The organism is Amycolatopsis sp. NPDC051128 (assembly GCF_040682715.1).
In the GTDB taxonomy this organism is placed as follows: Bacteria; Actinomycetota; Actinomycetes; order Mycobacteriales; family Pseudonocardiaceae; genus Amycolatopsis.
The window spans coordinates 221,111-278,191 of sequence record NZ_JBFBBN010000004.1 but is presented as its reverse complement, the minus strand read 5'-3'; the positions used below and the strand labels follow the sequence as shown (position 1 = coordinate 278,191).

52 protein-coding genes, 1 tRNA gene and 1 pseudogene (1 of these 54 running past the window's edge) are annotated in these 57,081 nt (G+C 70.2%); 28 read left to right on the top strand and 26 right to left on the bottom strand.

Annotation, left to right across the window (positions count from 1 at the left end; translation table 11 throughout):
- Positions 1–108: 108 nt before the first annotated feature.
- From AB0M82_RS07170 to lon, 4 genes are all read left to right on the top strand, one after another.
- Complete coding sequence (locus tag AB0M82_RS07170; RefSeq protein WP_364718399.1) at positions 109–1,047, top strand: GNAT family N-acetyltransferase; 939 nt, start codon at positions 109–111, stop codon at positions 1,045–1,047.
- A gap of 71 nt (positions 1,048–1,118) precedes the next feature.
- Entirely contained in the window at positions 1,119–1,973 is an 855-nt protein-coding gene (locus tag AB0M82_RS07165) for an SAM-dependent methyltransferase (protein WP_364718397.1), read from the top strand.
- A complete protein-coding gene (locus AB0M82_RS07160) occupies positions 1,970–2,818 on the top strand; it encodes an SAM-dependent methyltransferase (RefSeq protein WP_364718396.1) in 849 nt (282 codons plus the stop codon). The genes AB0M82_RS07165 and AB0M82_RS07160 overlap by 4 nt, the downstream gene beginning before the upstream one ends.
- Positions 2,819–2,918: 100 nt before the next feature.
- Positions 2,919–5,321: an endopeptidase La gene (lon, locus tag AB0M82_RS07155; protein ID WP_364718394.1), complete on the top strand. Its 2,403-nt coding sequence runs from the start codon at positions 2,919–2,921 to the stop codon at positions 5,319–5,321.
- 67 nt (positions 5,322–5,388) lie between these two features.
- Here the strand turns inward: lon and AB0M82_RS07150 are convergent, their stop codons facing one another.
- Together AB0M82_RS07150 and AB0M82_RS07145 are read right to left on the bottom strand one after the other, a co-directional pair.
- The gene (locus AB0M82_RS07150; protein ID WP_364718392.1) at positions 5,389–6,096 is read right to left on the bottom strand and encodes a class I SAM-dependent methyltransferase; all 708 of its coding nucleotides are present in this window, start codon (positions 6,094–6,096) and stop codon (positions 5,389–5,391) included.
- A gap of 337 nt (positions 6,097–6,433) precedes the next feature.
- Positions 6,434–6,516: transfer RNA gene (locus AB0M82_RS07145), tRNA-Tyr, on the bottom strand.
- Positions 6,517–6,645: 129 nt separating this feature from the next.
- Here AB0M82_RS07145 and AB0M82_RS07140 point away from each other — a divergent pair.
- Entirely contained in the window at positions 6,646–7,137 is a 492-nt protein-coding gene (locus tag AB0M82_RS07140) for a YajQ family cyclic di-GMP-binding protein (protein WP_364718391.1), read from the top strand.
- Positions 7,138–7,176: 39 nt separating this feature from the next.
- On the opposite strand, the gene AB0M82_RS07135 is transcribed toward AB0M82_RS07140, so the two are convergent.
- Complete coding sequence (locus AB0M82_RS07135; RefSeq protein ID WP_364718390.1) at positions 7,177–7,869, bottom strand: hypothetical protein; 693 nt, start codon at positions 7,867–7,869, stop codon at positions 7,177–7,179.
- A gap of 198 nt (positions 7,870–8,067) precedes the next feature.
- On the opposite strand from AB0M82_RS07135, the gene AB0M82_RS07130 reads away from it, so the two are divergent.
- Entirely contained in the window at positions 8,068–9,204 is a 1,137-nt protein-coding gene (locus AB0M82_RS07130) for a sialidase family protein (RefSeq protein WP_364718389.1), read from the top strand.
- A gap of 71 nt (positions 9,205–9,275) precedes the next feature.
- Positions 9,276–10,157, top strand: coding sequence for a glucose-1-phosphate thymidylyltransferase RfbA (gene rfbA, locus AB0M82_RS07125; RefSeq protein ID WP_364718388.1), 882 nt, complete (start codon positions 9,276–9,278; stop codon positions 10,155–10,157).
- Positions 10,158–10,164: 7 nt separating this feature from the next.
- Here the strand turns inward: rfbA and htpX are convergent, their stop codons facing one another.
- The 3 genes from htpX to AB0M82_RS07110 all read right to left on the bottom strand — a co-directional run bounded on the left by htpX (position 10,165) and on the right by AB0M82_RS07110 (position 11,947).
- Positions 10,165–11,025, bottom strand: a complete 861-nt coding sequence (gene htpX, locus AB0M82_RS07120; protein WP_364718387.1) for a zinc metalloprotease HtpX — start codon at positions 11,023–11,025, stop codon at positions 10,165–10,167.
- 95 nt (positions 11,026–11,120) lie between these two features.
- Positions 11,121–11,501 (bottom strand): hypothetical protein, encoded by a 381-nt coding sequence (locus tag AB0M82_RS07115; protein ID WP_364718385.1) that lies wholly within the window; start codon positions 11,499–11,501, stop codon positions 11,121–11,123.
- Positions 11,502–11,578: 77 nt separating this feature from the next.
- The gene (locus AB0M82_RS07110) at positions 11,579–11,947 is read right to left on the bottom strand and encodes a YrdB family protein (RefSeq protein ID WP_364718383.1); all 369 of its coding nucleotides are present in this window, start codon (positions 11,945–11,947) and stop codon (positions 11,579–11,581) included.
- Between the two features lie 225 nt (positions 11,948–12,172).
- On the opposite strand from AB0M82_RS07110, the gene AB0M82_RS07105 reads away from it, so the two are divergent.
- From AB0M82_RS07105 to rfbC, 9 genes are read left to right on the top strand one after another with little or no spacing between them, the layout of a single operon-like run.
- A complete protein-coding gene (locus AB0M82_RS07105; protein ID WP_364718381.1) occupies positions 12,173–13,405 on the top strand; it encodes a class I SAM-dependent methyltransferase in 1,233 nt (410 codons plus the stop codon).
- A gap of 1 nt (position 13,406) precedes the next feature.
- Complete coding sequence (locus tag AB0M82_RS07100; protein ID WP_364718380.1) at positions 13,407–14,186, top strand: glucose-1-phosphate cytidylyltransferase; 780 nt, start codon at positions 13,407–13,409, stop codon at positions 14,184–14,186.
- The gene (locus AB0M82_RS07095; RefSeq protein WP_364718379.1) at positions 14,183–14,830 is read left to right on the top strand and encodes a PIG-L deacetylase family protein; all 648 of its coding nucleotides are present in this window, start codon (positions 14,183–14,185) and stop codon (positions 14,828–14,830) included. The genes AB0M82_RS07100 and AB0M82_RS07095 overlap by 4 nt, the downstream gene beginning before the upstream one ends.
- A 5-nt stretch (positions 14,831–14,835) precedes the next feature.
- Entirely contained in the window at positions 14,836–15,855 is a 1,020-nt protein-coding gene (locus tag AB0M82_RS07090) for an SDR family oxidoreductase (RefSeq protein WP_364718377.1), read from the top strand.
- Positions 15,855–17,135, top strand: a complete 1,281-nt coding sequence (locus AB0M82_RS07085) for a DUF4910 domain-containing protein (RefSeq protein WP_364718376.1) — start codon at positions 15,855–15,857, stop codon at positions 17,133–17,135. The genes AB0M82_RS07090 and AB0M82_RS07085 overlap by 1 nt, the downstream gene beginning before the upstream one ends.
- 5 nt (positions 17,136–17,140) lie before the next feature.
- Positions 17,141–18,457, top strand: a complete 1,317-nt coding sequence (locus AB0M82_RS07080) for a hypothetical protein (protein WP_364718375.1) — start codon at positions 17,141–17,143, stop codon at positions 18,455–18,457.
- Positions 18,454–19,401: a glycosyltransferase family 2 protein gene (locus AB0M82_RS07075; protein WP_364718373.1), complete on the top strand. Its 948-nt coding sequence runs from the start codon at positions 18,454–18,456 to the stop codon at positions 19,399–19,401. The genes AB0M82_RS07080 and AB0M82_RS07075 overlap by 4 nt, the downstream gene beginning before the upstream one ends.
- On the top strand, positions 19,398–20,624 hold the full coding sequence (locus AB0M82_RS07070; protein WP_364718372.1) for a polysaccharide pyruvyl transferase family protein: 1,227 nt from the start codon (positions 19,398–19,400) through the stop codon (positions 20,622–20,624). The genes AB0M82_RS07075 and AB0M82_RS07070 overlap by 4 nt, the downstream gene beginning before the upstream one ends.
- Positions 20,621–21,166, top strand: coding sequence for a dTDP-4-dehydrorhamnose 3,5-epimerase (rfbC, locus tag AB0M82_RS07065; protein ID WP_364718370.1), 546 nt, complete (start codon positions 20,621–20,623; stop codon positions 21,164–21,166). Before AB0M82_RS07070 ends, rfbC begins: the two co-directional genes overlap by 4 nt.
- Here rfbC and AB0M82_RS07060 read toward each other — a convergent pair.
- The gene (locus AB0M82_RS07060) at positions 21,163–22,089 is read right to left on the bottom strand and encodes an aminotransferase class IV (RefSeq protein ID WP_364718369.1); all 927 of its coding nucleotides are present in this window, start codon (positions 22,087–22,089) and stop codon (positions 21,163–21,165) included. The genes rfbC and AB0M82_RS07060 overlap by 4 nt on opposite strands.
- Before the next feature lie 438 nt (positions 22,090–22,527).
- Between AB0M82_RS07060 and AB0M82_RS07055 the strand changes: the two are divergent.
- Together AB0M82_RS07055 and AB0M82_RS07050 are read left to right on the top strand one after the other, a co-directional pair.
- Positions 22,528–22,889 (top strand): annotated as a pseudogene (locus AB0M82_RS07055) (right-handed parallel beta-helix repeat-containing protein); the annotation flags it as partial.
- A gap of 173 nt (positions 22,890–23,062) precedes the next feature.
- Positions 23,063–23,686: an HAD-IA family hydrolase gene (locus AB0M82_RS07050; protein WP_364718368.1), complete on the top strand. Its 624-nt coding sequence runs from the start codon at positions 23,063–23,065 to the stop codon at positions 23,684–23,686.
- Between the two features lie 163 nt (positions 23,687–23,849).
- Here AB0M82_RS07050 and AB0M82_RS07045 read toward each other — a convergent pair whose 3' ends face one another.
- From AB0M82_RS07045 to ddaH, 15 genes are all read right to left on the bottom strand, one after another.
- Positions 23,850–24,464, bottom strand: a complete 615-nt coding sequence (locus tag AB0M82_RS07045; RefSeq protein WP_364718366.1) for a maleylpyruvate isomerase family mycothiol-dependent enzyme — start codon at positions 24,462–24,464, stop codon at positions 23,850–23,852.
- 64 nt (positions 24,465–24,528) lie between these two features.
- Positions 24,529–25,176, bottom strand: coding sequence for a phosphatase PAP2 family protein (locus tag AB0M82_RS07040; protein ID WP_364718364.1), 648 nt, complete (start codon positions 25,174–25,176; stop codon positions 24,529–24,531).
- A complete protein-coding gene (locus AB0M82_RS07035; protein WP_364718363.1) occupies positions 25,173–26,348 on the bottom strand; it encodes a glycosyltransferase in 1,176 nt (391 codons plus the stop codon). The genes AB0M82_RS07040 and AB0M82_RS07035 overlap by 4 nt, the downstream gene beginning before the upstream one ends.
- Positions 26,345–27,532, bottom strand: coding sequence for an O-antigen ligase domain-containing protein (locus AB0M82_RS07030; protein WP_364718521.1), 1,188 nt, complete (start codon positions 27,530–27,532; stop codon positions 26,345–26,347). Before AB0M82_RS07030 ends, AB0M82_RS07035 begins: the two co-directional genes overlap by 4 nt.
- 85 nt (positions 27,533–27,617) lie before the next feature.
- The gene (locus tag AB0M82_RS07025) at positions 27,618–29,141 is read right to left on the bottom strand and encodes a right-handed parallel beta-helix repeat-containing protein (protein WP_364718362.1); all 1,524 of its coding nucleotides are present in this window, start codon (positions 29,139–29,141) and stop codon (positions 27,618–27,620) included.
- Positions 29,142–29,150: 9 nt separating this feature from the next.
- On the bottom strand, positions 29,151–31,148 hold the full coding sequence (locus AB0M82_RS07020; RefSeq protein ID WP_364718360.1) for an alginate lyase family protein: 1,998 nt from the start codon (positions 31,146–31,148) through the stop codon (positions 29,151–29,153).
- Positions 31,145–33,328 (bottom strand): bi-domain-containing oxidoreductase, encoded by a 2,184-nt coding sequence (locus AB0M82_RS07015; RefSeq protein WP_364718359.1) that lies wholly within the window; start codon positions 33,326–33,328, stop codon positions 31,145–31,147. The genes AB0M82_RS07020 and AB0M82_RS07015 overlap by 4 nt, the downstream gene beginning before the upstream one ends.
- Positions 33,325–35,235: an asparagine synthase (glutamine-hydrolyzing) gene (asnB, locus tag AB0M82_RS07010; RefSeq protein WP_364718357.1), complete on the bottom strand. Its 1,911-nt coding sequence runs from the start codon at positions 35,233–35,235 to the stop codon at positions 33,325–33,327. The genes AB0M82_RS07015 and asnB overlap by 4 nt, the downstream gene beginning before the upstream one ends.
- Before the next feature lie 36 nt (positions 35,236–35,271).
- Complete coding sequence (locus tag AB0M82_RS07005; protein ID WP_364718355.1) at positions 35,272–37,047, bottom strand: Wzz/FepE/Etk N-terminal domain-containing protein; 1,776 nt, start codon at positions 37,045–37,047, stop codon at positions 35,272–35,274.
- Positions 37,044–38,399 (bottom strand): exopolysaccharide biosynthesis protein, encoded by a 1,356-nt coding sequence (locus AB0M82_RS07000; protein ID WP_364718354.1) that lies wholly within the window; start codon positions 38,397–38,399, stop codon positions 37,044–37,046. The genes AB0M82_RS07005 and AB0M82_RS07000 overlap by 4 nt, the downstream gene beginning before the upstream one ends.
- A gap of 114 nt (positions 38,400–38,513) precedes the next feature.
- Positions 38,514–39,695, bottom strand: coding sequence for a glycosyltransferase family 4 protein (locus AB0M82_RS06995; protein WP_364718353.1), 1,182 nt, complete (start codon positions 39,693–39,695; stop codon positions 38,514–38,516).
- Complete coding sequence (locus AB0M82_RS06990; RefSeq protein ID WP_364718351.1) at positions 39,685–41,001, bottom strand: nucleotide sugar dehydrogenase; 1,317 nt, start codon at positions 40,999–41,001, stop codon at positions 39,685–39,687. The genes AB0M82_RS06995 and AB0M82_RS06990 overlap by 11 nt, the downstream gene beginning before the upstream one ends.
- Positions 41,002–41,221: 220 nt before the next feature.
- Complete coding sequence (locus AB0M82_RS06985; protein ID WP_364718349.1) at positions 41,222–41,917, bottom strand: glycoside hydrolase family 75 protein; 696 nt, start codon at positions 41,915–41,917, stop codon at positions 41,222–41,224.
- A gap of 134 nt (positions 41,918–42,051) precedes the next feature.
- Positions 42,052–42,693 (bottom strand): polysaccharide deacetylase family protein, encoded by a 642-nt coding sequence (locus tag AB0M82_RS06980; protein WP_364718519.1) that lies wholly within the window; start codon positions 42,691–42,693, stop codon positions 42,052–42,054.
- Between the two features lie 107 nt (positions 42,694–42,800).
- A complete protein-coding gene (ddaH, locus tag AB0M82_RS06975) occupies positions 42,801–43,628 on the bottom strand; it encodes a dimethylargininase (RefSeq protein ID WP_364718347.1) in 828 nt (275 codons plus the stop codon).
- Positions 43,629–43,719: 91 nt separating this feature from the next.
- On the opposite strand from ddaH, the gene AB0M82_RS06970 reads away from it, so the two are divergent.
- Positions 43,720–44,166: an Lrp/AsnC family transcriptional regulator gene (locus tag AB0M82_RS06970; protein ID WP_247015250.1), complete on the top strand. Its 447-nt coding sequence runs from the start codon at positions 43,720–43,722 to the stop codon at positions 44,164–44,166.
- A gap of 126 nt (positions 44,167–44,292) precedes the next feature.
- On the opposite strand, the gene AB0M82_RS06965 is transcribed toward AB0M82_RS06970, so the two are convergent.
- Positions 44,293–44,682, bottom strand: coding sequence for a hypothetical protein (locus AB0M82_RS06965; RefSeq protein ID WP_364718346.1), 390 nt, complete (start codon positions 44,680–44,682; stop codon positions 44,293–44,295).
- A gap of 54 nt (positions 44,683–44,736) precedes the next feature.
- Here AB0M82_RS06965 and AB0M82_RS06960 point away from each other — a divergent pair, with 54 nt between their 5' ends.
- From AB0M82_RS06960 to AB0M82_RS06950, 3 genes are all read left to right on the top strand, one after another.
- Entirely contained in the window at positions 44,737–45,501 is a 765-nt protein-coding gene (locus tag AB0M82_RS06960; protein ID WP_364718344.1) for an enoyl-CoA hydratase, read from the top strand.
- Positions 45,502–45,751: 250 nt separating this feature from the next.
- Positions 45,752–47,683 carry a 2-oxoacid:acceptor oxidoreductase subunit alpha gene (locus AB0M82_RS06955; RefSeq protein WP_364718342.1) on the top strand — a complete coding sequence of 644 codons (1,932 nt, stop codon included), beginning with the start codon at positions 45,752–45,754 and terminating at the stop codon, positions 47,681–47,683.
- Positions 47,680–48,744, top strand: a complete 1,065-nt coding sequence (locus tag AB0M82_RS06950) for a 2-oxoacid:ferredoxin oxidoreductase subunit beta (protein WP_364718341.1) — start codon at positions 47,680–47,682, stop codon at positions 48,742–48,744. The genes AB0M82_RS06955 and AB0M82_RS06950 overlap by 4 nt, the downstream gene beginning before the upstream one ends.
- A gap of 387 nt (positions 48,745–49,131) precedes the next feature.
- On the opposite strand, the gene AB0M82_RS06945 is transcribed toward AB0M82_RS06950, so the two are convergent.
- Both AB0M82_RS06945 and AB0M82_RS06940 read right to left on the bottom strand, forming a co-directional pair.
- Positions 49,132–50,376, bottom strand: coding sequence for a hypothetical protein (locus AB0M82_RS06945; RefSeq protein ID WP_364718340.1), 1,245 nt, complete (start codon positions 50,374–50,376; stop codon positions 49,132–49,134).
- 16 nt (positions 50,377–50,392) lie between these two features.
- Positions 50,393–51,445 (bottom strand): polyprenyl synthetase family protein, encoded by a 1,053-nt coding sequence (locus AB0M82_RS06940; RefSeq protein ID WP_364718518.1) that lies wholly within the window; start codon positions 51,443–51,445, stop codon positions 50,393–50,395.
- Positions 51,446–51,732: 287 nt separating this feature from the next.
- Here AB0M82_RS06940 and AB0M82_RS06935 point away from each other — a divergent pair, with 287 nt between their 5' ends.
- Entirely contained in the window at positions 51,733–52,389 is a 657-nt protein-coding gene (locus AB0M82_RS06935; RefSeq protein ID WP_364718339.1) for a hypothetical protein, read from the top strand.
- 417 nt (positions 52,390–52,806) lie between these two features.
- A complete protein-coding gene (locus AB0M82_RS06930; RefSeq protein ID WP_364718337.1) occupies positions 52,807–53,133 on the top strand; it encodes a hypothetical protein in 327 nt (108 codons plus the stop codon).
- A gap of 1 nt (position 53,134) precedes the next feature.
- On the opposite strand, the gene AB0M82_RS06925 is transcribed toward AB0M82_RS06930, so the two are convergent.
- Positions 53,135–54,286 (bottom strand): hypothetical protein, encoded by a 1,152-nt coding sequence (locus tag AB0M82_RS06925; RefSeq protein ID WP_364718335.1) that lies wholly within the window; start codon positions 54,284–54,286, stop codon positions 53,135–53,137.
- A 315-nt stretch (positions 54,287–54,601) separates the two neighbouring features.
- Here AB0M82_RS06925 and AB0M82_RS06920 point away from each other — a divergent pair, with 315 nt between their 5' ends.
- The 4 genes in view from AB0M82_RS06920 to AB0M82_RS06905 are tightly spaced (at most 24 nt apart) and all read left to right on the top strand, a layout consistent with a single transcriptional unit that may run on beyond the window.
- Positions 54,602–55,027 (top strand): hypothetical protein, encoded by a 426-nt coding sequence (locus AB0M82_RS06920; RefSeq protein ID WP_364718334.1) that lies wholly within the window; start codon positions 54,602–54,604, stop codon positions 55,025–55,027.
- Between the two features lie 17 nt (positions 55,028–55,044).
- Positions 55,045–55,656: a DUF3558 domain-containing protein gene (locus tag AB0M82_RS06915; protein WP_364718516.1), complete on the top strand. Its 612-nt coding sequence runs from the start codon at positions 55,045–55,047 to the stop codon at positions 55,654–55,656.
- Positions 55,653–56,897 (top strand): hypothetical protein, encoded by a 1,245-nt coding sequence (locus tag AB0M82_RS06910; protein WP_364718332.1) that lies wholly within the window; start codon positions 55,653–55,655, stop codon positions 56,895–56,897. Before AB0M82_RS06915 ends, AB0M82_RS06910 begins: the two co-directional genes overlap by 4 nt.
- A 24-nt stretch (positions 56,898–56,921) precedes the next feature.
- On the top strand, positions 56,922–57,081 hold the 5' portion of the coding sequence (locus AB0M82_RS06905) for an ESX secretion-associated protein EspG (RefSeq protein WP_364718331.1). Its footprint extends 596 nt past the window's final position; 160 of the gene's 756 nt are visible here — the first part of the coding sequence; its start codon is at positions 56,922–56,924; its stop codon lies off the right edge, out of view.

The window sequence follows — 57,081 nt, the reverse complement described above, 5'->3', positions numbered from 1 at the left end:
GCCTCGATGGCGCTGACCTGCGGGGACCAAGGGGTGAAACAACAGGGGGCCCCGAAGCTCGCGAGCGCCTCTACGCACGGCGGCCCGGGTAGCGCTTGAATGGGGCCCATGCACAGCGACGTGATTGCCACCGAACACGCGGCGCGGCTCGCGACGGTGGATCCCCTCCTCCCCGGCTCGTCCCCCTTCGAAACGGCCGAGGACGCCGTGGTCCTTGAAGTGGCGACGGGTGACTCCGCCGCGTCCGGGCTGGCTTCCCGCGTCCAGGTCGATCGCGATGCCCCCAACGCGCCGTGGCGCGCGCTGACCGAGCACCGCCTCGACCTCCAGCTGGCCGGCCCGCGGCCCGCGGCGGCGCTCGACGCCCTCCTCACCCGATGGGACGAACATCTCCGCGCGGTCGCCGAGCCTGGCGACACCGAGACCGCGGCGGTCGTGCCGCGCGCCAGCCGGGACGCGGCCGGCGCGCGGGAAATGCTGCACCACGGCTTCGCGCCGCTGCGGGTGGTCGCGGTCCGGCCCGCCGAGCGGCTCGTCAAGGCCGGCCCGCGCGGGACCCCCGGCGTCAAGATCCGCCGGGCCGAGCCGCGCGACCTCGACACCGCCGTGGCGCTGGGGCTGGAGCTGCACTCCTACGACGCCCAGTACGGGACGGTCAACCTGCGCCAGGGCGTCGAGGACATCATGGCCAAGGACCTCGCCGAGCAGCTGAACCGGCCGGAGCCGCCGCTGTGGATCGCGGAGCTGTACGGCCGTCCCCTCGGCATGGTGAACGTCCAGCACCCCGGCGAGACCGGCTGGATCAGCGACCGCGTCGCGGCGACCCGCGTCGGCTACCTGTCGTCACTGGCCGTCGCGGAAGCCGCGCGGTCGTCCGGCGTCGGCACCGCGCTGGCCAGCCACGCCCACCACGTCCTGGACGAGGAAGGCGCCGACGTCGTCCTCCTCCACCACGCGGCGGCGAACCCGCTGTCCACGCCGTTCTGGTACGCGCAGGGGTACCGGCCGCTGTGGACGTACTGGCAGCGTCGACCAGCCGTTCGGTGAACCACTGGCGGATTACGGTCAGTGCTCGATCCTTATAGGCTGCCTCCGAACCGTGAGGATGGGGAGCCGAAGTGAGTGAGCAGCGGGATTCCGCCCCGAGAGCGCCCGAGGGCGTCGACACGGAGAAGCCGTCGGCGGCCCGGATCTACGACTGGTACCTGGGCGGTACCCAGAACTGGGCCGTGGACCGCGAGTTCGGCAGGCGCATGGAGCAGCAGTGGCCGCTGGTGCGCCCGGGCTCGAAGCAGAACCGCGAGTTCATGAACCGCGCGGTGCGGGCGGCGCTGCGGGCCGGGATCCGGCAGTTCATCGACCTCGGCTCGGGGGTGCCGACGGCCGGGAACGTGCACGAGATCGTCGAGGCGGAGCTGCCCGACGACCACGACGCGAAGGTCGTCTACGTCGACTACGAGCCGGTCGCCGTCGCCCACGCGACGCTGATCCTCGAAGAGGGCATGGCGACCGACTGGGCCGGCATCGTCCAGGCCGACATGCGCGACGCGAAGTCCGTGCTGCGCGCCTCGGAAACGCGGCGCCTCATCGACTTCTCGCAGCCGGTCTGCCTGATCATGGCGGCGGTGCTGCACTTCGTCGGGCCGGACGACGACCCGGAAGGGCTGCTGGAGGGGTACCGGGACGCGCTCGCGCCGGGCAGCTGGCTGGCGATCTCGCAGATGAGCGAGGGTGACGGCGACGGCCCGTACCTGGAGGGGCTGCGCTGGTTCGTCGAGCAGTACCGGAAGACGAGCAACCCGGTGTGGCTGCGCGACCGCGCGGAGATCGAGCCGCTGTTCGGCGACTGGACCATCCTGGAGCCGGGCATCGTGCACCTGCCGGACTGGCGGCCCGACCGGAAGATCAACGCCCTGGAGGCGGAGGCCCGCCCGTTCGCGTGGTGCGCCGTCGCCGAAAAACCTGACGCATGAGCGAAACCGCGCCGATCGCCCCGGTCGGGGTGGACACGGAGAAGCCGTCGGCGGCGCGCGTTTACGACTGGTACCTCGGCGGGACGCACCACTGGGCGGTCGACCGCGAGTTCGGCCGCCGCGTGGAGAAGCTGTGGCCGCTGATCCGGCCGATCTCGCGGCAGAACCGGGCGTTCATGAACCGGGTCGTCTCGGCGGCGATGGACGCCGGCGTCCGCCAGTTCGTCGACCTCGGCTCCGGCGTGCCGACGGCGGGGAACGTGCACGAGATCGTCCGCGACCGGCTGCCGTCCGGTGAGCGGGCGTCGGTGGTCTACGTGGACTACGAGCCGGTGGCGGCGGCGCATTCGCGGCTGATCCTGGAGCGCGAAGGCGCGACGGACTGGGCCGGCCTGGTCGAAGCAGACATCCGCCGCCCCGACGCGATCTTCGCCGACCCGCTGACGACGTCGCTGATCGACTGGTCGCGGCCGGTGTGCCTGCTGATGATCACGGTCATGCACTTCATCGGCCCGTCCGACGATCCGGACGGCCTGATGGCGACGTACCGGTCGAGGCTCGCGCCGGGCAGCTGGCTGGCGCTGACGCACGCCGCCTGCCGCGAGGACGCCCCGCCGGACCGAGCGGCCGAGGTGCGCCGCTTCGTCGATGCCTACCGCGACACGTCGAACCCGGCCTGGCTGCGTTCGGCGGACGAGCTGCTCCCGTGGTTCGGCGGCTGGCCGCTGCTCCCGCCGGGGATGACCTCGTTGCCGGACTGGCGGCCGGAAACCCCGCCGACGCCGATCGACATCGAGACGCGGCCCTTCGCGTGGTGCGCCGTCGCGCGTCGTCCAGCCCTCTGACCTGGGCTTATCTTGATCGCTGTCGGCGAACGCACCATCGGAAACAAACACACCCATCGGAGAGTTGAGCTAGGCAGACTCAACTACACGAGGAGTGCACATGTCCGACACCCGCCTCCTGCCCGTGCTCCCGCTCGATGACGACGTCGTGCTGCCGGGCATGGTCGTCCCGCTCGACCTGACCGACACCGAGACGCGGGCGGCGGTGGAGTCCGCCCAGGCCAGGACGCCGAGCCAGGCGTCGTTCCCCGGCATCCGGTCCACCGCGGCCACCAAGGCCGAAGTGCTCATCGTCCCGCGCGTCCACGGCGAGTACGCCGAATTCGGCACCGTCGCCACGGTCGAGCGCATCGGCCGCGTGCCCGGCGGGAAGGCCGCGGTCCTGCTGCGCGGCACGGCCCGCGCGCTCGTCGGCCGGATCGCCGACGGCCCCGGCGCCGCCCGCTGGGTGCACGCCGAGGACGCCCCCGAGACCACGAACGACCAGACCGCGAAGCTCGCGGCCGAGTACAAGGCCGTCGTCATCTCGATCCTCCAGCAGCGCGGCGGCTGGCAGCTGATCGACGCCGTCCAGCAGGTCGAAGACGCCTCCGCGATCGCCGACCTGTCCGGCAACGCGCCGTACCTCGACACCGCCCAGAAGCTCGAGCTGCTCACCACGCTGGACGTCAGCGCCCGCCTGGAGAAGGCCCTCGAGTGGAGCAAGGAGCACCTCGCCGAGCTCGAGGTGACCGACACCATCCGCAAGGACGTCGCCGAAGGCATGGAGAAGCAGCAGAAGGAATTCCTGCTGCGCCGTCAGCTCGAGGCGATCCGGAAGGAGCTCGGCGAGCTCGACGGCACCGCGCAGGACGACGACTACCGCGCCCGCGTCGAGGCCGCCGAACTGCCCGACGCCGTCAAGAAGGCCGCACTGTCCGAAGTGGACAAGCTGGACCGCACGTCCGAGCAGTCCCCCGAGGGCGGCTGGATCCGCACGTGGCTGGACACCGTCCTGGAGCTGCCCTGGAGCGAGCGCACCGAGGACGTCTACGACATCGCGGCCGCGCGCGCGATCCTCGACGCCGACCACGCCGGCCTCGACGACGTGAAGGAACGCATCATCGAGTACCTGGCCGTGCGCAAGCGGCGGGCCGAATCGGGCCTCGGCCCGGTCGGTGGACGGCGTTCGGGTGCGGTGCTCGCCCTCGCGGGCCCTCCCGGGGTCGGCAAGACGTCGCTGGGTGAGTCGGTCGCCAAGGCCATGGGCCGCAAGTTCGTCCGCGTCGCCCTCGGCGGCATCCGCGACGAGGCGGAGATCCGCGGCCACCGCCGCACCTACGTCGGCGCGCTGCCCGGCCGGATCGTCCGCGCCATCAAGGAAGCCGGCTCGATGAACCCGGTCGTGCTGCTCGACGAGATCGACAAGGTCGGCGCGGACTACCGCGGCGACCCGACCGCGGCGCTGCTCGAAGTGCTGGACCCGGAGCAGAACCACACGTTCCGCGACCACTACCTCGAGGTCGAGCTGGACCTGTCCGACGTCGTGTTCCTGGCGACGGCCAACGCGCTGGAGACCATCCCCGGCCCGCTGCTGGACCGCATGGAGCTCGTCACGCTGGACGGGTACACCGAGCACGAGAAGGTCACCATCGCCCGCGATCACCTGCTCCCGCGGGAGCTGGAGCGCGCCGGGCTGGGCACGGCCGACGTGACGCTGACCGACGCGGCGTTCAGCCGGATCGCCGCCGAGTACACCCGCGAGGCGGGCGTGCGCGACGCGAACCGCACGATCGCGAAGGTGCTGCGCAAGATCGCGACGAAGGTCGCGCTCGACGAGTTTTCGTTGCCGCTTACGGTGGACGCTTCTTCCCTGGAGACGTACCTGGGCCGGCCGCGGCACCTGCCGGAGTCGTCGCTGCCCGCGTCGACCCAGCGGACCGCGACCCCGGGGGTGGCGACGGGCCTGGCGGTGACGGGCGCCGGTGGTGACGTGCTCTACATCGAGGCGTCGCTGGCGGACCAGGAGTCCGGCGCGTCCGGGCTGCAGCTGACCGGCCAGCTCGGCGACGTCATGAAGGAGTCGGTGCAGATCGCGTTGTCCTACCTGCGCTCGCACGGCGCGGAGCTGGAGCTGCCGGTCGGTGATCTGAAGAACCGCGGCATCCACGTCCACGTCCCGGCCGGCGCGGTCCCGAAGGACGGGCCGTCGGCGGGCATCACGATGACGACGGCGCTGGCGTCGCTGCTCTCGGGCCGGGTGGTCCGCACAGACGTCGCGATGACCGGCGAGGTGTCGCTGACCGGCCGGGTCCTGCCGATCGGCGGCGTCAAGCAGAAGCTGCTGGCGGCGCACCGGGCGGGGATGAAGACGGTGATCATCCCGCAGCGCAACGAGCCGGACCTGGACGACGTCCCGGCCGAGGTGCTGGCCCAGCTGGACGTCCACGCGGTGGCGAACGTCCGCGAGGTCCTCGACCTCGCCCTGACCCCGGCTTCGACGCCGGTTTCCCAGGCGGCGTAACCCCGAGCGCCGCCACCGGACGGCCGGTTTCCCTCTCCCCCAAGGGAAACCGGCCGTTCTCCTCTGTTCAGATCGGCCCGGCGACCCGCCGCGTCGCGATCAGGTACCCGGTGCCCAGCCGGCCGACGGCACCACGGGCGACCGTCGTCTCGGGGTTGGCCCGCCGTCGGCGGTCGCTCTTCGCCGTCACGAGCCGGTCGAACGGCGGCACCAGCAAGGTGACGTCGTAGAACAGCGTGTCCACCGGCTGCAGCCCGGCCCGCCACAGCTCGTGGCGCAGCCGCCGCGGAGCGAGTGCCTCGATCCCGGTGCGGCGCAGCGCCCATTCGACCAGCCGGTACGGACTGTGCGGGTTGAGCATGGTGACGACGGCAAGCCCGCCGGGGCGGACCACCCGGGCGAGCTCGCGCAGCGCCGGCCCGACGTCGACGTATTCGAGCACGCTCATCGCGAGCGCGGCGTCGAAGCTGCCGTCGGCGAACGGCAGGTCCTCGATGTCGCCGACGGAGAAGCTCGCCTCGTCCCCGGCGCGCCGCCTGGCCGCGTCGACCATCGCCGCCGACCGGTCGCAGCCGGTGACGGCGAAGTCGCCGGGCCGGTCGTCGAGCAGGTGCCGCACCATCATCCCCGGCCCGCAGCCGACGTCGAGGAGCGTGCCGCCGTCGAGACCGAGGAGCACCTGGTCGACGGCGTGGACCTGGGAACGGCGGCACCGGGCCGCGGGTCCCCGGCCTGTGTCCGCGTAGTGGGCGACGAGCGTCCCGGGAGCCGGCATCGATACCTCCGCTGATCGACCTGGGTTCGGCACTGCCTTGGGTCGAGCCGGCCGCGAAGACTGTTACCGAATCACCGGAGAATTCCCCAATGGGGTCGAAAGAGGGAACGAATCTTCCGCCGTTCCGATCAGGAATGGCTGCCGAATCGCGTGGTCAATTGACGCGCTGTCCGGAATTTCGCGCCGACGAAGCTCGGCGCCTGGCCGGAGGTGACCACGACCGGGGGTCCAGGGGGCGGAGCCCCCTGGCGGGGGTTTGGGGGTCCGACCCCCAAGAGACACAACGGAGAGAGCCCCGTCTGCGTGTTCCGCAGACAGGGCTCTCTCGTGAACGACGTGGCGGGTGAGGGATTCGAACCCCCGTAGGCGTAAGCCAACTGGTTTACAGCCAGTCCCCTTTGGCCACTCGGGTAACCCGCCATGGCCGGTCGCACCGGCCGGGGAGAAGCTTACCCAACCCCTCTCCGCGGGGGTCAACCGGGATACCCCTCCCCCGGTGGGGGCTAGGCTGGGTGGCCCCTGACTAGCGAGTACGAGGTGTGAGGACACGTGGCGGATCCGTCTTTCGACGTCGTGAGCAAGGTCGACCGCCAGGAGGTGGACAACGCGCTGAACCAGGCAGGCAAGGAACTCGGCACGCGGTTCGACTTCCGCGGCACCGGCACGACGATCAACTGGGCCGGCGAGGAAGCGATCACGATCGAGTCCGAGACCGAGGAGCGCGCGCTGGCCGCGGTCGAGGTGTTCAAGGAGAAGCTGATCAAGCGCGGCATCTCGCTGAAGGCCTTCGAGGCGGACGAGCCGGCGCTCTCGGGCAAGATCTACAAGATCTCGGGCAAGATCCTCCAGGGCATCGCGTCGGACAAGGCGAAGCAGATCGCCAAGTTCATCCGCGACGAAGGCCCGAAGGGCGTCCAGGCCCAGATCCAGGGCGACCAGCTGCGCGTTTCGGGCAAGAAGAAGGACCAGCTGCAGGACGTCATCGCCCTGCTCAAGGGCAAGGACTTCGAGATCGCGCTGCAGTTCACCAACTACCGGTGAGCCCGTCGGCCCGCGGGGGCCCGGCCGGGCGCCCGCGGGTCAGGACGGCGTGATCGTCCAGCTGCCTTCCCAGTCGTCGATCCGGAGGAACGCCGGGCCGGTCAGCTGCACCGTGCGCTGCTGGGCGCCGATCTCGTTGACCAGCAGGTCGACGCTCGACTCCTTCGTCACCCACAGCGCCACGTGACCTGAGCCCTTCGCCGTGAACGCCGCCTGCGTCACGCCTTCCGGGACCCGGAACACCGCGTCGCCCCTGCCGGGGGCGGGTTTGCCGCGCTCCAGCGACGGCACGCTGCGGAAGTCGGCCACCGTCGCCGTCCAGGGGGCGTTCGCGCGCACCGAAACCGTCGTCACCGGACGGCCCGCGGCGGTGATGTTGAACCACGCCGTTCCGTGGTACTTGCCGATCGCGTTGACCAGCCCGACGTCGAAGCCGTCCGTTTCCACCATCACGTTCGACGAGCACTTCGGGCAGTCGAACGTCACGAACGCCGGCTGGCCGGCCGGCCAGCTCGTCGCGAACCGGCCGTCGCCCTTGCCCGTGTGCGTCTCCGGCGGGACCTCGCGCGGCGGCGCGGGCGCGGACGACGTGGGCGCGGCGGGCGCTGTGGGCGAAACCGGCTCTGGCCACTCGGACGAAGCCGACACGATCTGGCCGTAGCCGCTGGCGGGCGCGCACGCGACGGTCAGCGCCGCCGCGGCCACCAGGACGCAGGACAGCCGGAAGTTCATCGTTCCCCCTCGGGGCCACCACCGGCCCTCCCGTGATCTTTCGGCGGCCTTCGCCGCAGCGTTACCGTCGCCACGGGTGATCGATCACCCCATCGGGCCCAGCAGCCCCCTCGAACGCGCGAAATGCCCGCGTGACTGTCCACGGAGGACCGTGCTCGCGTGGTGTAATCGCGCGGTCACCGCGTGGAGAGGGTCAGGATGCGCCGATTGCTCGTCTTCGTGCTGTCGCTCACCGCCGTCGCCGCGCTGCTGACACCCGCGAGCGCCGCGGAGCGCAAGCAGCTCGTGCCCGGCTACGGCTCCTACGCGCGGCTGATCCGGCTCGAGCACTCGATCGTCGGCCGCGGGCACATCATCGCGTCGCTGACGAGCGAAGACCGTGGCGGCAAGTTCACGCCGATCATGGAGAGCACCGACGAGGGCGAAACGTTCCACAAGATCGGCGAGATCCACGACCCCGATGGCCGCCACGGCATGTGCTGCGGCACCGTCTACGAGCTGCCGCGGCGCGTCGGCAGGCTCCGGGCGGGCACGCTGCTGTGGGCCGCGTCCTACCGGCAGAACGGCGGGGCGCAGCGCCGCGTCGGGATCCGGGTCTGGGCGAGCAAGGACGGCGGCCACACGTGGGCGTTCCTGTCCGAAGCGGCCCGGTCGCACAACACCGACGGCATCTGGGAGGCGGAGTTCACCGTCGACGCCGGCGGCACGCTGTGGCTGCACTACGCCGACGAGACGCAGGCGCCGAAGTACGCGCAGGTGATGAACCGGGTCGCCTCGACCGACGGGGTGACGTGGGGCGCCAAGCAGCTCACCATGGCGATCCCGCCGGACCGCGTCCGGCCGGGCATGCCGATCATCCGGCGGCTCCCCGACGGCCGCTACTACTTCGCCTACGAGATCTGCAACTTCCGCGACCGCTACTGCGACCCGTACTTCAAGATCTCCCCCGACGGCGCCAACTGGGGCAGCCCGGCCGACCCCGGCACCCGGGTCACCACGGCGAACGGCAACTACTTCCAGCACGCGCAGACGATCACGCTGTTCCCCGGCGGCCCGAACGGTGTGCGGATCGTCATGGTCGGGCAGATCTACACCAACGCGAAGGGCCAGCCGCAGCCGAAGAGCGGCCAGGTGCTGCTGGCGAACGACAACTTCGGCAGCGGCAACTGGTACGAGCTGCCCGCTCCCGTGCGCATCACCGGTGTCTACAACAACTTCTGCCCCAACTACTCCTCGACGCTGCTGCCGGTGGACGGCGGCAGGAACGTGCTGGAGATCGCCACCGAGTACAACCTCGGCTGCAAGGCCTACTTCGGCAAGGGGCCGGCTTTCTAGCGCTTCCCCTCGAGCCCCGGCGCCCGGCCCGTAGGGTGGACAAGCCGAGGACCGACAAGAGGAGGCAGCCAATGAAGGGCATCGTGCTGGCCGGAGGCAGCGGGACACGCCTGCACCCGATCACCCAGGCGGTGTCGAAGCAGCTGCTCCCGGTCTACGACAAGCCGATGGTCTACTACCCGATCTCGGTGCTGATGCTGGCCGGGATCCGCGAGATCCTCGTCATCTCCACCCCCGCCGACCTGCCGATGTTCCGCAAGCTGCTGGGCAACGGCGACCAGTTCGGCGTCTCGTTCTCCTACGCCGAGCAGCCCAGCCCGAACGGACTGGCCGAGGCGTTCGTGATCGGCGCGGACTTCATCGGCGACGACGACGTGGCGCTCGTGCTCGGCGACAACATCTTCTACGGCCAGGGCTTCTCCGGCCGGCTGCAGACCGCGGTCCTCGAGCTCGACGGCTGCGTCCTGTTCGGCTACCCGGTCAAGGACCCCGAGCGCTACGGCGTCGGCGAAGTCGGCCCGGACGGCAAGCTGGTCTCCATCGAGGAGAAGCCGGCCAAGCCCCGCTCGAACAAGGCGATCACCGGGCTGTACTTCTACGACAACCAGGTCGTCGAGATCGCGCGGGCGCTCAAGCCGTCGGCGCGCGGCGAGCTGGAGATCACCGACGTCAACCTCACCTACGTGCGCCAGGACCGGGCGACGCTGGTCGAGCTGAGCCGCGGGTTCGCCTGGCTCGACACCGGCACGCACGACTCGCTGCTCGAGGCGGGGCAGTTCGTGCAGGTGCTGGAGCACCGCACCGGCGTGCGCATCGCGTGCCTCGAGGAGATCGCCCTGCGCATGGGCTTCATCGACGCCGACGAGTGCTACGCGCTGGGCGCGAAGCTGGCGAAGTCCGGCTACGGCGACTACGTGAAGGCGGTCGCCGTAGCGGCGGGGGCTTCGGCCTAGGCCGGGCTCAGAGGCCGCCCGGCCCGCGGCGGGCCATCTCCTCGAGCCGCCGGACGCGCTCGTCGATCGGCGGGTGGGTCGAGAACAGCTTGCTCAGGCCCTCGCCGGGACGGAACGGGTTCGCGATCATCAGGTGCGACTGCGAGACCAGCTGGGGCTCGGCCACCAGCGGCCGAGCCCGCGTCCCCGCGTCGAGCTTCCGCAGCGCCGAGGCCAGGCCCAGCGGATCGCCGGTCAGCTCCGCGCCGGACGCGTCCGCCTGGTACTCCCGCGACCGGCTCACCCCCATCCGGATGACCGCGGCGGCGATCGGGCCGACGAAGATCAGCAGCAGGCTGAGCAGGGGGTTCCCGTCGCGGTTGTTGCCGCCGAAGAACAGGCCGATGTTCGCGAGCACGCTGATCACGCCGGCCAGCGCGCCGGCGACGCACGAGATCAGGATGTCGCGGTTGTAGACGTGGGACAGCTCGTGGCCGAGCACGGCCCGCAGCTCGCGCTCGTCGAGCAGGTCGAGGATGCCGGTGGTGCAGCACACCGCCGCGTGCCGCGGGCTGCGGCCGGTCGCGAACGCGTTCGGCGCGGCGGTCGGGCTGAGGTAGAGCCGCGGCATCGGCTGGCGGGCGACGGTCGCCAGCTCGCGCACGATCCGGTACATCGCGGGCTGCTCGGCCTCGGACACCGGCCACGCCCGCATCGCGCGCAGTGCCATCTTGTCCGAGTTGAAGTAGGCGAAGGCGTTGATCCCCAGCGCGATGACCAGGCCGATGACCAGGGCACCGCGGCCGAAGAGCCCGCTGATCGCGATGATGATCGCCGACAGCAGGCCGAGCAGCAACGCCGTCTTGAGTCCGTTCTGGTGCCCGTGCACGCGCGCTCGCCTCCCATCCGCTCTTCCAGTGGGTTACCCAGTGGAAACAACGCGATCGGGGGACGCGAAGTTCCTTCCCGTGATGTTCGCGGGGGCTACTCTCGGGTGGTGAGTTGATCACGAGCGGAGGCGCCGATGCGAGGTCGCCAGCTACGCCGGAGGACCCTGTTCGCCCTGGTGAAGGCGGGTGCCGGCACCTTGGTGCCACCCGGGTCCGCGCGCGCCGAGGACGTCCGCTCGAGCGACGTCGGGGGCACCCCGGCCGGGGTCGCGGTGAGTCCCGTCACCGGGGTCGGGTACGTCACGGATGCCCAGGCCGGGACGGGGTCCGTGGTGGACCCGCGCAGCGCGGTGGTCCCCGTCGGCGGCAGGCCCGGTGACGTCGCCGTCGACACGAAGACCAACCGGATCTCCGTCGCGAACTCCGGCATCCACCACTTGTCCATTGTGGACCCGGCGATCCGAACCGAGCGCAAAAACTTGCTGCTGCGCGGCGAATCGCCCACGCTGACCGTGCACCAGGGCACCAACGCTGTCCATGCTCCAGGCGCGTTCAGCCGTCCTTCGCGAACCGCCGGGTCAGCGCCGCGACGCCGATGCCCACGACGGCCAGCACGAGTCCCGCGACGAGCCAGCCCACCAGCGCCAGCACCACGCCCGCCGCCGCGAACAGGACGAACTCCACCAGGAAGCGTGCCGGTTCCGGCAGCCGTCGACGGGCCCGCGGGGCGACGAACAGGCCCCAGACCGCGGCCGCCGCCACGGGGAGCAGGACGGCGTCGACGATCGCCAGCGCCACCCCGTCGCCGAGATGGGCACCCGCGACCGCGAGGCCGGCCAGCAGCGCCAGCTCGGTCAGGAAGCGGATCGTCAGCACCACGCCCGCGACCCCGCTCAGGCGGGGCGTCGGCTCAGTAGTCATCGGGCCAGCCTAGGGCGCGCCGGCCGCGCCCCGGACGTCACGTCCACTGTGGATTTCGGGCACGGCCGGGCACCGTCCGTGACCTCCGCCACACGTCACCTGGTCGGTGTGGTGATGTTTCGGTTCCGAATCGGTCCATCAGGCCGCCCGCCTCGGTGTAACGACCTTCCGGCGCAGGTCGACGTGTCTAACGCACATCGCGACCGCGAGCCTAGGAGCCTGTAGATGACCACATGTCGACTCTGCGGTTCGACAAACACGGCCGGCGTCGTCGATCTCGGTGCGACTCCCCCGTGTGAGCGGTTTCTGACCGCCGAGCAGCTCGACGAGCCGGAAGCCACCTTCCCGCTCCACCTGAAGGTATGCACCGACTGCTGGCTGGCCCAGATTCCGCCGCTGATCGACCCCGACGAAACCTTCACCGAATACGCGTACTTCTCGTCCTTTTCCACCTCGTGGGTGGAGCACGCGAAGCAGTTCGTCGACGGCGCGGTCGAGCGGCTCGGCCTCGGCGCGAAGTCGTTCGTCGTGGAGGTCGCGAGCAATGACGGTTACCTGCTCAAGCACGTCGTCGAGCACGGTATCCGGTGTCTGGGCGTCGAACCTTCGGTGAACGTCGGGCAGGCGGCGCGGGACGCCGGCGTGCCCACCCTGACGGCCTTCCTCTCCGAGGAAACCGGCCTGAAAGTGCGCGAGGAGCACGGGCCGGCGGACCTCGTGGCCGCGAACAACGTCTACGCGCACATCCCCGACGTCCTCGGCTTCACCCAGGGCCTGCGGGCGCTGGTCGCGGACGACGGGTGGGTCTCCATCGAGGTCCAGCACCTGCTCACGCTGATCGAGAAGAACCAGTACGACACGATCTACCACGAGCACTTCCAGTACTACACGGTCGAATCCGCGCGCCGGGCCCTCGCGACCGGCGGGCTGACCGTGGTCGACGTCGAACTCCTGCCGACGCACGGCGGGTCGATCCGGCTCTGGGCCCGGCCCGAGGCGGTCGCGGGCGCGCCGAGCAGGCGGATGACCGATGTGCTGGCCGCGGAGAAGGCGGCCGGGCTGCACGAGCTGTCCGGGTACACCGAGTTCGCCGAGCGCGTCACCCGCGTGCGGCTGGACCTGCTGAAGTTCCTCATCGAGGCGCGCAACGACGGGAAGACCGTCGTCGGCTACGGCGCCCCCGGCAAGGGCAACACCTTGCTCAACCACTGCGGGATCCGCACGGACCTGCTGGCCTACACCGTCGATCGCAACCCCTACAAGCACGGCCGGTACACCCCGGGCACCCGCATCCCGGTGCTGCCCCCGGAACGGATCGAAGCGGACCGGCCCGACTACGTGCTCGTTCTCCCGTGGAATCTCCGGGAGGAACTGACCGAACAGCTGTCGTTCGTGGGTGCTTGGGGCGGAAAGCTCGTGTTCCCCATCCCCCGCCTGGAAATCGTCGAGGTGTCGTGAAGTGAAGGTCGTTCTCTTCTGTGGTGGCTACGGGATGCGGATGCGCAACGGCACTCCCGGCGACGCCCCCAAACCGATGCAAATGGTCGGGCCCAGACCGCTGATCTGGCACGTCATGCGCTACTACGCGCACTTCGGGCACACGGACTTCATCCTGTGCCTCGGCTACGGCGCCCACCACATCACCGACTTCTTCCTGAACTACGAGGAAACCGACTCGAACGACTTCGTCCTGCACGGCGGCACGGCCAAGCTCCTGTCCACGGACATCTCGACCTGGTCGATCACCTTTGTGCAGACGGGCATCGAATCGGCGATCGGGGAACGCCTGCGGCGGGTGCGTGAGCACCTCGACGGTGACGAAATGTTCCTCGCCAACTACGCGGACGTCCTCACGGACGCGCCGCTGCCCGAAGTCGTCGACCGCTTCGAAAGGTCCGGCGCGGGCGCGTCCATGATGGTCGTCCCGCCCCCGGGGACCTTCCACTGCATCGGTGTCGGGGAGAACGGTCTCGTCGACGGCATCACCCCGGTCGACGAGATGCCGCTCTGGGCCAACGGCGGCTACTTCGTGCTCCGCCAGGACGTGTTCGACCACATCCCGGAGAACGGCGACCTCGTCGCGGACGGCTGCGCCGGGCTCGCGAAGGAGGGCCGGCTGCTCGCCTACCCGTACCGCGGGTACTGGCGGCCGACCGACACGGTCAAGGAGCGCATCGCACTGGATCAGGGCTATGCGCGCGGAGAGCGGCCGTGGGCCGTGTGGGAGCCGGCCCGGTGATCTCCCTCCACCCCAGCCGGCTCGGCGGCGTCGTCGCCCTCGGCGCGCACTGCGACGACATCGCGATCGGCGCCGGCGGCACCCTGCTGACGCTGTGCGCTTCGCGGCCGGGGCTGCGGGTCGACGCGCTGGTCCTCTCCGGCGGCGGCACGCCCCGCGAGGACGAGGAGCGGGCGGCCCTGGCGGCGTTCTGCCCGGGCGCCGAGCTCGACGTCACGGTGCTGAAGCTGCCGGACGGGCGGTTCCCGGCGCACTGGGAAGAAGCCAAGAACGCGCTCGAGGAACTGCGGCGGCGGACCGACCCGGACGTCATCCTGACGCCCCGGACCGACGACGCCCACCAGGACCACCGCGGGCTGGCGAAGCTGGTGCCGACGGTGTTCCGCGACCACCTGGCGCTGGGCTACGAGATCGTCAAGTGGGACGGCGACCTCGGCGCTCCGTCGGTGTACCAGCCCCTGGAAGACGACGTCGCCGAGCAGAAGGTCCGGCTGCTCCAGGAGCACTACGCGTCGCAGCGGCACCGGCCGTGGTACGACCGCGAGGCGTTCCTCGGCCTGGCGCGGATCCGCGGGATCGAAGCGGCCACGAAATACGCCGAAGCGTTTTTCGTCAAGAAACTCACTCTCGATTTGAAGGGCTGAATCCGATGCGGGTGTTGCTGACGGGGCACAAGGGTTATCTGGGGACGGTGATGGCCCCGGTGCTCGCCGCCGCCGGCCACGAGGTCGTCGGCCTCGACTCCGGGCTGTTCGAGGACTGCCTGCTCGGACCCGCCCCGGCCGACCCGGCCGGGCACGTCGTCGACCTCCGGGACATCCAGCCGAAGCACGTGTCGGGGGTGGACGCCGTGATCCACCTGGCCGCGCTGTCGAACGACCCGCTCGGCTCGCTCGCGCCGGAGCTGACCTACGACATCAACCACCACGCGTCGGTGAAGCTCGCGAAGCTGGCGAAGGACGCCGGCGTCCAGCGGTACCTCTACGCGTCGACCTGCTCGGTGTACGGCGCGGGCGGCGACAACCTGGTCGACGAGGACGCGCCGCTGAAGCCGGTGACGCCGTACGCCGAGTCGAAGGTGCGCGTCGAGGCCGACGTCCACGAGCTCGCCGACGACGACTTCACGCCCGTGTACATGCGCAACGCGACCGCGTTCGGCTACTCGCCCCGGCTGCGCGGCGACATCGTGCTGAACAACCTGACCGCGCACGCGCACCTGTCCGGCGAGGTGCTGGTGCTCTCGGACGGCACGCCGTGGCGGCCGCTGGTGCACGCGCAGGACATCGCGCGGGCGTTCGCCGCCGCGTTGTCGGCGCCCAAGGAGGCCGTGCACAACAAGGCCTTCAACATCGGGACCGAGGACAACAACGTCACCGTCGCCGAGATCGCCCAGGAGGTCGTCGAGGCCGTGCCCGGCTCGAGGCTGAACATCACCGGCGAAGCGGGCCCCGACCCGCGGTCGTACCGGGTCGACTTCTCCCGCTTCCGGGCGGCCATCCCCGGCTTCACCTGCGAGTGGTCGGTCAAGGACGGCGCCGTCGAGCTCATCGAGGCCTACCGGAAGTTCGGGCTCACCCGCGAGTCGTTCGAGCAGCTGTTCACCAGGCTGGCCTGGCTGCGCAGCCAGGGCGAAGCCGGCCGCGTCGACAACACCCTGCGGCGGGCCTAGTGGCGAGCCAGCAGTTGCGGACCGGGGCGGAGCTGCACGCCCTGGTCGAGCGGCTGTACCCGATCTGCCGCAGCATCACCGGCGACGGTGTGCGGCAGACCCTGGACATCGTCGGCGAGCACATCGCGCTCGACCGGCACGAGGTCCCGACCGGCACGACCGTGCTCGACTGGACCATCCCGCAGGAGTGGAACATCCGCGACGCCTACGTCGCCGCGCCGTCCGGTGAGCGGGTGATCGACTTCCGGGAGTCGAACCTGCACGTCGTCGGGTACAGCGTCCCGGTGTCGGCGCGGATGCCCCTGAGCGAGCTGCGGGAGCACCTGCACACGCTGCCCGACCAGCCGTCGTGGGTGCCCTACCGGACCAGCTTCTACGCCCCGGCCTGGGGGTTCTGTCTCGCGCAGGACGTACTCGACGCGCTGCCCGACGGCGAGTACGACGTCGTCATCGACTCGACGCTGGAAGACGGCTCGCTCACCTACGGCGAGCACGTCGTCCCCGGCCGCGTCACCGACGAGGTCATCGTGTCGTGCCACGTGTGCCACCCGTCGCTGGCCAACGACAACGTCGCCGGCATCGCGGTGGCCGTCTCGCTGGCCCAGCAGCTGGCCCTCACCCAGCCGCACTACACGTACCGGTTCCTGTTCATGCCGGGCACGATCGGCGCGATCACCTGGCTCGCGCGCAACTCTTCGCGCATCGAACGGGTCAAGCACGGGCTCGTGCTGGCCTGCGTCGGCGACCCTGGGTCGTTGACGTACAAGAAGTCCCGCCGCGGCGACGCCGAGATCGACCGCGTCGTGCAGCACGTGCTTCGCTCGCGCGAGCACAAGGTCGTCGAGTTCTCGCCGTACGGCTACGACGAGCGCCAGTTCTGCTCGCCGGGCTTCAACCTCGGCGTCGGTTCCCTGACGCGGACGCCGTACGCGGGCTACCCCGAGTACCACACCTCCGCCGACAACCCGGGTTTCGTTTCGCCGGCGGCCATGGAGGACACGCTCGGCGCGCTGCTCGACGCTTTCGGCGTCTTGGACCGCAACCGCCGGTACGTCAACCTCAGCCCGTACGGCGAGCCGCAGCTCGGCAAACGCGGGCTGTACGAGTCGCTCGGCGGCCGCAGCGACGCCAAACAGGCCCAGATGGCGATGCTGTGGGTGCTCAACCTCTCCGACGGCGAGCACAGCCTCCTGGACATCGCCGAGCGCGCCGGGCTGCCCTTCGAGATCGTCGACGTCGCGGCGCGTGCCCTGCACGACGCCGGTCTGGTCAAGGAATGAGCGACGTGGCCAGGCATCGCCGTGTCCCGCGCTCGATCCTCCGGTCGGGCGCCGTGCGCGCCATGGCCGGGCGGCTGAGCTGGGGCCTCGGCGACCAGGCGGTGTCCAGCCTGACCAACTTCGCCGTCGGGCTGTACGTGGCCCGCTCGCTCGGCACCTTCGCGTTCGGCATCTTCAGCCTCGCCTGGGTGACCTACGGCGTGGTGCTCAACGTCTCGCGCGGCCTGGCCACCGACCCGCTGATGGTGCGGTTCAGCGCCGTGCCGGAGGACCGCTGGCGGGCCGGTGTGGCGAGCGCGTCCGGCACCGCGATCGGCGTCGGCTGCGTGACCGGGCTGGTCAGCCTGGTCGCCGGGCTGGCCGAGGGCGGCCCGCTCGGCAACGCATTCGTCGCGCTCGCCGTCGTCCTGCCGGGGCTGCTCCTGCAGGACGCCTGGCGGTTCGCGTTCTTCGCCAAGGGCGCGGGCAAGAAAGCGTTCGTCAACGACTGCGTGTGGGGCGCGGCCCTGCTCCCGGCGCTGTACGTCGCCGCGCAGATCCACACGGTGGTCGCGTTCGTGCTGGCCTGGGGCCTCTCCGGCGCCGTCGCGGCGGTGTTCGGCTGGTTCCAGACCGGCATCCTGCCCCACCCCCGCGAAGCGCTGGGCTGGTTCCGGCGGCAACGCGACCTGAGCGTCCGCTACCTGGTCGAGAACGTCAGCAACAGCGGCGCGTCCCAGCTTCGGGCGTACGGCCTCGGCGCCATCGCCGGGATCACTGCCGTCGGCGCGGTTCGCGGCGCCGAACAGCTCCTCGGCCCCTTCCTGGCGCTGCTCATGGGGCTGTCCCTGGTCACCGTCGCCGAGGGCGCGCGGGTGCTTCAGCGGGCGCCGCACCGGCTGAAGCACTTCTGCGTGATCCTCGGCGGCGGGCAGGCCGCCGCCGCGCTGTGCTGGGGCCTCGGCCTGTTGCTGCTGGTGCCCGACGGCGCCGGCCGGTGGGTGATGGGCTCGGTGTGGGACTCGTCGTCGCCGCTGATCCTGCCGGTGACCCTCGCCGTGGTCGGCGCGAGCTTCGCCACGGGCGCCGCGGCCGGCCTGCGCGCACTGGGCGCGGCGAAGCGGAGCCTGCGCTCGCAGCTGGTCGCGTCGCTGTTCTACGTCACGTTCGGCATCGCCGGCGCCTTCCTCGACGGCGCCGCCGGATCCGCGTGGGGCGTCGCGACGGCCACCCTCAGCGGATCCGTCGTCTGGTGGCTGCAGCTCCGGGCCGGGCTGCGCCAGTACCTCGCCGCTCCGGCACCCCACTCTGACCCCGACCACCAAGAGACGAGGACGGCATGACCACCACGCCACGGCTGACCATCGGGCTGCCGGTCTACAACGGCGAAGATTACCTGGGGGAAGCGCTCGACGCCCTGCTCGGCCAGACCTTCGGGGACTTCGAGCTGATCATCTCGGACAACGCGTCGACGGACCGGACCGAGGAGATCAGCCGTGACTACGCCGCGCGCGACTCGCGGGTGCGGTACGTCCGCCATGCCAAGAACATCGGTTGCGCCCCGAACCACAACTTCAGCGTCGACGTGGCCCGGGGCGAGCTCTTCAAGTGGGCCTCCGACGACGACCTCTACGCACGCGACCTCATCGAGCGCTGCGTGACCGCGCTCGACGAGATGCCGCACATCGTGGCCGCGCACTCCTACACGGCGATCATCGACGGCGACGGGGAGGTCGTCCAGGCGATCGACTACCCGCTGAACACCTCCTCGCCGCTGCCCTCCGAGCGGTTCCGCAGCACACTGTTCGGCAAGGGTGGCGACGACGACGGCGCCGTGATCCGCACCGACGTGCTGCGCCGGATCGCGCCGCTGGACAGCTACCACCACGCGGACCGCACGATCATCTCCGAGCTGGCCCTGCACGGCGCGTTCCACCAGGTCCCGGACTGGCTGTACTTCCGTCGCGACCACCCCGGCCGTTCCGAATGGGAATACCCGACCCTGCGCCGGCGCTGCGCGAACCTGGACCCGAAGCGGGCGGACAAGCTTCGCCACCCGACCGCGCGGCTGCTCGGCGAATACGTCCTCGGCTACGTCAACGCGATCCGGCGGGCGCCGATCTCGCGCCACGAGAAGCGGGAGTGCTACCGCGCCCTGCGGCAATGGATGACCCGGCGCGCGGGCGCGCCGTCGCTGGGCCGGATGCCCGACCAGCCGACCGCCGACCTCGGCGACCGCGAGATCTCCGTGCACGGGATCGTGGCCGGCCAGGGGAGCCGCTCGTGAGCCCCGGGAGACGCGCGCGCCCGCCGAAAGTCGGCTTGTTCGGCCTGCTCGGCTCGGGCAACCTCGGCAACGACGGCTCACTCGAATCGGTGCTGAAGTTCCTCGAGGACCGGTATCCGGACGCCGTGGTGGACTTCCTGTGCGCCGGGCCCGAAACCGTCCGCGAACGGTACGGCCTCGACGCCGAACGCCTGCATTGGAACCGCGGCGAATACGAAACGGCGTCCGGGATCGGGTCGATCGCCCGGAAAGGCCTCGGCAAGCTCGTCGACGCCGCCCGGATCGCCCGCTGGGTGCGGCGCCACGACGTCGTGATCGTGCCAGGCATGGGCGTCTTGGAGGCAACGCTGCCGCTGCGGCCGTGGGGGTTCCCCTACTCACTGTTCCTTCTGACGACATCGGGCCGCCTGTTCGGGACGCCGGTGGCGCTGGTGAGCGTGGGCGCGAACCCCCTCAGCCACCGGGCGACCCGGATCGTCTTCACCACGGCCGCGCGCAACGCGGCCTACCGGTCCTATCGGGACGAGCCGTCCAGGGACGCCCTGCGGCGGATGGGGGTCGACACCTCCGGCGACCGCGTCTACCCCGACTTGGTGTTTTCCCTGCCGACTCCGCCCGCGCGGGAAGCCGCGCCCGGGACGATCGGTCTCGGCGTCATGGACTACCACGGCGGCAACGACGACCGGGCACGCGCGGACGAGATCCACGAGTCCTACGTCGCGAAGATCAAGGACCTCGTCAACCGCCTGCTCGACGCCGGCCACCGGATCCGGCTGTTCACCGGCGACGTCTCGGACGAAAAGGTCGTCCGGGACATCTTCGCCGCCCTCGCCGACGAGCGGCCCGGGCTGCCGCCGGGTGCCGTGGTCTTCGACAAGGCGGGCTCGCTCGCCGAACTGATGGGCCAGATGTCCACAGTGGACGCTGTCGTGGCGACCCGGTTCCACAACGTGCTGTGTGCCCTCAAGACCGGCACACCGACGATTTCGCTCGGCTATGCCACCAAGAACGACGTGCTCATGGCGCAGATGGGGCTGGGCAGCGATTTCTGCCAGACCGCGGACGGTTTCACCGTGGACCAGCTCGTCAAGCAGCTCGAAGAACTCCTGCGCCGCGCCGACGGCGTGAAGGCCACACTCGCGGACCGCGGAACCAAAGCGTCGCTGCTCCTCGAAGAGCAGTTCGACGTCCTGTCCACGCGATTCTTCGGAGGACGCGAATGAAGGCCGTACCGGTCGCCGGTATCGACGGCGTCTACCTCTTCGAGCCGACACCGCACGTCGACGAGCGGGGGTTCTTCTCCCGGACCTTCGACCGCGAGGTCGTCAAGTCGGTCGGCATCGATCCGGACGGCTTCGCCCAGGACAGCCTCTCCCGCTCCGCCAAGGGCGTCGTCCGCGGCATGCACCTGCGGTCCGGCGCCGGCGAAGCCAAGCTGGTGCGCTGCTCCTTCGGTGAAGTGTTCGACGTCGTCGTCGACCTCCGGCGAGACTCGCCGACCTTCGGGAACAAGGAGTTCTTCGCGCTGTCCGGCGAGTCGCAGATTTCGGTCTACATCCCCGCCGGGTGCGCACACGGGTTCCAGGCGCTCACCGCGCCCGCCGACGTGTCCTACCGGATCGACCGGCCGCACAACCCGGCCGAGGACGTTTCGATCGCCTTCGACGATCCCGAACTGGCCATCCCGTGGCCACTGCCGCCGACCCTGCTTTCGGCGAGGGACCGCACCGCGCCGTCCCTCGCCGAAGCGCTCGAGCGGCTCTAGCCGGCCGCTCGGTCCCCCGGGCTTCCCTTGAGCAAGGACTTGCGGTCCGCGTCGAGCAGGGGCACCAGGTCGATGCCCGGGACGCTCGCCTCTCCCCGCATCACACGCAGGTACATTTCGCGGAGACGGGACAGCACGCCGGTCTGGTCGTACCGGTAGCCGTCGATCTCCTCGACCATGGTCAGCTCGGAGATCGTGCCCGCGACCCCGCATTCCTGGGCGGTGAGCAGTTCCGTCCGCTCCACCGGCCGGTGGGAGAAGGGAATCCGCATCGTCTCGGCCAGCGTCGCCAGCGCGCCGACGGTGATGCTGTCGAGGCACCCTTCGCTCGTCGGCGGAGTGATGATCTTCCCGTCGTTCGCGATCAGAATGCACGCTCCGGTCGCCTCGGCGACCCGGCCGGCGTCGTTGAGCAGTACGGCGTCGTCGTACCCGAGCCGCCGGGTCTCGATCCGCGCGAGGCGGCCGCCGACGTAGTTGGCGCTGCTCTTGATCCGCGCCGGCAGCGCGACGTCGGAAGCGCGCCGCCAGGTGCTCACACCGAGCCGCATGGGGTCCGGGTCGTTCTTCTGCTGCGTGAACGCCGTCACGACGAGGTCCGCGACGGTCCCCTCACCCCAGTGACCATCGGTCACGTAGAGCGTCGTCCGGAACCAGAGGTCCCGCTCCGGGACGAGCAGTTCCGCACCCAACGTCACCAATCCGGTGACGAAGTCCTCGTATCCGAACGAAATGGGGATGTGCAGCAGGGCGGCCGAACGGCAGAGCCGGTCGTAGTGCTTCCGCGGGCTGCGGATCGCGAAGACCTCGCCGTCGTCGGTCCAATACCCCTTAAGCCCCTCGAAGACGCTGAGGGCCCGAGTCAGCGCCTCGGCGCTGATGTGGATCTTCACGTCTTCGTAGCGGACCAGTTCGCCGTTCACCAACGCCCATGCTGGGTGCTGCAACTGGGAGAGAGAAGCGGTGTGCGCCAAAGCCGGCCCCTTCTAGTTGTCTGCGTCGCGCCGACGTAGCACGGAAAGTGCCCGCCACAATGGACATATCGGTCGCGGACCCGGAGAAGTTACGCCGCCCGAACCATGCCTGGATCACTCTATGGTGACGGTACTCGACACCGCCAGGTGACGACTGGTGGTTGAAATCAGCCTAACGTGTTGACACGTGTGGTCGCGACGCTTGATTCCCTTTTTCGGCACAATGCTGCTGTCAGTCGTCACCGTGCCGGCCATCTGACCGGCGGAGGCCGCCGGAAGCGAAGTCCAGGTGGTTTGTGACCACCAGCCCACCGAGTACGAAACACCACCTTCGGGGCCGTCTCCGTCGACCCGGGCGTCGACGGAGACCTCTCGGCCAAGACGTCTTCGTGCGCGCCGGGCACGATCGAGAAGACCCCGGCGTACGACGACTGCCGTTGGAAGACCCAACGCGTGGAGATTCACGGGAACACCTTCCGGTTCGATCCCGGACGGGTGGCTGCACGAGCATGTGCGGGCGGATGGCGCTGCCGTCGAACTACGGGACCTTCCCGGATTGGTCGCCCTACAAGGGAACCGCGACCGAGGAGGCGATCACCTTCCGGCAGGGCAACCGGTGGCACGGCAACTCTTACACCGGGCCGTGGACCTTCGTCGTGCATGGCACCTCCAGGACGGTCGACGCCGCGGGCTGGCGGGCGGAGCCCTACTCGCAGGACGAGTGTTCTTCGTTCGACGGCGGGACCGCGGCTGCTGATCGGGAGCTTGCCGACGTGGTCCGACAGTTTTTGAATCGACGCGCGTCGTCGGCCGAGTTTTCCTTGCTGCCAAAGGTAAAAGTCGCGAACGGAGAATTCCGGACAGCGGCAGGTCACCCGATTCAGCGATGGCGTTCGCACGCGTGTTCGGTACCGTCGGAGACATGGCCCAGCCGATCACCACCCCCGCAGCCCCCCACCGCGACGCGATCGACGTCGTGGTGTTCGACGCGATGGGGGTCCTCTACTCGTGCGCCGACGATGTCGCCGGCCTGCTCGTGCCTTACCTCCGCAGCCACGGCTGCGTGCTGGACCACCCCGAAATCGCCCAGCTGTACCGGGAATGCAGCCTCGGCAAGATGTCCTCCGCGGACTTCTGGGCGATCGCCGGCGCTTCCGGCGCGTCGGACGAGGAGTACTGCCGGAACCACCGGCCGACCGAAGGCGTGGTCGCCCTGCTCGCCGAACTCGACGCCACCGGGGTCCGGCTCGCCTGCCTGAGCAACGACGTCAGCGAGTGGGCCAAGCTCCTGCGTGAGCGGTTCGGGCTCGGCGAATACCTCACCGACTGGTTCATCAGCGGGGACATCGGGGTGCGCAAGCCCGATCCCGAGGCGTTCGCCGTCCTGTGCCGGCGGCTCGACGTGGTGCCCGACCGGATCCTGCTCATCGACGACCGGGAAGAAAACGTCGTCGCGGCGCGCCGCGCGGGTTGGCAGGCGTTGCGGTTCGGCTCAGCTCGCCTGGCCACCATGGAACTTCTCCGCAAGGAGCTGAGACCGTGGTGAGACGCGACCGGGCGAAGTTGTCCATAGTGGACCGTCTGCGGGCCGCGGCTCAGCAGGTCTCACCGAGCAACACGGTGGTGCAGGAGATCACGCGGGGGCCGAGGGTGCTCCGCGGGCAATCGGCCCGCCGAGCCGGTGCCCATGAACGCCTCGAAGTGGTGCTTCAGCTTGCGGTGAAGCGCGCACTCGGCTCGCCCCGCAGCCGGCCGGCGGGCAGCCGCCGGTTGCCGAGAACCAGCAGCAGGTCCTGGGCCGCCCCGGTGAGCGGCGTGCCGGTGCCGTACGACCAGTCGAGGTCGTCGGCGCGCAAGGCGACGCCGGTCAGATCCGCGCCGAAGTACTTCACCTGCTTCGGCTTCAGCGCGGTGAGAATCACCGCCAGGCGGTCCAAGGGCACGCGGCGGTCCAGCTTCAGGGCGGTGGTGATGTCCAGGCCGTGGATCACGTCGTGGCTCAGGGCACCCTCCGGGCCACCGCCCGGCGGCCGCCACGGGTGGTCCGCGTTGTCGCGCAGCGAGGCGACCAGCTCCTCATGCGAAAGTCCGGCCGCGTCGCGGCGGGCCAAGCGGTCGGCCATGGAGTTGAAGCGGCCACCGGACTTCAGCAGTTCGCGCACGAACCGGCCGGCCGAGAGCCGGAAGGGCATGGTCATGTGGGCGACCACCTCGGGCACACGCCAGCCCGCGCACAGCGTCGGCGTCGCCCAGGCCGACGGTGACAGCCCGTCGAGCAGCGTGGCCAGCTCACGGCGTTCCGCGGCGATCAGGTCCTGGATCATCGAGGTCTCCTTCGCGAGTGGGTCACCCCACCGACGAACGACCCCCGCCCGGACCGACACCCCGTCAAAGACGATCGGCGACGCGATCCAGCAGTCCCCCCGTCGCCGGGACCGCGGCCAGCGCGGCGCAGAACCCGCCCACGGCGTCCGTCGGGTAGTGCGCTCCCAGTGCCACCTCGGCCCAGCCCATCGCGGTGCCGGCGACCAGGGCCAGCCCCAGCGCGAGCGGCACCGCCGCCGTGCGGCCGAGCGCCAGCCGGTCGGCCAGCAGGATGGCGATGACCAGCGCGAGCGCCGTCGCCAGCGCGGTGTGACCGCTCGGGTAGGACAGGAACTGGCCGTGGATGGTGCGCCCGGCGATCGGCTTCACCACGGTGGTCACCGCCACCGTGGCCACGACGCCGAGCACGGTGAGCGCGGCCGTCCGGATACGGCGGGCCAGCGAACAGACCACCGCGATCAGTGCGACCAGGATCGCCGACCCCACCGGTTCGCCGCCGAAGTCGACGACCAGGGCGACGTACCGCCACGGCGGCTCGACGCCGTCGATCGACGGCAGGAGCGCCGCGTCGATCCCGGTGAGCCCGGAGTCGTGGAAGTGCAGGATGCCGAGGGCCACGAGCACCGCCACCGCCAGCGCGCCCGTCATCGCCAGCGGGGCACGCAGCACGGCCGGCAGGGCCGGGGGTGCCGTCCGGACGAGTTCCCTCACCCGTGTGCCTCGATCGCCGCCTCGTACCCGGTGACCAGCCGGTCCAGCCCGACCGCGGGGGTGAAGTCCTTCTCGTACCGGACGCGGGCCGCGTCGCCCATCTCGCGGTTGCGGTCACCGGCCACCGCGCGGAGCCGGTCCGCGAGCGAGGCCGCGTCGTTCGGCTGGTGCAGGAGACCGGTGACGCCGTCGTCGACGAGCTCGGGGAACGCGCCGTGCGCCGCCGCGACCGTCGGCACGCCGGCGGCCATCGCTTCGACGACGACCAGGCCGAAGGCCTCCAGCCACGTCGAGGGCGCGACCACCGCGACCGCGTCGGCGGTCAGCGCGCGACACTCCGCCTTGTTCCGCAGGCCGACGTACGAGACGTCGGGGCGGCCGGCCGCCCAGGTCGCGACCTCCTCCTGCATCGGGCCGGTGCCCGCGATGACCAGCGGAATCCCCAGGGCGCCGCCGAGGCGGTCCCAGGCCCGCATCAGCAGGCCGACCCCCTTCTCCTCGGTGATCCGGCCCAGGAACAGGAGGTGCGCCCCGTCGCCGGTGCGGCGGACGCCGGGGTCGGTGACGAAGTTGTGCTTCACCGCCATCCGCTCGCCGGGCATCCCGGCCGACACCAGGAGGTCACGTTGGGCCGCCGAAATGCAGAAGAACCGCGAAACGCCCGTCCACCACCGGCGCCGGTTCGCGATCATGCTCGCCGCCATCGGGACCGTGGCCGCACTCGAACCGCGGTAGCAGCCGTGCTTCACCGCGGGCAGTGGCGAGCCGCCGACGCACTCGGTGCAGATGCGGCCGTCGCGGTGGAGAGTGCCCGGTGGGCAGACCATCGTGTAGTTGTGCAGCGTCGCGACCGCGGGCACTCCCGCGTCCGCGCACGCGGCGACCACGGACGGCGACAGCAGCGGGAATGTGTTGTGGATGTGCACGACGTCCGGGCGTGAGGCGCGCAGCCGGGCGGCGAGCTCCTTCCGCACCGCCGGGTTCCACGGCACCATCAGCGGCACCGCGGCCTTGCGGGGTAGCGACATCGAGGCGATGTCGTCGCTGCGGCGTTCGAACAACGACACCTGGTGCCCGCCCTCGGCGAGCAGCGTCACCTCGGCGTCGACGACGTTGTTCTCCCCGCTCGGCTGCTCGGACCGGTACCGGTTGTGCACCACGAGAACCTTCACGCGCCCGCACCTTCCACGCCTGCCCCCTTCGCCGGGATGAATGCTTGTTCGTCGGACTGTGGCACCCCGCGGACCAGCAGTGACGCGGCCACCGCCAGGTGCAGCAGGTACGGCGACGCGTCGCCGAGGCCCGCTTCGGTGTAGGAGGCCGAAACGCAGTAAGTGATCAGGAAGATCGCGCACGCGCGAGCCAGTGACGGCGGCCGCAGCACGGCCACCACGATCAAGGTGAGGAGGAATCCGGCCACCAGCGCGATCCCGACGAACCCCTGCTCGTGGTAGACCGCGAGCCAGCTGTTGTCGATCGGGAGGCCGTCGTAGGACTTGTCCGTCAGCCCGACCCCGAAGATGTACTCCGACGTCGTCCGCGGGGCCTCCAGCAGCGCGTCCCACACCTTCGCCCGGCCGGTGAGGCTGGAGAAGTTGTCCGCACTCTGCCCACGGAGGAACCACGCCTGCAGCAGACCCGCGAGCGCGACGCCGGCGAACCCGCCGACGCCGACCGTCCATGCGAACACCTTCCGCGCGCGGGCGCTGGTGAGCACCATCGACAGGAAGGCCACCGCGAGCCCGGCGACGAGGCCGAGCGTCGCCGTGCGGGTGTGCGTGAGCATCAGCAGCCCCACCACCGGCACCACGATGAGCACCGCGCTGCGCCACGTCGTGCGGCGCCCGAACCAGAGGAGGAGCGTGAGCCCGGCGATGACCGCCGCGTACTGGCCGATCTGCGGCGGGGTGAGCGGCCAGAGCACGCCGGTGAGCCGGCCGCCGTAGATGTACGGCATCGCGTTGCCGGGGGAGATCACCAGGCCGATCGCCACCGACGCGAGCACGACCGTGTAAGTGCGGATGTGGTAGCGGACGAAGCTGAACCCGCCGTCCCACCAGCGGGTGAGCAGCCAGAACGTGGAGAGGAAGACCGTGAGCCGGAAGCACCGGAACAACGCGCCGGCTCCCTCCTGCAGGTCGGCGCTGGCGAGAATGCTCGACACCAGCAGCAACGTCAGCAGCAGCAGGTACGCGCTCGACCGGATGCGTAGGTGCTTGTTCAGCACCAGCGCGATCACGAAGGCCGTCATCAGCGCGCCCATCGTGACCAGCTGGGTGACCGACCGCGGCATCGGGATGACCGTCTTCGCGCCGGTCGAGCCGAGCGTGTTGAGGATCAACAGCGCCCACGCCAAGCCCGCCCATTTCGGCGTGGCCGACACGGGTTCGGCCGTGGCGGGGCCGCGGAAACCCGCCGCCGTCCCGGGGCGCGCCGTCATGTCAGCCCCCGACCTGTGCGGCGTAGGTGCTTCCGGTGTCCTGCGAGTACGGCGAGCCTTTCCACTCGCCGATCTCGAGGACGCGGTCGGCCGCGTAGACGACGAAGGTCCACGGTCCGGCATAGCTGTTGTCGTGCCAGTGGTTGTCCTGCTGGAACGTGATCGCCTTCTGGACCACTTCGCCCTTGTACGGCGACCAATCCGGGTAGGTCCCGAAGTTCGACAGCAGGCCCATGCGGCCGCACGAGGCCTGGCAGCCGACCACGGCCGGGTCGAGGATGAACTTGTTGTCGTGGATGGTGACGTGCTGCGTCTTCCAGCGGCAATCGGTCAGCAGCGGTGCGGTCGAGATAGCCGGCGCCGCACACTGCTTCACCTCCGGCACCAGCGGAGTGCATTCGCCGGAGGACGTGTTGGCCAGGCTGTTGCAGTACCGGTCGGCGTTCTCCCACAACGTGATGCCGGACCAGTTGTTCTCCAGGTAGTTGCGCGAGATCTCGAGCTTCGCGGTGCGCGCCTTGATCCGTGGCTCGCCGCCGGACTCGGAGACGTAGATCGCCGAAGTCGGGAAATTGTCTCTCCGGTCAGCGTACTTGCGGCCGTCGACCCAGTTGTTCTTGCGGATCGTGTTGTCTCGGATGACGGCGTTGTAGCTGATCTCGTAAATCAGTGCGGCGCTGTCGTTGTTCTCGATGAGGTTGCCCTCGATGAGGAAGTCGTTGTTGTTCGTGTCGGCCCACAAACCGGTGCCGCGATTGTCATGCACCCAGTTGCCCCGCACGTCGGCGCCGTTCACGGCCCAGAACTTGATTCCGCCGCTACAGCCGCAGCCGTCGATCTTCGCTTCCCAGTCGCCGGTGTTGTTGCCGGCGATCTCGTTGCCCTCGACGACCAGTGCGGTGATGGGCGTGCCGCCGGAGTAGGCGTTGATCCCGTATTGGCCGTTGCGGCGCAGGCAGTTGCCGCGCACTTGCTGGCGCGCGCCCGCCATCAGCCCCGCGCCGTCGTTGTCCTGGATCGTCGAGTGCTCGATCACCCAGCCGTCGCCGGAGTCGTGGTTGACGACGCCTTCGTCGTGGGGCGCGACGAATCCCTGCACGGTCAGGTAGGAGAGCTTGACGTTCACGGCGTGGCCGGTGAACGCGTACTGGTTGACCTTCCGGCCGTCGACGACCGCGCCCGGCGCTCCGATGTAGACGTCACCGTCCTGGGGCGACACCTGGTCGTACCTGTCGTCGCCGAGGATGTGTTTGCCCGGCTTGAGCCAGAACGTCGTGCCCGGTCCGGCCGCGCGCGCCTTCGCAGCGAGGTCGCCGGGCACGGCTGGGTCGACGACGACCGCGCCCGCCGGCGCGGTCGCCGGGCCGGCCGGCTCCTTGTCGCACACCGCCGCCACCGATCCGCTGGGCGCCGAGGTCGCTTCGGCCGGGCCTGCGGCCTCGGGGCTGCCCGAGCACGCCGCGACCATGAGCAGGACGCCGAGCAGTGGGGCTGCGTGGCCGAGTCGGAAGCGGCGGGCTGTCACGGGCGGTTCCTAACTGAAGCGGAGCAGGGTGGTGAGGCGTCCGGCGGTTCCGGAGCCGACGAGCGTGGTCGAAGGTTCCTTGCGGCCGAAGCCGCCGGAGTACCAGCCGAGAGGCGGGTCGATCTCACCCTGGTGAGCCGCCCAAGACAACTCGGGCGGCAGTTCCAGCACGGCGGTGCGCACCGCTCCCCCGGCGAGAGAGCCGGCCAAGTGGCCGGCGAGGGGATCGGACGCGCCGTGGGTCGGCGAACCGGCCCCGCCCTCCCAGCGGAGCCGGGCGATGTTCCCGTCGAGCGTGGCGGTGACGGCGGGGCCCAGGTGGAACGCCAGGCGCGCCGCCTGACCGGGGTCGCCGAGCACCTCGTCGACGATCTTCAGCACGTCGCCGTCGAGCTCCACCGTGCGGCGGTGCACCGACGGCGCGTAGCCGTCGTGGGCCGCCGACCAGCGGGACGGGCCGTCGTCCGGGGTGTGGACGCCGAGCACCTTCGTCACCGCGTGCCGGGTCCACAGGAACGGCCCGCCGGACACCGACTGGTCCTGGCCGCTCAGTTCCAGGGTGTTGTGGCCGAGCGTCGACCGGAAGTACGACCGCCACCGCGGCTCGCCGTGGTAGCAGAAGGTGCCGGGGTCGGCGAGGACGTCGACGCCGTCGTGGCGGACCTCGACCGACAGCGCGTCCGCGTGGGCGTGGGCGGCGATCGACAGGAAGCCGTGCGGACCGCCGTCGCAGCGGGCCCACACCCGGCCCGACCGCAGGATCGTCATCCCGGCGTCCCGCAGGTGCGCGGGACGGCGGCCGGGACGAACGCCGGAAGCACGCGGAGTCCGGGCCGCCAAGGAGGCCAGCAGCGGCGTGCGGACGTCGTCGCCGGGGACCGCCGGCCACCAGTCCAGGCGGCCGAAGAGCACCTCGCCGGTGGCGAGGAGCGACGCCCAGCGGTCGGTCTCGGAACCGTCGACGATCAGGCCGAAGCCGTCGTCGGCGTCGCCCTGGCGGGGCGGCCGGAGCCGGTTGTCCACAATGGACGCCAACGCGTCGGTCATCCGGAGCAGGACGTCCCAGGTGGTGGCCGGCACCGGCGTGCCCGCCGCGTCGGCCTCGACCGCCGCGGCCAGGCCGAGTTCCAGCACCAGGCCGTGGTACTCGGACGCCAGTTCGGCGTTCAACCCCGAGTCGAAGGTGTTGCGGGCGAGCTGGACGTCCAGGGAGCGAATCGCCTCGCCCCGCCAGCGCGCCGATTCCGGGAACCAGCCGAACGCGCACGCCGCGGCGAGCAACCCGGCGTCCTCGGCGATCACGTGGTTGTTCGCCGACGAGCCGTGGCTCCGCAGCGTCGCGAGCCAGTTCTGGTGGTGCCACAGCTGAAGCTGGAACTCCGGGTTGTCCTCGAACAACGCCGGCGCGCCGGCCCAGCCGTCGAGCAGGCGGCGGGTCCAGACCCACGACAGCAGCCGGATCCCCAGCTCGATGCCGCTCACCCAGTGCGGCCCGCGCAACGGCGGGTTCGCCGCCCACCACGACCGCAGGTGGGCGGCCACCCGCTCCGCGTACGCCGAAGAACCGGTCAGGGCGTACGCCGCGGCCAGCACGGTGAGGTGCTGGTGGCGCGACGGCTCCCAGATCTGCTTGATGTCGCCGACCGCGTCCTCCGACCGGTACGGCACGTCGAAGGCGTAGACGTCCGAAGGTGCGCGGCGCCCGGTCTTCGGGTCCACGAACCAGTCCGGGTCCACCAGGTCCGACCGGACGACGCCGAAGTACTCGGCGCGGCCGGCCATCAGCTCGTCGGCGGTGGCCAGCAGCCGCTTGACCGCCTCCCCGGACACCTTGCCCAGCACGCCGTCGGGCAGCGGGGCCGTGAACCGCGGGTGCGACGGCCAGTCGGGCGGCGACGGCAGCGCGGACCGCCACTGCCGCTGGACGACGGCGTGCCGGGCGCGGCCGACGACCTCCGCCGGCCCCATCCGGGACAGCCGGCGCAGGTACCAGCCGGGACCCATCATGCCGGGGCACCCGCCTTCCGCGGCAGCTCGAGCCGGACCGGCGCCACGTTCGCGACGCTGGTCTGGGCGGCGAGCGTGGCCAACGTCGTCGCGGCCAGCGAAGCCAGCGAGATCGGCATCGGCCCCCCGGTGCGGACGGCTTCGAGGAACGCGCCGACCTCGGCCGCCTGGCCCTTGTCGCGGCCCTTCGGGATCCGCGAGCTGGCCCACTTCTTGCGCGAGTACACCGACGCGCGGACGAAGTCGTCGAACTTGAGCACCTTGCCGTCGGCGACGACGTCCAGGGTCTCCTTCGGGAAACCGGAGGAGCCGCTCTCGGCGTAGGTGATGACCGCCGTCGAGCCGTCCGGGTAGCCGAGGGTGACCTGCAGGTCCGTGCCGCCGGTGGCGTACACCGAGACCGGGTCGGCGTCGAGCAGCCAGCTCACGGTGTCGATGAAGTGCCCGCCCTCGCCGACGAAGCGGGAGCCTTCGCTGTCGGTCTGGTTGTACCAGCTGCCGTGGTCGAGGCGGCCGGCGTTGACGAGGTACCGGACCGTCGCCGGGCCGACGCGCGGGCCGAACTGGCCGCGGGCCTCGTGCAGCAGCGGCGCGAAGCGGCGGTTGAACCCGACCTGGAGGCGGTCGTTGCCGGACTCCTCGACGGCGTCGAGCACCTTCTGGAGCTCGTCCGGGGACAGCGCCAGCGGCTTCTCGACGAACACCGCCTTGCCTGCCAGCAGCGCGCGGCGGGTCAGCTCGGCGTGCGAGCTGTGCCGCGTCACGACGAAGACGGCGTCGATCGAGTCGTCGCCGAGGACGTCGTCGATGTCAGTCGACGCCGAAGCGAAGCCGAACTTGCGCCGCGCGTTGGCGCCGGACAGCGCCGACGTCGTCGCGACGTGCTTCAGCTGGACGTCGGCGCGCTCGACGAGGTGGGGCAGCAGCATCGACGACGCGTAGTTGCCCGCGCCGATGAAGCCCAGGCGCACCTGCTGCCCGGCCGGGAGCGGTGTCGCCTTGTGCTCGACCAGCCCGACCCGGGCGGACGCCACGACCGGCTCGGTCCTGGCCACCGCCTCCGGGTAGCGGAACAGCACCGCGACGGCCTTCAGCTCGCCGTCATTCAAGGATTTGTACGTCGAAACGGCGTCCGAGAAGTCCGAGACGTGGGTGATCAGCGGCTCGACGTCGAGGCGGTCCCGCGCGATCAGGTCGAGGACGCACTCGAGGTTCCGGCGCTCGGTCCAGCGGACCTGGCCGATGGGGTAGTCGCGGCCTTCCAGCTCGTACGACGGGTCGTAGCGGCCCGGGCCGTACGAGCGGGAGAACCGGACGTCCAGTTCCTTCTCGTAGTAGGCGTTCCACGGCAGGTCGAGCTTGCACTTGCCGATGTCGATCACGCGGCCGCGGTCGCGGGACAGCTTCGCGGCCAGCTCGACCGGGTCGTTGGTGTTGCCGCCGGCGGCGAGGTACGTCTGGTCGACGCCGGCGCCGTGCGTCAGCTCGGCGACCGCGGTGTCGACGACGCCGGACGCCGGGTGGCTGCAGGTCAGCGCGCCGAGGCTCTCGGCGAGCTTGCAGCGCTCCGGGTCGGGGTCGACGCCGACGACGCGCACGCCGGACGACGTCAGCAGCTGCACGACGAGCTGGCCGATCAGGCCGAGCCCGATGACCAGCGCGACGTCGCCGATCTGGGGCTCACCGCGGCGGACGCCCTGCATGGCGATCGAGCCGACGGTGCCGAACGCCGCGTGTCGCGGGTCGACGCCGGCGGGCACGCGCGAGTAGAGGTTCTTCGGCACCCAGTTCAGCTCGGAGTGCAGGGCGTGCTCGTTGCCCGCGCAGGCCACGAGGTCGCCGACCGCGACGTCGGTGGTGCCGTCGCCGACCTGCTCGACGATGCCGCACAACGAGTAGCCGAGCGGGGTGTAGGAGTCCAGTTTGGACGTCACCTTGCGGTAGGTCGCGGTGAGCCCGTTGGTGGCGACGCTCTGCATCACCTTCGCCACCTGGTCCGGCCTCGCCTTGGCCTTGCCCACCAGTGACAGGCTGGCCTCGGACACCTTCATCATCTCGGTGCCGGTGGAGATCAGCGAGTACACCGTGCGAACGAGCACGCCGCCCGGCTTGCACGCCGGCTCCGGCACCTCGAGCAGCGCCAGTTCACCGCTCTTGTAGTTCTGGACTACCTGCTTCACTTCGCTCCCGCTCCAGACATCGCGTTCCGGTACCAATACTCAAGAGTCAAGACGTGCCAGAGGTGCTTGCTGCGGTCTTCCTGACCGGCGGCGTCTTCGGCGACCATGCGCTGCAACGCTTCGCGCTGAAGGAACCCGGATTCGACGAGCACGCCTTCGTTGACGACTTCCCGCACCAACGGCGCGAGGTCGCGGCTCATCCACGCTCGCAGCGGCGCGCTAAACAGGCCCTTGGGCCGGTGCACGATCTCGGCGGGCAGGATGTTCAGCGCGGCGTTCTTCAGCGCCACCTTCCCGGCGCGGCCGACGATCTTCTTGTTCCCGGCGATCTTGAACGCCGCGCGGACGACCTCGACGTCGACGAACGGCGTGCGCACCTCGGTCGACGCGGCCATGGTCGAGCGGTCGGTGTACGCCAGGTTCAGCCCGGGCAGGAACATCCGCGAATCGGCCAGGCACATGCGGTTGACGAAGTCGTCGAGGGCCTGGTCGTGGTAGGTGTCCGCGTGTTCGGCGAGGACGTCGTCGACCGCGGGCGCGAGGTCGGGGTTCACCAGCGCGAGCAGCTCGGCCCGGTCGTACATCGTGTAGCTGCGCCGGAACGCCGTCTCCTCGGGCAGGCCCGCGAAGGACAGGAACCGCTTGGCGAACCGCACGGACCGGTAGCCGCGCTTGGCCGACGCCACCGGGAGTCTGTCCACAAGGGACTCGACGGGACGGCGGACCGCGCCGGGGACCTTGTGGTACCGCAGCGCGATCAGGTTCGCGAGGTGCTTGCGGTAGCCGGCGAACAGCTCGTCGGCGCCCATCCCGGACAGCATCACCTTGACGCCGGCGTCGCGCGCGGCCGAGCAGATCAGGAACGAGTTGATCGCCGCCGGGTCGCCGATCGGCTCGTCGAGGTGGTAGGTCATCTTCGGCAGCAGGTCGAGCACCTGCGGCGCGATCTCGATCTCGTGCAGGTCGACGCCGAACTTCTCCGCCACGATCCGGGCGTACTTGAGGTCGTCCGGCATCGCCTCGAACTTGGCGTCCTCGGGGCGGAAGCCGATGGTGTACGCGGAGATCCCGGGCTGCGACCGCGCGGCCAGCGCCGTCAGGTAGCTGGAGTCCAGCCCGCCCGAGAGGAACGTCGCCACCGGGACGTCCGAGAGCAGGTGCTTGGCCGTCGACTCAGCGATCACCTCGTGCAGGTCGACCTCGCCGTCGAACGCCGCGCCTTCTTCGGCGACCTCCCGCAGCGACCAGAACCGGCCGCGGTCGACCTGCCCGTCCGGGCGGCACCGCAGCCACGTGCCCGGCTGCAGCTTCTCCGCGCCCTGGTAGGCGCACCGGCTGTCCGGCACCCAGTAGTAGAGCAGCGACGCGACCAGCGCGGCGTTGTCGACCTGCAGCGACCCGCCGAGCTCACCGGCGATGGCCTTCAGTTCCGAGGCGAACACGACACCGCCGGCGCGCCGCACGAAGAACAGCGGCTTGATGCCCAGCTGGTCGCGGACCAGGAACAGCTCGCCGGTGCCCTCCTCGAACAGCGCGAAGGCGAACATCCCGCGCAGCTTGGGCAGGCAGTCCGTGCCCCAGCGCCGCCACGCCTGCAGCAGCACCTCGGTGTCGGACGTGCCGCGGAAGCGCACCCCGGCCGCCTGGAGCTCGGCCCGCAGCTCCGGCGCGTTGTACAGCTCGCCGTTGTAGCTCAGCGCGAGGCCGTCGAGCACCATGGGCTGGGCGCCGGTCTCGGACAGGTCGATGATCGAAAGCCGCCGGTGGCCGAGGTGGACGTCGCCGGCGCCGGCGCGGTGCTCGTAGCGGCCGGAGCCGTCCGGCCCGCGGTGGGCCAGCGTCTTGGTCAGCCGGTCGGTGAGCGGCCCGCCGTCCGGCCAGAGATAGGTGCCTGCGATGCCGCACATCTCGAGTGAGTTCCCTTCGGTTGCGGCGCGCGGTGGTCAGGAGACCTCCGCGCTCTTTTCGGGCTCGAGCTCGGCGCTCAGTTCGCCTTTGTGCATGGGCTCGCCGTGGTCGCGCTTGAACGGTGTCGGCCGCTTCGGCGACTTGACCGGGGCGAACTTCTTCGTCGGCGCGTTCAGGTGGTCCGGGACGCTCACGGCGCCGGGTTCCGGGAACTGCTGCGGCAGCCTGGACGGCACCGGCCGGGCGAAAGCCGGCGGAACCGGGGTGAACCAGCGCGCCGGGGGCTCGGCGACGGCGACGCGCTCGGCGACGCGGGCGACCAGCTCGTCGATCCGGTCCTCCGGCACGACGGGCGCGACCTGGACGGACTGGACGGCGGGCGTCTGCCCGGCACGGCCGCGCAACGCGGTGTGCAGGCCGTCCCACAGCGTGCCGTCGGACTTGTCGCGCGGGTCCGGGTCGACCAGCACCACGCCGATGATGGGGATCCGCTGGTCGGCGAGCTGCCGCGCGACGGTGTGCAGCCACAGCGTGTTCGCGTGCCCGGCCTTGACGACCAGCACGGTCTCCGCGCCGAGGTACTCCAGGTCGGTCCACGCCGTGCCCGGGGCGACCGTGCCGACGCCGATCCGGCGCTCGTCCGGCCCGGCGGCCGGACTGGCGGCGAAGAGCACGGCGATGTCGCCGCCGATCTTCCCCGCCAGCTTGCGGACGTCCTGGCCGGGCAGGTCGTCGACGACGCTCGTCCGGCCGTCCGCGGCCAGTTCCCCGGCGATGTCGAGGGCCAGCGCGGCGGCGACCTTCGGCGCGCCGAGCTCCAGCAGCGACACCGCCGGCCCGTCCTTCTTGATCGCGCGGACCAGTGTCGTGGCCACGCGCTTGCGTTCGGTGACGGCGCGGGAGCGCCGCCACAGCCGGGCCGGGCCCCGGCGCTTCGACGGCAGCTGGGCGAGCACCGACGCGCCGAGATGCGCGGCGATCTCACGGCGCAGCACCGGCCGGTCGCGGGTCACCGCGCCGACGGCGGCGAACGCGAGCCCGAGGGCCAGGCCGAGCGCGAACCCGATGCCGGCGTTGGTCGCGGTGGTCTTGAGGAACGCCTTCGGCAGCGCGCGAGGCGCGTCGACGATCTGGGTGCCCGCGGCCACCTGCGGGCTGCCGACGCCGGCCTGCTGGGCCCGGGCGTCGAAGTCGGAGATCTGCGACGCGAGCGCGGCCCGGCGGCCGTAGAGGCCTTCGAGAGTGCTGGCGTTCGCGTTGCGGCCCTTGTCGGTCTCCCCGGTGATCTGCTGGTCGACCTTGGCCAGCTCGTCCTGGGCGTTCTTGCGCTGGTCGAGGATGGCCTTGGACTGCGCGGTCGCCGCGGCCTGGCTGCGCTGCACGTGGTCGGCGATGAACGTGTCGGCCAGCGCCTGCGCCTGCGCCACCGCCTCTTCGTTGCTCTTGGCCTTCACGGTGATCTGCATGACGTTGTTCGTCAGGCCCAGGCCCGCGTAGTTCTTCATGAACTCTTCGGGCGCTTGGGTGCTGTTGAGCTTCTTCAGCGCGCCTTCGGCGATCTGGGTCGTCGACAGCACGGCGACGTCGGTGCGCATCAGCGTGCCGCTGTCGGTCGGCGAGTCGTCCTGGTGGACGACGATCACCTTGGTGACCGCGGTCGGCGGGGCCGGGAGCACGGTCCCCACCGCCGCCCCGGCGATCAGCCCGAGCAGCGCGGTGGCCAGCCAGAAGCGCTTCCGGCGGCGGATCGCGACGAACAGGCGTTGCAGGTCGAGGAGCGGAGCCGCCTGGTTTTCCGATGGTGTCGTCACGCCGAACCTGCCAGGGCTTTCTCGGGGGCTTGCGCCGCGGGTTCGGCGCCCGGCTCCGCCGGCCGGACGGGCTGGGTGAGGACCGCGCCGAGGATCTCCTGGCCCGCGTCGGCGCAGGCCTCGGCGAGCCGGACGAGCTCCCACGCGGTGCGGGTGCCCGAGCTGAGCACCACCAGGACCCCCGAGTCGGGGCCGGCGTCCGGCACCGTCGGCCGCTGGGCCGAGAATTCGACGACGCGCAGAGGCACGGACATCCGGCCGGCCAGCGCGGCGAGCTGTGCGGCGGCCAGCCGACCGGTCTCGTCGTCGTCGGCCACCAGCATCAGGACGTCGGCGGGGCCGGTGGCCAGCCGGGTCAGCACCCGGCGGTAGCGGATGCCGCGGTTGACCTCGTCGGCCGAGGTCGCGACCGGTGGCAGCACCCACGGCCGGTCACCGCCGAGCAGCCGCCGGAGCTTGCCGATGAAGCCGGTCGCCGGGAGGCGGTCGCCCTGCGGGGTCGTGACGTCGACGCCCGCGAGGATCGGCGACCCGAGCGCGGACGCGATCTGCGACTCGGCCCGCAGCCGCCGGTCGGCGCGGGCCGCGAACAGGTGGCCGAAGACGCCGATGAGGAAGAAGAGCGCCGCGCCACCCGCGACGAGCTGCGTCAACGTCGGGGCGGCCGGCCCGGTCGGGCGCTCGGCGCTGCCCAGCACGACGGTGTTGCCGACACCGGTCGCGAGGTCGGCCTCGTTCAGGTCGTTGATGGCCTGTTGCAGCGACGTCCGCAGCCCTTCGAGCTGGGTGCGGACCTGGACGCTCTCCACGGTGAGGTCCCCGCCGACGGTCTTGGCGAGGTCGCTGATCTTCTGCGTGGTGACCTGCACCTGCTGGCGCAGCGTCTCGCGCTGCTCCTGGGCCAGCTGCACCGAGGCGTCCGCGGAGTTGCTCGCCAGCTGCCCGGAGAACTTGACGTACTGCTGCGCGACCTGGTCGGCGAGCTGCTGGGCGTGCTCGGCGGTGTCGGCCGACACGGTGATCGTCACGACATTGCCGTTCGCCACGGACGCCGTGACATCGTTCAGCAGGTCGGCGCCGGACGGGCGCCACGGCAGCACGGCGGCGGCGCGGTCGAGGACGACCGAGCTGGTCGCGACCTCGGTCTGGGTGAGCAGCTCGTCCGCCTGACGCGGGCCCTGGAGCAGCACGTTCGAGGTCGTCTGGTAGCCGGGCGAGAGCAGCACCGACGCGGCGGCGCCGGCTGCCGCGCCCAGGACGGTGAGGGCGGCCAGCAGCCGCCATCGTCGTCGTAGAACCTGCCCGGTCATGGCCAGGCGCACCGTGTCGTCAGTCAACGGCGGAATCTCCATTCCTGAGTCGGGTACGCCGAACGGCCTCAGTGGCTCGGCCGGTTACCCCAACCGTCGTCGGACCGGGAGCATTGGTTACACATCCGGTGAGTTCTTAACCGAACGGGGATCAGATCAGGAGCCGAGTGCGTGCTCGTACGCGGCGAGGAGCGCCTTCGCCGAGTTCTCCCAGGACAGCGGGCCCGCGACCCGGGCCTGGCCGAGCTTGCCCATCCGGACCCGCTCCTCGGGGTCGTCGAGCAGCCGGGAGACCAGCGCCGCGAACTCCGTCTCGTCGTTCGCCGGGGCGTAGACCGCCGCGTCACCGGCGGACACCCGCGCCTCCCGCAGCTCGAACGAGACGATCGGCTTGCTCATCGCCATGTATTCCATGACCTTGTTCATCGTGGAGACGTCGTTGAGCGGGTTCAGCGGGTCCGGCGACAGGCAGACGTCGGCGGTGGACAGGTAGCGGACGAGGTCCTCGTCGGAGATCCGGCCGGTGAACTCGACCTGGTTGGCCAGCCCGAGCTTCGCCGAGAGCGCCACCATGTCGTCGAAGGCGTCGCCGGAACCGACGAAGACCGCGTGCCAGTCGGTGCGGCCGACGTCGTCACGCAGCTTCGCGAGGGCGCGCAGGGCGTAGTCGACGCCGTCCTGCGGGCCCATCACGCCGAGGTAGGCGAGCAGGTGCGGCTTGCCCTTCTTCAGCTCGGGCTCGGCGGGCACCTCGTGGAACCGCTCGACGACCGGGGCGCTGCGCACCACGAAGACGTCCTCGGGCCGCTTGCCGCCGCGGATCCGGGCGACCTGCTTGTAGCTCTCGTTCGTCGAGATGACGACGTCGGCGGCGCGGTAGGTGGCGCGTTCGAGCGCGCAGACCCCGCGGTAGAGGAGATCTTGCCCGCGGTCGAACCGCGACAGGTAGAGCTCGGGGCAGAGGTCGTGCTGGTCGAAGACGAACTTGGCGCCCTGCCGCTTCAGCACCTTCGCGACCAGGTACAGCAGGTCCGGCGGGTTGCAGGCGTGCACGACGTCGACCGGCCCGACCTTCCGCGCCAGCCGCAGCGTGTGCCACAGGGCGCTGCCGTACTCCTGCAGGTAGCCGGCGGGGCCGCCGGTCGCCGCCTTCAGGGGGTACCGGTGGATGTGGACGCCGTCGATGACGGTTTCCGCCTCGGTGTCGCGCTTCGTGCCCTGCGGGCAGATCACATGGACTTCCCACCCGGCGTCGCGCAGGGTCGTGGACTCCTGCCAGACCCGCCGGTCGAAGGGGACGGAGAGGTTTTCGACGAGGATGAGCGCTTTACCAGGCAAGGCCGGCGTACCCCTCTTCAAGGCGACGCTCGGCGGCGTCGGGCAGGCGGACGAGGTCGACGATCGCCCGGTCGCCGCCGTGCGGCAGCGCTGCCAGGACGTCCGGGTCCTTGGTGCCGACGAGCAGGACGTCGGCGTGGTCCATGACTTCTTCGACGGACCCGGCGAGCAGCTGGCCGAGGTGCGGCAGGCGCCCCTCGATGTACTCGCGGTTGGCGCCCATCAGCCGCGAGAGGCTGACGTTCGCGTCGTAGATCTTCAGGTCGTAGCCCTTGCCGAGCAGCTTCTCGGCCAGCTCGACCAGCGGGGACTCGCGCAGGTCGTCGGTGCCCGGCTTGAACGACAGCCCGAACAGCCCGACCTTGCGCTTGCCGGTGCGCGCGACCAGGTCGAACGCCCGCTGCAGGTGGTCGTCGTTGGACGGGAGCACGTGCGACAGGATCGGCACGCTGACGTCGGCGCGGTGCGCGGCGTAGACCAGCCCGCGCAGGTCCTTCGGCAGGCACGAGCCGCCGAACGCGAACCCGGGCTTGAGGTAGGCGGGGCTGATGTTGAGCTTGGTGTCGGCGAGGAAGACGTCGATCACCTGGTGGGAGTCGAGGCCGAGCGCGCGGCAGATCGAGCCGAGCTCGTTGGCGAAGCCGATCTTCAGGCCGTGGAACGCGTTGTCGGCGTACTTCGTCATTTCCGCGACCGGGATCGGCACGCGGAAGACCGGGCCGGGGAGGCCCTCGTAGAGCGCCGCGACGGCGTCGCCGCTGACGGTGTCGATCTCCCCGATCACCGTCTTCGGCGGGTCGAAGAAGTCGCGGACGCTGGTGCCTTCGCGCAGGAACTCGGGGTTCACCGCGACGCCGAAATCGACACCGGCCGTGCGGCCCGACGCCTTTTCCAGGATCGGGACCAGCAGGTCGAGGCAGGTGCCGGGCAGCATCGTGCTGCGGAACACGATCGTGTGACGCTCGCTCTTGTTCGCGATCGCCTCGCCGATCTCCTCGGCCACCCGCTCCAGGTAGACGGTGGAGAGGCTGCCGTTCGGCGCCGACGGCGTGCCGACGCAGACCAGCGAAATCTCGCTGTCGGCGACGGCTTCCGCGACGTCGGTCGTGGCTCTCAGCGCTCCGCTCGCCACGACTTCGGCGGTCAGCTCGCCGATCCGCTCCTCGACCACCGGGGCCTTGCCCTGGGCGATGAGGTCGATCTTGACCGGGTTGACGTCCACGCCGACCACCCGGTGTCCCTGCCCTGCCAGGCACGCGGCGGAAACACAACCGACGTAACCAAGCCCGAAGACACTGATCTTCACGCCAAACCTCCGCTTTTCCGCATGACCCATCCCTTGGTCGGCGGGCACCCCTGGATCGTTACCGCTGGCACGGCGAACGGGGGAATGCGTGAGGCAGCTGTGAGGAGTACCGATTTCCGGTGAGAATTGCGTCTCGATCCGGCTTCACATCGCGGACTTCCGGTGAGCGGGCCACGCGCTCTCGGCGCATCCGGTCACCGCTCACCCGGAAGGTTCCGCGTCAGTTGTTGTTCACGAACGTAGTGGCGAGGCTTTGCCCCTTGCTCACGGCGTTGCCGTGGTTCTCGATCGGCGAGACCGTCGAGTTCTTGAAGCAGATGTACGTCACCCCGGAGTCGGTGCCGCCGTTGGACGGGTCGGGGTTGATGCCGAGGTCCTTCGCCGCCGCGTAGGAGGCTTCCCCGATGATCTGGGACGGCCCGGTGTCGCCGATGACCGCGTACTCGACCTTGCCGTTGTAGATCACCGCGCAGGAGCCGCCGCCCTTGAGGCCGGAGGACGAGTACTTCCAGATGCCGCTGGAGCTCGGCACGACGACGTAGGGCAGCTTGGCGGCGTTGAGCGGCTTGCCGTCGGACTGGTGGAACGCCGTGTCGTCCTGGTAGCAGCAGTCGGTGTTCTCGTTGCACTGCGAGCTGCGCTGGCCGTCGCAGTCGATGTCCATGTCGGCTTTCCAGAACACCGCGCCGTTGGCGTCGCAGACGGCGACCGTTCTGCCGGAGACGTCTTCGTCGGTCTTGTACTTGCCGTTGGAGATCTGCTGGCAGCTGGTGGTCTTCGCCAGCAGCTGCGCCGCGGTCGGGGCGGCTGCGACGGTGGCCGGCGCGGCAGCCGGGGCCGGTGACGCCGACGCGAGAGCCGACGGCAGCACGGCCGCGGTCAACGCCAGTGTCGCGAGCAGGATCAGTTTCCGCATTCCTGGTGCTCCCTTTAGTTAGGAAACTTTCCTTACGGCGGCGAGCACCCAGGATGCACCCGGGCCGGACCGGGTTCAAGAGCCGCCGGTCGGGGAATTTCCCATCATCCGGGCGGAATTGACGAAAAGGCTGCTCAACGGTCGCCGCGGCGGAACAACCGGCTCGCCCAGCGTCCCGCTCGGCGGTACACCCCCGGCGACGCCGTGAGCACGCCGTCGAGCCACTTCTCGTCGACGTCGTGCCGGAGCTCGGTGCGCGCCTGCAGCCAGCCGTCCCGACGGGCCTCGCCGCCGTCGCTCGTGTAGACGCGGGTGGCGCCGGCCTGCCGCAGCCGCGCGAGCACGCGCCCGTCGTAGGCGCCGAACGGCAGCGAGTACCGCCGCACCGGCCGGCCGCACAGGTCGCCGAGCAGCTTCGGCGCTTCGGCCAGCTCCCGGCGGGCGTGGCGGTCGTCGAGCCGCCGCCAGTCGCGCGGCTCCCAGCCGTGCGAGCCGACCTCCATCCCGGCGCGCACGAGCTCGCGCAGGCCGTCGCGATCGAGGTAGCCGCGCTGCCCGAGGCGGCCGGCCAGCGGGAAGAACTCCGCCGACAGCCCACGGTCGACCAGCCGCGGCAGGGCGACCTCGACGTCGGACTCGTTGCCGTCGTCGAAGGTGAGCTTGACGTCTTCCCGCTCGCCGGCGACATCGAGCACGCGCTCGAACTGCTCGACAGTCAGCCAGCGCTCGTCCTCGCCGGGGTCGAGCTGGCGCGCCGGCCGGCCGATCCCGTGCATGGCGAGGATCACCGTCACCGCTCCCACCGCCCGTCACCCCCCGTAGCCGACATGCTACTTCGATTAATCGCCGCGGCAAACGGGTGAGTTACAGGTTTTGCCGAGAATCAGCCTTTCCGGATTTCCAGCGTGCAGCACTTCGGGCCGCCGCCGGCTTTCCGCAGCTCGGAGACGTCGACGTAGACCGGCTCGTACCCCCGTGCCGCGAGAAGTTCACCCAACCGGGTGGCCTCGACGGGCAGGACTACGTTGCGGCCGTCGGACACCCCGTTCAGGCCGAAGCACTCGGCGTCGGCCGCGGTGGCGAGGACGGCGTCCGGGAACAGCCGTTCCAGCACGCGGCGCGAGCCCGCCGAGAACGCCTCCGGGTAGTAGACGATCTGCGCCCGCGTCGTGTCGGTCGCCTCGGCGAGCACGAACAACGCCGTGTCGAGGTGGTAGTAGCGCGGGTCGACCAGGTGCAGCGAGACGACCGGGACGCCGAGGACCTCCTGCGCCTCGGCGTGCGCGGCCGGGTCGGTGCGGAAGCCGGTGCCGGCCAGCAGCACGGCGCCGGTCCAGGCGAAGTCGCCCTCGGCCTCGTTGACCTTCTCCGGCATGGTGATGTCGCGGTAGCCGTGCTCGACGAACCAGCGGCGGAAGTGCTCGGCTTCGGCGGCGCGCTGCGGGGCGCGGAACCGCGAGCCGAGCACGCGGCCGTCGACGACGGTGCCGGAGTTGGCGGCGAAGACCATGTCGGGCAGGCCGGGCTGGGGGTCGATCTCCTCGACGGTGTGGCCGAGGCGGCGGTAGGTGTCACGCAGCTCGGTCCACTGCGCCACGGCGACATCGGCGCTGACCGGCTGGGCCGGGTCCATCCAGGGGTTGATCACGTAGTCCACCGCGAAGAAGCGCGGCGGGCACATCAGGTATCGGCGAGTGGTCGGTACGCGCATCGGTGATGATCCCTGCATGATTGCAGGGTAAGGGGCACCTAATCTGCAATCAATCGCTGTTCGCTGCGCGTATCTGTGCTAAACGTTGCGTGTGAATACCATCGACCAGCGAATCGTTTCGTGTCTTGTGGCGAACGCGCGCTCCAGCTACGCGGAGATCGGCAAGGTCGTCGGCCTGTCGGCCCCGGCGGTGAAGCGGCGGGTCGACCGGCTCCTCGAAACAGGCATCCTCCGCGGCTTCACGGCGGTGGTCGACCCGGAGGCGCTGGGCTGGGGCACGGAGGCGTTCGTCGAGGTCACGTGCCAGGGCAACATCACCCCGGCCCGGATCCGGGCGCGGCTGGAACCACTGCCGGAGGTGGTGGCGGCGTACACGGTCTCGGGGGCGGCGGACGCGATCGTCCACCTGCGCGCCGCGGACATCCACCACCTGGAGACGGCGCTGGAGCGGCTCCGCGGGCTGGAGATCGTGGACCGCACGGTGTCGACGGTGGTCCTCTCCCGGCTGCTCGAACGCCCGCCGACGCCGGAGGCGTGAGCGGACGGGCGGGCCACCGGCCCCCGTCTTCCAGCGTATCGGGAGGGACCGACAGTTTCGCGATCTTCGCCGGTCCGCCGCGCACGCGACGGCACGCCGTCGGCGACGCGGGCCTCACCCGGACGCTCAGCCGCCGAGGGCGCGCAGCACCGCGGGCGCCTCGTCCGGGTGCAGCCGCAGCTCGGTCCGGCCGCCGGCCGCGTGGAAGGTCACCGACTGCCGGTCGACCGCCTGCATCGTCAGCTCGCCCGGCTCGAACGCCGCGGGCTCCCGGCCGGGGGCGAGCCAGCGCACGGGGCCGTCGCCGACGGCCAGCCGTCCACGCCGTTCCCGGCCGCCGGTCAGCTCCTCGTCCCGCAGCACGCACGGGAACTCCACCCGCTCACCGCCGGCCAGGGCCGCCTGACGCCCCTTGCGCCGCCGTCCGCCGAACAGCTCGACGACGTCGACCGCCGACAGCAGGTGGCCGGCCAGCACGATGAAACCCCTAATCGCCACTCCGACGAGTTCCCCCATGACTCCATTAATACCGGTCGCCCGGTCCGGCGGCACCGTGCCACCCTTAGCCGCATGACCGACAGCATCGTCAGCGAACACGCGGACGGGGTCGCCCTTCTCACCGTCGACGCGCCCGGCAGCCGCAACGCGCTCACGCTCGAGCTCTCCGCTCAGCTCGCGGCCGCCGTCGAGGCGGCGGAACGGGACGAGTCCGTGCACGCTGTCGTGGTCACCGGCACCCCACCGGCGTTCTGCGCCGGCGCCGACCTGTCCGCGCTGGGCGAGGCCGACGAAAGCGGGCTGCGCGCCATCTACGAAGGCTTCCTCGCCGTGGCCCGGTGCGGGCTGCCCACGATCGCGGCCGTCGGCGGCGCGGCCGTCGGTGCCGGGCTGAACCTCGCCCTCGCCGCCGACGTCCGGCTCGCCGGGCCGCGCGCGAAGTTCGTCGCGCGCTTCCTCGAGCTCGGGCTGCACCCGGGCGGCGGGATGACGTGGATGACGCAGCGGCTGGCCGGGCCGCAGCAGGCCGCCGCGATGACGTTGTTCGGGCAACCCCTGGACGCCGAGGCCGCGGTGCGCGCCGGGCTGGCGCTGCGCGTGGTCGACGGCGGGCACGACGAACTGGTGGCCGCGGCCCGGGAGCTGGCGGCGTCCGCGGTCGCCGCGCCGCGCGAGGTGCTGCTCGCCACCAAGCGCAGCCTCCGGACCACCGCGGCACTGGCCGCGCACGCCGACGCCGTCGACGTGGAGATCGAACCGCAACTGAAGTCGCTGACCTCGCCGGCGTTCGCCGAACGGCTCGCCGCGATGCGCGACCGGATCCGTTCTCAGCCATGACTCGAGCCGACGGAGCTACCGTCCGGAGACACGTGTCACAGTACGCCGCGATGGTTGCCCATTACCATCGGTTACAGGTAATGGGCGGATCAGCGGAGAGAGCACCGAAGAGGTCGCCCAACAGTCGGGACACCACCAACATCAGTATTGAGGGCGAGCTAACCTCGGGAGTGGACCTGGTGAGCGAAGCCTATGGCACCGGGCGGGCGACCGCAGGCCGCGAACGTCGGAGAGAGGGAATCCCTGCCCCATGAGCACGAGTGCGAACGGCAACGGCAACGGCACTGGTCACGGCGCGCTCGCCGCGACCCGGCCGACCGAGGTCAGCAAGCTGGACCGGGTGGTCATCCGGTTCGCGGGCGACTCGGGTGACGGCATGCAGCTGACCGGCGACCGGTTCACGTCCGAAGCCGCCGCCTTCGGCAACGACCTGTCGACGATGCCGAACTTCCCCGCCGAAATCCGCGCACCACAGGGCACGATCCCCGGCGTCTCCTCGTTCCAGGTGCACTTCGCCGACTACGACATCCTCACCCCCGGCGACCGGCCGGACGTCCTCGTGGCGATGAACCCCGCCGCGCTCAAGGCGAACCTCGCCGACGTCCCGCACGGCGGGACGATCATCCTCAACACCGACGACTTCATCAAGCGCAACCTGGTCAAGGTCGGCTACGCGACCGACCCGCTGGAGGACGACTCACTCGAGGCGTACCAGGTGCACCGGGTCGCGATGTCGACGCTGACCCAGGGCGCGCTCGCCGACACCGGCCTCGGCAAGAAGGACGCCGAGCGCTGCAAGAACATGTTCGCGCTCGGCCTGCTGTCGTGGATGTACCACCGGCCCACCGAGGGCACCGAGCGGTTCCTGCGCGAGAAGTTCGCGAAGAAGCCGGACATCGCCGAAGCGAACATCCTGGCCTTCCGGGCGGGCTGGAACTACGGCGAGACCACCGAGTCGTTCGCGACGACGTTCGAGGTCGCCCCGGCGAAGCTGGCGCAGGGCACCTACCGGCAGATCACCGGCAACACCGCGCTCGCCTACGGCATCGTGGCCGCCGGCCAGCAGTCCGGGCTGCAGATCCTGCTCGGCACGTACCCGATCACCCCGGCGTCGGACATCCTCCACGAGCTGTCCAAGCACAAGAACTTCGGCATCATCACCTTCCAGGCCGAAGACGAGATCGCCGGCATCGGCGCCGCGCTCGGCGCGTCCTACGGCGGCGCGCTCGGCGTCACCTCGACGTCCGGGCCCGGTGTCGCGCTGAAGTCCGAGACCATCGGCCTCGGCGTGATGATGGAACTGCCGCTGGTCGTCATCGACGTCCAGCGCGGTGGCCCGTCGACCGGCCTGCCGACCAAGACCGAGCAGGCCGACCTGCTGCAGGCGATGTTCGGCCGCAACGGCGAGTCCCCCGTCCCGATCGTCGCGCCGCTGTCCCCCGCGGACTGCTTCGACACGGCCATCGAGGCGACCCGGATCGCGCTCAAGTACCGCACCCCGGTGCTGCTGCTCTCGGACGGCGCGATCGCGAACGGTTCCGAGCCGTGGCTGATCCCCGACGTCGGGTCGCTGCCCGACCTGCGCGTCGAGTTCGCGACCGAACCCAACTCGGACAACGGCTCCGGCGAATTCTGGCCCTACGTCCGCGACCCAGAGACCCTCGCCCGCGCGTGGGCGATCCCGGGCACGCCCGGCCTGCAGCACCGCATCGGCGGGCTGGAGAAGGCCGACCGGACCGGGCACATCTCCTACGACCCGGACAACCACGACAAGATGGTCCGGCTGCGGCAGGCCAAGATCGACGGCATCGACGTCCCCGACCTCGTCGTCGACGACCCGAGCGGCGGCAAAGCCCGCGTGCTCGCGCTCGGCTGGGGTTCGTCGTTCGGCCCGATCGGCGCGGCCTGCCGGCGCGTGCGCAAGCTCGGCATGCCGATCGCGCAGGCGCACCTGCGGCACCTCAACCCGCTGCCGGCCAACCTCGGCGACATCCTGCGCAGCTACGACAAGGTCGTGGTGCCCGAGATGAACCTGGGCCAGCTTTCCCTGCTGCTGCGCGCGAAATACCTGGTGGACGTCCACTCGCACACCAAGGTCGCGGGGATGGCGTTCAAGGCCGAAGAGCTGCAGAACCTGTTCTCGGAGATCATCACCGGCATTACGACGGAGGCGGCGAAATGACCGCAATCGACCTGGGGATTCCCACCCTCGGCGGCCTGGACCTTGTGCCCACCACCGACGAGCCGCAGAAGGCCAAGGACTACAAGTCGGACCAGGAGGTCCGCTGGTGTCCCGGCTGTGGCGACTACGTCGTGCTCAACGCGGTCCAGTCCTTCTTGCCGACGCTCGGCCTCAAGCGCGAGAACATCGTCTTCGTCTCGGGCATCGGCTGCTCGTCGCGGTTCCCGTACTACCTCGACACCTACGGCATGCACTCGATCCACGGCCGCGCGCCGTCGATCGCGACCGGGCTGGCGACCACCCGGCCGGACCTGTCGGTGTGGGTCGTCACCGGTGACGGCGACGCGCTGTCCATCGGCGGCAACCACCTGATCCACGCGCTGCGGCGCAACGTGAACATCAAGATCCTGCTGTTCAACAACCGGGTCTACGGGCTGACCAAGGGCCAGTACTCTCCGACGTCCGGGCCGGGCATGATCACCAAGTCGTCGCCGATGGGTTCGGTGGACACGCCGTTCAACCCGCTGTCGCTGGCGATCGGCGCGGAGGCGTCGTTCGTGGGCCGGGCCATGGACTCCGACCGCAAGGGCCTCACCGAGGTCCTGCAGGCCGCGGCGCAGCACCGCGGGTCGGCGCTGGTGGAGATCTACCAGAACTGCCCGATCTTCAACGATGGCGCGTTCGACGTCCTCAAGGACGCCGACGAGGCCGCCGCCCGGCTGATCCCGCTCCGCGCCGGCGAGCCGATCCGCTTCGGCCCGAACCAGGAGTTCGGCGTCAAGCGCGGCGACTGGGGCGGCTTGGACGTCGCCAAGGTCGCGGACATCGGCGAGGACAACGTCGTGGTGCACAACCCGTCGATCGCCGACACGTCGTACGCGTTCGCGCTGTCCCGGCTCGGCGACCAGAACCTGAACCACGTCCCGACGGGCATCCTCCGCCAGGTCGAGCGTCCGACGTACGACGACGGCGCGCGCGCCCAGGTCGAGCAGGCCCGCGAAGCCCGCACCCCCGACCTGCAGGGCCTCCTGCGCGGCAAGGACACCTGGACGGTCGCGTAACCAGACTCCTCTGAAGGCCGTGTCGCGCGTCGCAGGTTGTTTGACGTTCGGGCCGAGCGCCCCAATGTGGCGTTCGGTGCGTCCAACGCACCCAACGCCACATTGGGGCGCAACCCCGGGCCCCTGTCAACGAACCTCGGACGCGCGACACTAGCTGCTCTGATGGCGGCCTTCAGCGCATTGAGGGTTGCTTCACTTGGGACCCATGACCACGGACGGAGCGCCGTGGGGCGGCCTCACCGAACTGGCCCCGGACGACGACCGCGCCGCAATAGCTGCCCTACGCACCCGGTGTCCGATGTGGACACCGCGGCCGCGAAGGCGGTGGTGGTCACCGACCCCGGCGGCGCCGCACTGGTCCTGTTCCAAGCGGCCTGAAATGCGAACTCAGCTGAGCGGGCGGAACCCGACGCGCTCGGCGTCCTCCGCGGTGCGGAACCAGACCTCGGCCACCATCTTCGGGAACTGCGCCGAATCCTCCGTGCAGTACCGCAAAGCCGTGACACTCGCCTTCACCTCGAAGGCGTCGCTGGGCGCCCCACCACCGGGGCGCGGCATCGCCGATCCGGGGCCGAACGGTCCTGGCGGGACGGCGTCGCCCGCCACCTGCCGCGCGGGCGGTGGCTCGGGCGCCGAGGCCACGGCGGCCGCCGCCTGGTTCGGCTGCACCGACGGCTCGAACAGGGAGCCGCTGTGCCCGCCGGGCAGGTCGGGCTCGCGCCGCTCGACCGCGCGCATCGACGGCTGAATCGGCTGCGGCGCTTCGAATCCGCCCCGCACGGCGCCCCGCGGCTGCCGCTTCGGCAGCACCTGCGTCGCCTCGGCCGGGGTTTCCGGCGGCACGTCCAGCTCGCCGCCGGTGGCCACGTCGCCGCCGAACGCGTACTGCGGCGTCTCCGTCGGCTCAGGCTCTTCGGCCGGCTCGTCGCCGCGCACCGAACCGGGGTGTTCGCCGATGTACCGCGTGCGCTCGACCGGCTCCTCGAACGCCGACCGCTGGCCGGACGGCTCGTGGTCGAACCAGTCCGGCGGGTGCGTCTCGGCGGCCGGGGACTGGAACAACGAGCCCCCGGAGTCCGGCTCGACCCGCGACAGCGCCGGCGAAGCGGGCTCCTCGTCCAGGAACTCCGTCGCGGTGGTGCGGTACGGGTCCGCCGGCTCCGGATCGGCGACCGGGGTGAGGAACTGGGTCGCCGCGGACCGGTACGGGTCGTCGTCCGCGGACTCCGGCTCCGTCTGGCGGAAGCTCTCGGGCTCGACCGCCGGCGCGGGCTCCGGCTCCGGCGGAATCCGCGGCGGCACCTGGGAGTCCAGCTCGGCGAAGTCCTGGTCGATGTCGTCGTGGATGTCGTCGCGGTTGATCGGCGCCGCGGCGACCAGCGTGCCCGGGTAGGAGGTCTCCTGGCGGGACGGCTCCGGCTCGGGGCGCCGCTCGGGTCGCGTGAAGACGCCGGCGCCCAGCCCGGCGGCGTTCGCGGGGGTGCGCGCGGCGTCGGCGTGGGCCTGCGCCAGCGCACTCTCCAGTCTGCGGACGCTCCGGCGGAGCGGCAGAACCAGCACCAGCCAGGTGAGAACTGCCCCGACGATGAACGCCGCCAGGCTCCACAGCCAAACCTGCCCGAAAATGGACATCTCTCCCTGCCCCTGTTTAGTGCGTGCGCGCGACCAGATAGTCGGCGACCGACTCGCACGCGTCCCGGGCGGGTGACGCGGGAAGCGCGGTGAGCTCGGCTCGCGCGCGCTGAGCGTAGTCGGAAAGGGTGACGCGTGCTCGGGCGAGCCCGCTACTCGCCCGCAGCAGCTCCAGCGCCTCCTGGACGAGGGCGTCGTCGCCGATCGGGCCGGACAGCAGCTCGACCAGCCGGGGGTCCGTCTGCGGGTCGGCCAGCGCGTACAGCATCGGCAGCGTCCGGACGCCTTCGCGCAGGTCGGTGCCCTGTGCCTTGCCGAGCTCGTCGGACGGCGACGCGATGTCGATGATGTCGTCGGAGATCTGGAACGCGGTGCCGATGATGTCGCCGAACCGGCGCAGCGCCTGGATGTGCTCCTCGGCGGCGCCGGACATCATGCCGCCGAACCGGCCGGAGGTGGCGATCAGCGAGCCGGTCTTCTGCGCGATCACCGTGAGGTAGTGCGCGACGGCGTCGTCACCGGGTCCGGGGCCGACGGTCTCGCGCATCTGGCCGGTGACCAGCTCACCGAAGGTCTCGGCGATGATCCGCGCCGCGTCCGTGCCGAGGTCGGCGACGAGCCGCGAGGCGTGGGCGAAGAGGAAGTCGCCGGTGAGGATGGCGATGGTGTTGTCCCAGCGGGCGTTGACGCTCTCGGCGCCGCGCCGCATGTCCGCCTCGTCCATGACGTCGTCGTGGTAGAGCGTCGCCAGGTGCACCAGTTCGACCGCGGCGGCGGCGATCACGACGTGGTCGTCCTGCTTCGGGCCGAACTGCGCGGACAGCAGCGTGAACAGCGGACGGAAGCGTTTGCCGCCCGCCTCGACCAGGTGCAACGCGGCGTCGTTGACGGCCTGGACGTCGCTGCGGACGACCTCGCGCAACAGCTTCTCGACGTCGGCCAGCCCGCCGGCGATCGTGCGCAGCAGGGCTTCGTCGGCGATCCGCAGGCCGACCGACGCACGCAGGTCCTCGAGGGCGCCACCCGGCGCAGCGGGGAGGGATCCCGCCCCGGGGGCTGGGGAAGGCACAGACACGTCGGCTCCGCTCTACTCGTGCACCGGTCGGGTTGTCCCCTGAGCGTAGTGGCTACCCCGCGCCGTCGTTTACCCGCTGTCCAGCGGAAACGGTGATGAACATGACACCGGTCGCCCAGGCCGCGCCGTCCCCGAGGGGCGCACCGACTGAGTGGTTCATGATCCACGAAAGGGTGGTCGGCGGTTTTGGGCGCAACGGACGTCTCCGGCGGGCGGATATTCAGCTCGTGGAAGAACCGCCGGTCCCGGTGGTTCTCCCGTTCTGCAAGGAGGACAGCGCCATGCGCAGCACGATCGCGAGGCGGGCAGGGCTCGCCGGAACCCTGTTGCTGACCGGACTCGCCGTGGCCCCCGCCCCGGCGCAGGCCTGGCCGCAACCGGGCGTGGCGAACATCGGCTCGGCCGAGTTCACGAAGGCCGGTTCGACGATCAAGGTCCCCACGCAGGGTCACTGTTCGATCGCCGGCCCGACGAGCGCGACGGCCCAGGTGGTGAAGAAGACGGGCATCACGTTCGGCGGCGGCACGTCGTCCTGCACGACGACGGTGACGGACCCGGACACGGACACCACCACGACGACCTCGACGGCGACGGGCAAGAACTTCCAGCTGTCGGCGCTGATGAGCGCGGGCGGGCCGCGGATCAAGCTGTCGACGTTCACGGTGACGTGCACGGCGACCCAGACGCAAACCAGCGTGGGCTGGAGTTACGGCGGAATGTTGGGCATCACGAGCCCGCCGAACCCGGTGCCGGTCGGCTACGTGTCCCCGATCAGGAAGTCGAACGGAACGGTGCTGGCGAACGCGGTGTTCAACATCCAGAACCTCCCGGGCGACGGCAGCGTCGGCCTGACGATCCTCCGGATCGACTTCCTCCCGGCGTCGGGCATCAGCGGCAAGGTGGTCCTGGGCCACACATCCTGTTCGCCGACCCCATGACGGCTGGGGGTGCCGCGGCCGGGGACCAGCCGAGAGGACGGCCGCGGCACCCTCGCCACCCTCGGCCCATGCGTTCGGCCGAGATACTCGACGAAGTAAGCCGGTTACGCCAGGCAGGGCGGACCCCAAGGAGATCGCCCGCGTCCTGAACATCAGGCCCGCCGAGGCGACCCGGCTGGTCCGCGCGGCCGCGGCCCGGGCGGAAACGCCCGAGTCGGCCGTCGTCGAGTGCTGGCTCAACGCGGAGTGGAGCACGGGCCTGATCATCGACGGCGAACCGGCCATCGACTGGAACGGTGTCGGCGGCCTGAGCCAGGTCCTGGTGGCCCGCCGGCACCGCCACGACAAGGTCAAGGTCTGCGGCTACCTCGTGGACGTCTTCTGCCTGGGTGTCAAGGACACCTACCGGCCCGAGGGATGGACGACTTGGAGCTGCGCCGCTTCCTCCCCCAGTACTACTCGGCCTTCGACGCCGAGCCGATCGAGGTGCCGGTCGAGCTGGCTCGCGACATCGCCTTCGGCGGCGTCGAGTATGCGCGTGGTCTCGGCTTCGAGCCGCGCGCGTCGTTCAAGGAGGTCGCGGACCACCTCGGCAAATGGAGCGGCTCGAGTTCGATCACGTTCGGCAAGGACGGGAAGCCGTTCTACGTCAACGGCCCGAACGACAATCCGAACTCGGTGATCCGCACGCTGACGAAGTCCGTCGGCGAAGGAAACTTCGACTGCATGCTCACTCTCGGCTGAGTCAGCGGCCTGGTCCGAAATAGTGCTCCAGCACTGACGCGACAACGGCCCTTGCCTTCAGTGCGGCCTCCGCAGGAAAAACCGGCTGACCATCCACGTCGATGCCGCGCTCCCGCTCGGCGCTGATCTGCAGTCGTACCTGTCCTCGACGGGCGAGGTCGCCGTGCGGCGAGGCGTAAACGGAGTACTCATTGCTTGTCAGATTGCGAAAGACAACAGCAGGTTTGTTACCAAGAGTGATGATTTGACGGTCCGTCCACAGATTCGGATCCGAACCGAAAATCCCCGGTTGGTCACCCAGCGCCGTCACACCAACTTCGATCTGAAGACGATGCTGCGGTTCGACGAACCAGCAGGCTCCCGGCGTCACGACCGGTTCGAAGGCGCTCCCGAGCGCTGTCGCAACAGCTTTCCGGAACACCGCGCATTGGACGTTGGTGTCCCTGGCTCCAGCGCCCAGAACCGCGTCCGCATTGCCGGCCGGGACCTCGACATCGACCGCGGGATCACAGTCGCCGCCGTCGGTGTTGCTGACGAAGTCCGCACAAGCTCCGACGCGGCCGGAGTCCTGACCACCAGGCGGGTACACGAGGTCCTTCGGCAATAAACGGGCCCCAGCGGCGGCAAAATCGCGCACAATTTCGCAGTGGGCATTGTCTTCCCTCGAGCCATAGGCGAGTTCGAACCTCAAAGCTCGCACGAAACTGACCGGGACGAGCACGCTGCAACCGACGATCTGCCCCCGCGCACGGCGCTCGATCTGGTACCCCTTCCCACCCGACAGATCGACGATCGCGCCGTCGTTCCGCAGCCGAGCACCCTCCGGCGACTCGTCGCGAACGGTGATCAACGGAATCGGGAAGCCATCCCGCACGAGTTCGCACTGACGCCGGCCATCGAAGACTCTCGCCTGACGGGTGACCGGCGCGGCGCCCGGTGCCTTCCGGCGGTCGTAGACGCCGAGGTCCAGCAGCGCGCACAGGTCGAGGGCCGCGAGTGCGGCATCGACCGCCTTCTCGTCTCGATCCGCCGGCCGAGGCTGCTTCGGATGCCACTGAGGTGGCAGTGACGGAGGCGCGGATCGCATCGCCACCGAAGTCTCACCGGTGCAGCCCGACACGGCGAGTAGACACACCAGCAGGACTTGCCACATAGATCTCATTACGCAGAGTGTGCAGACAGATTCCGCTATTGACCAGCAAAAGTGCGGCTCTCGCGCGAAATTCATCCAAATTGGTGATTACTTATTGTCATCAAGTTCACAAGCGTCATTCAGGACGGAGCGGATCTTCTTGCAAGGGGAACCGGCGGCCGGGAACCCTGGTAATCTCCGACGCGTCGGATTACGCAAGGTGCCCGGGGTGGAGCGCCCTGCAAGCTAAGGGGAGAGCAACGGTGACGACGACGGCTTCAGGGCGCCTCAGTCCTGTGACGACCTGCCGGTTCGGGACGACAGGGACGCAAGACGATGCCTGACGGCCAGCCACCGGTCTACGACCCGAATACGCGACGGGCCCCGGCACACCTGATCACCCCGCACGCGGGCACCTACGGCAGCGCAGCGGGCACCGGCGCGAGCGGCCCCGGCTTCAAGTACGACCGGGCGACACTGGAGCAGCTGAAGACTGACTGGAACGACATGGCCAACGACTTCCAGGACGATCTCATCTATGCCACGGCGCTCCAGCGTGCACAAGGGCCAGGACTGGAGTACGCCAGTGGCAACAACGCAGACATGATCAACACGTCTGGCAACGCCCTGCACGACACGCTCATGGCACGCAAGGAATACTGCCGATCGATGGCCGCCAAGTATGAGGCTGCCCTCGGCAAATATGCCGCAGCCGAAGATACCCACACGACGGAAATCAAACAGACCGGAGGCAGCCTCTGATGCGTCGATTGTTCATCGTGATCAGCGCGTCTTTGCTGGCTCTCACTGCCTGCACGACTGAAAAGCCCGGGACCGCATCACCTTCTGACAGCCGCGTGCCCAGCCAGACACAACCATCCGGCACGGCCGATGCTGTGCCTGGGGCAGAGGTTCCGAAGGTCAATAGCCCTATCGACATCACGCATTTCCTTCAGGAGCCGTGCGACTCGCTGACCGCAGCTCAGATCGAAGCCCTCCTAGGTGCCGGCGTGACACCCAAGACCGACCTCGCCGCTCCGGCCGGACCCAGTTGCAGCGTACATCCGCCCAGTGTCACCGATGCCAGCGTGGTCGTGATCTTCTCGACTGTCGACAAGCGTGGACTCACCAGCATCTACCAGGCACAGGGAACGAAGTACCCATTTTTTATGCCGATGGATGCGATAGATAGCTATCCCGTGGTCGCCTACGGGATAGCGGACGATCGAAAAACTCACGGCAGCTGCCAGATAGCCATCGGTACCAGCGATCAGCAAACCGTCGACATCGCCGTCACACAGTCGAAACAGAACGTTGGGAAGCCAGATCCATGTGACGCCGCACATGGCGTCGCAATATCGGTGCTGGGGAATCTGCGAGGTGTGAATTGAAGCTCACCGAAGGACCTCTGACCGCAGCGCAAATCTACCAGCAGATCACCGGCGGTGAGGGTACTCGGCCCCTGATCGAGGCTCAGGACGGTGCAGACCAGCTGACCCAGCGGATGATCGAGCGAGCTTCCCGGATCAGCGCCCTCAGGGCGAAGACCATGAGTGGCTGGCAAGGTGGCGCCGGAGACGCAGCCGCGGACTCGACCGCGCCGCTTGTCCAAGCCGCGATGGACGACGCCATCCACCTCAAAAACGCGCAGAGCGCAGTTGGTGCACAGATGGACTCATTCGGGACCGCGAAGAACTCCGTCAAGCCCGTTGCGGCACAGCCGCCGGAACTCACTTCCCAAGATATTGTCGATGTGGCAACGGGCAAGGGATGGGGTGGCTATAGCACCAAGGTCACGAGCTGGCAGGCCGACAGTCAAGCCAACATCGATGCTTTCAGGGCATACCACTCGGCCAGCACCACCAATGGTGGGCAGATGCCCGCCCAATACGCGCAGCTGGCCGACTCCGGCGCGCCGATCGCGCTTGACACCGGAACGCCAACCCCAGGCAAGACGACCGGTACCGGCACCGGACAACGCACGCAAAGTGCGCGGCAAACCCGGCAGCCCGCTGTCCCGAACCAGACCCAGTACCGGCCCGACACCCAGGCTGGCCAGAACCAGACGGGGCAAAACCAGACCGGACAGGACCAGGTAGGCAGCCAAACACCCGGGAGCACCACGCCGTCCGCTTCGGACGAAACGCACGCGAACAGCTACGTGCCCAAGCCGGTCATGCCGCCCGCCGCGAGTACCGGATATCAGTTCGGACCGACCGGGCAGCCCGTTAACCCGTTCGGGCCGTACGGAACCAGTGAGTTCGGGCCCGGGACCGGGTACGGACCTGGCTCCGGTGGCTACGGGCCCGGCGGAGGCAGCGGTGGATACCGCGGTACGGGCAGCGGTGCCGTGAACGAGCCGGGCGCGCGCGGAATGGGGCCCGGCTCCGGTTCCGGGCGTGGCGTTCCGGGCGAGAACGTCACCGGTGGACGTCCCGGCGCGGCCGGTGCGGTCGGCGGGCGTGGCGCCAACGGGATGCCGATGGGTGCCGGCGCCGGTCAAGGCAAGAAGGAAGAGGACAAGGAGAAGAAGGCCGCGGCCTACCTTCGGAACCCGGACCCTGATGACACCTTCGCCGGGGACATCGAGAAGCCGATGCCACCGGTGATCGGCGAGAAGCCGAAGAAGTAGCACCACGCAAAAGGGGAGGAACACGTGGTGCTCAAGCAGGTCGAAATCTCGCTGAACACCCTGCTCACCGCGATGCGCCAGGTCGATTGCGGCGAGCCGCACCAGGTTTTCGCCGGTGGGCTGCGGTACATTCCGCCGTCCTCGACGAACCAAGTGAACCGTGAGGCGTTCGAGGAACTGAGTC

What these genes read in the sequence shown, in the direction of transcription:
- AB0M82_RS07045 (WP_364718366.1), bottom strand. Translation starts at nt 24,464, where the DNA reads ATGATCCAGGACCTGATCGCCGCGGAACGCCGTGAGCTGGCCACGCTG.
- AB0M82_RS06965 (WP_364718346.1), bottom strand. Translation starts at nt 44,682, where the DNA reads ATGGGGGAACTCGTCGGAGTGGCGATTAGGGGTTTCATCGTGCTGGCC.
- AB0M82_RS06960 (WP_364718344.1), top strand. Translation starts at nt 44,737, where the DNA reads ATGACCGACAGCATCGTCAGCGAACACGCGGACGGGGTCGCCCTTCTC.
- AB0M82_RS07150 (WP_364718392.1), bottom strand. Translation starts at nt 6,096, where the DNA reads ATGCCGGCTCCCGGGACGCTCGTCGCCCACTACGCGGACACAGGCCGG.
- AB0M82_RS07160 (WP_364718396.1), top strand. Translation starts at nt 1,970, where the DNA reads ATGAGCGAAACCGCGCCGATCGCCCCGGTCGGGGTGGACACGGAGAAG.
- AB0M82_RS07050 (WP_364718368.1), top strand. Translation starts at nt 23,063, where the DNA reads ATGGCCCAGCCGATCACCACCCCCGCAGCCCCCCACCGCGACGCGATC.
- AB0M82_RS06980 (WP_364718519.1), bottom strand. Translation starts at nt 42,693, where the DNA reads ATGCACGGGATCGGCCGGCCGGCGCGCCAGCTCGACCCCGGCGAGGAC.
- AB0M82_RS06930 (WP_364718337.1), top strand. Translation starts at nt 52,807, where the DNA reads ATGGACGACTTGGAGCTGCGCCGCTTCCTCCCCCAGTACTACTCGGCC.
- AB0M82_RS07020 (WP_364718360.1), bottom strand. Translation starts at nt 31,148, where the DNA reads ATGATGGGTCCCGGCTGGTACCTGCGCCGGCTGTCCCGGATGGGGCCG.
- AB0M82_RS07170 (WP_364718399.1), top strand. Translation starts at nt 109, where the DNA reads ATGCACAGCGACGTGATTGCCACCGAACACGCGGCGCGGCTCGCGACG.
- AB0M82_RS07130 (WP_364718389.1), top strand. Translation starts at nt 8,068, where the DNA reads ATGCGCCGATTGCTCGTCTTCGTGCTGTCGCTCACCGCCGTCGCCGCG.
- AB0M82_RS07105 (WP_364718381.1), top strand. Translation starts at nt 12,173, where the DNA reads ATGACCACATGTCGACTCTGCGGTTCGACAAACACGGCCGGCGTCGTC.
- AB0M82_RS07135 (WP_364718390.1), bottom strand. Translation starts at nt 7,869, where the DNA reads ATGAACTTCCGGCTGTCCTGCGTCCTGGTGGCCGCGGCGGCGCTGACC.
- AB0M82_RS06935 (WP_364718339.1), top strand. Translation starts at nt 51,733, where the DNA reads ATGCGCAGCACGATCGCGAGGCGGGCAGGGCTCGCCGGAACCCTGTTG.
- rfbC (WP_364718370.1), top strand. Translation starts at nt 20,621, where the DNA reads ATGAAGGCCGTACCGGTCGCCGGTATCGACGGCGTCTACCTCTTCGAG.
- ddaH (WP_364718347.1), bottom strand. Translation starts at nt 43,628, where the DNA reads ATGCGCGTACCGACCACTCGCCGATACCTGATGTGCCCGCCGCGCTTC.
- rfbA (WP_364718388.1), top strand. Translation starts at nt 9,276, where the DNA reads ATGAAGGGCATCGTGCTGGCCGGAGGCAGCGGGACACGCCTGCACCCG.
- AB0M82_RS07075 (WP_364718373.1), top strand. Translation starts at nt 18,454, where the DNA reads ATGACCACCACGCCACGGCTGACCATCGGGCTGCCGGTCTACAACGGC.
- AB0M82_RS06985 (WP_364718349.1), bottom strand. Translation starts at nt 41,917, where the DNA reads ATGCGGAAACTGATCCTGCTCGCGACACTGGCGTTGACCGCGGCCGTG.
- AB0M82_RS07110 (WP_364718383.1), bottom strand. Translation starts at nt 11,947, where the DNA reads ATGACTACTGAGCCGACGCCCCGCCTGAGCGGGGTCGCGGGCGTGGTG.
- asnB (WP_364718357.1), bottom strand. Translation starts at nt 35,235, where the DNA reads ATGTGCGGCATCGCAGGCACCTATCTCTGGCCGGACGGCGGGCCGCTC.
- AB0M82_RS07000 (WP_364718354.1), bottom strand. Translation starts at nt 38,399, where the DNA reads ATGGAGATTCCGCCGTTGACTGACGACACGGTGCGCCTGGCCATGACC.
- AB0M82_RS06925 (WP_364718335.1), bottom strand. Translation starts at nt 54,286, where the DNA reads ATGTGGCAAGTCCTGCTGGTGTGTCTACTCGCCGTGTCGGGCTGCACC.
- lon (WP_364718394.1), top strand. Translation starts at nt 2,919, where the DNA reads ATGTCCGACACCCGCCTCCTGCCCGTGCTCCCGCTCGATGACGACGTC.
- AB0M82_RS06950 (WP_364718341.1), top strand. Translation starts at nt 47,680, where the DNA reads ATGACCGCAATCGACCTGGGGATTCCCACCCTCGGCGGCCTGGACCTT.
- AB0M82_RS07090 (WP_364718377.1), top strand. Translation starts at nt 14,836, where the DNA reads ATGCGGGTGTTGCTGACGGGGCACAAGGGTTATCTGGGGACGGTGATG.
- AB0M82_RS06920 (WP_364718334.1), top strand. Translation starts at nt 54,602, where the DNA reads ATGCCTGACGGCCAGCCACCGGTCTACGACCCGAATACGCGACGGGCC.
- AB0M82_RS06945 (WP_364718340.1), bottom strand. Translation starts at nt 50,376, where the DNA reads ATGTCCATTTTCGGGCAGGTTTGGCTGTGGAGCCTGGCGGCGTTCATC.
- AB0M82_RS06955 (WP_364718342.1), top strand. Translation starts at nt 45,752, where the DNA reads ATGAGCACGAGTGCGAACGGCAACGGCAACGGCACTGGTCACGGCGCG.